The 57,671-nt window shown below is 49.1% G+C and carries 52 protein-coding genes, 1 tRNA gene, 1 other RNA gene and 2 pseudogenes (1 of these 56 cut by a window edge); 4 read left to right on the forward strand and 52 right to left on the reverse strand.

The window, feature by feature from the left end; translation table 11 throughout:
• Positions 1–264 precede the first annotated feature (264 nt).
• The 12 genes and pseudogenes from HMPREF0080_RS03900 to HMPREF0080_RS03960 all read right to left on the reverse strand — a co-directional run bounded on the left by HMPREF0080_RS03900 (position 265) and on the right by HMPREF0080_RS03960 (position 9,911).
• Positions 265–822: a type III toxin-antitoxin system ToxN/AbiQ family toxin gene (locus HMPREF0080_RS03900; protein WP_006789935.1), complete on the reverse strand. Its 558-nt coding sequence runs from the start codon at positions 820–822 to the stop codon at positions 265–267.
• 794 nt (positions 823–1,616) lie between these two features.
• Positions 1,617–2,468, reverse strand: a complete 852-nt coding sequence (locus tag HMPREF0080_RS03910) for a polysaccharide deacetylase family protein (protein ID WP_006789937.1) — start codon at positions 2,466–2,468, stop codon at positions 1,617–1,619.
• A 182-nt stretch (positions 2,469–2,650) separates the two neighbouring features.
• A complete protein-coding gene (locus tag HMPREF0080_RS03915) occupies positions 2,651–3,037 on the reverse strand; it encodes a hypothetical protein (protein ID WP_006789939.1) in 387 nt (128 codons plus the stop codon).
• 69 nt (positions 3,038–3,106) lie between these two features.
• A complete protein-coding gene (locus HMPREF0080_RS03920) occupies positions 3,107–3,736 on the reverse strand; it encodes an ECF transporter S component (protein WP_040347164.1) in 630 nt (209 codons plus the stop codon).
• A gap of 235 nt (positions 3,737–3,971) precedes the next feature.
• Positions 3,972–4,256, reverse strand: a complete 285-nt coding sequence (rpmA, locus tag HMPREF0080_RS03925; RefSeq protein WP_040347167.1) for a 50S ribosomal protein L27 — start codon at positions 4,254–4,256, stop codon at positions 3,972–3,974.
• 19 nt (positions 4,257–4,275) lie between these two features.
• Positions 4,276–4,587, reverse strand: coding sequence for a ribosomal-processing cysteine protease Prp (locus HMPREF0080_RS03930; RefSeq protein ID WP_006789942.1), 312 nt, complete (start codon positions 4,585–4,587; stop codon positions 4,276–4,278).
• Entirely contained in the window at positions 4,587–4,898 is a 312-nt protein-coding gene (rplU, locus tag HMPREF0080_RS03935) for a 50S ribosomal protein L21 (RefSeq protein ID WP_006789943.1), read from the reverse strand. The genes HMPREF0080_RS03930 and rplU overlap by 1 nt, the downstream gene beginning before the upstream one ends.
• A gap of 168 nt (positions 4,899–5,066) precedes the next feature.
• The gene (locus tag HMPREF0080_RS03940) at positions 5,067–6,179 is read right to left on the reverse strand and encodes an N-acetylmuramoyl-L-alanine amidase family protein (protein WP_040347194.1); all 1,113 of its coding nucleotides are present in this window, start codon (positions 6,177–6,179) and stop codon (positions 5,067–5,069) included.
• 112 nt (positions 6,180–6,291) lie between these two features.
• The gene (locus tag HMPREF0080_RS03945; protein ID WP_006789945.1) at positions 6,292–7,947 is read right to left on the reverse strand and encodes a bifunctional ADP-dependent NAD(P)H-hydrate dehydratase/NAD(P)H-hydrate epimerase; all 1,656 of its coding nucleotides are present in this window, start codon (positions 7,945–7,947) and stop codon (positions 6,292–6,294) included.
• Positions 7,948–7,956: 9 nt separating this feature from the next.
• Positions 7,957–8,325: a holo-ACP synthase gene (gene acpS, locus HMPREF0080_RS03950; RefSeq protein ID WP_040347171.1), complete on the reverse strand. Its 369-nt coding sequence runs from the start codon at positions 8,323–8,325 to the stop codon at positions 7,957–7,959.
• Positions 8,326–8,381: 56 nt separating this feature from the next.
• Complete coding sequence (locus HMPREF0080_RS03955) at positions 8,382–8,681, reverse strand: hypothetical protein (protein ID WP_006789947.1); 300 nt, start codon at positions 8,679–8,681, stop codon at positions 8,382–8,384.
• A gap of 8 nt (positions 8,682–8,689) precedes the next feature.
• Positions 8,690–9,911 (reverse strand): annotated as a pseudogene (locus HMPREF0080_RS03960) (aspartate kinase).
• 393 nt (positions 9,912–10,304) lie between these two features.
• On the opposite strand from HMPREF0080_RS03960, the gene HMPREF0080_RS03970 reads away from it, so the two are divergent.
• Positions 10,305–11,822, forward strand: coding sequence for a pyruvate kinase (locus HMPREF0080_RS03970; protein ID WP_006789950.1), 1,518 nt, complete (start codon positions 10,305–10,307; stop codon positions 11,820–11,822).
• Positions 11,823–11,872: 50 nt separating this feature from the next.
• Here the strand turns inward: HMPREF0080_RS03970 and rnpB are convergent.
• The 9 genes from rnpB to HMPREF0080_RS04010 form a co-directional block, all read right to left on the reverse strand.
• Positions 11,873–12,220: RNase P RNA component class A (rnpB, locus tag HMPREF0080_RS09105), an RNA gene on the reverse strand.
• Between the two features lie 44 nt (positions 12,221–12,264).
• Complete coding sequence (gene thiE / locus HMPREF0080_RS03975) at positions 12,265–12,906, reverse strand: thiamine phosphate synthase (protein WP_006789951.1); 642 nt, start codon at positions 12,904–12,906, stop codon at positions 12,265–12,267.
• A 12-nt stretch (positions 12,907–12,918) separates the two neighbouring features.
• Complete coding sequence (locus tag HMPREF0080_RS03980; RefSeq protein ID WP_006789952.1) at positions 12,919–13,719, reverse strand: Nif3-like dinuclear metal center hexameric protein; 801 nt, start codon at positions 13,717–13,719, stop codon at positions 12,919–12,921.
• Positions 13,695–14,396, reverse strand: coding sequence for a tRNA (adenine(22)-N(1))-methyltransferase (locus HMPREF0080_RS03985; RefSeq protein ID WP_006789953.1), 702 nt, complete (start codon positions 14,394–14,396; stop codon positions 13,695–13,697). Before HMPREF0080_RS03985 ends, HMPREF0080_RS03980 begins: the two co-directional genes overlap by 25 nt.
• A gap of 72 nt (positions 14,397–14,468) precedes the next feature.
• A tRNA-Ile gene (locus HMPREF0080_RS03990) sits at positions 14,469–14,543 on the reverse strand.
• A gap of 138 nt (positions 14,544–14,681) precedes the next feature.
• Complete coding sequence (radC, locus tag HMPREF0080_RS03995; RefSeq protein ID WP_006789954.1) at positions 14,682–15,371, reverse strand: RadC family protein; 690 nt, start codon at positions 15,369–15,371, stop codon at positions 14,682–14,684.
• Positions 15,368–15,928 carry a Maf family protein gene (locus HMPREF0080_RS04000; protein ID WP_006789955.1) on the reverse strand — a complete coding sequence of 187 codons (561 nt, stop codon included), beginning with the start codon at positions 15,926–15,928 and terminating at the stop codon, positions 15,368–15,370. The genes radC and HMPREF0080_RS04000 overlap by 4 nt, the downstream gene beginning before the upstream one ends.
• A 9-nt stretch (positions 15,929–15,937) precedes the next feature.
• Positions 15,938–16,207, reverse strand: a complete 270-nt coding sequence (locus HMPREF0080_RS09895; RefSeq protein ID WP_040347175.1) for a DUF4321 domain-containing protein — start codon at positions 16,205–16,207, stop codon at positions 15,938–15,940.
• A gap of 112 nt (positions 16,208–16,319) precedes the next feature.
• The gene (locus HMPREF0080_RS04010) at positions 16,320–17,996 is read right to left on the reverse strand and encodes a glutamine--tRNA ligase/YqeY domain fusion protein (protein WP_006789957.1); all 1,677 of its coding nucleotides are present in this window, start codon (positions 17,994–17,996) and stop codon (positions 16,320–16,322) included.
• Between the two features lie 138 nt (positions 17,997–18,134).
• On the opposite strand from HMPREF0080_RS04010, the gene HMPREF0080_RS04015 reads away from it, so the two are divergent.
• The gene (locus tag HMPREF0080_RS04015) at positions 18,135–19,037 is read left to right on the forward strand and encodes a fumarylacetoacetate hydrolase family protein (protein WP_006789958.1); all 903 of its coding nucleotides are present in this window, start codon (positions 18,135–18,137) and stop codon (positions 19,035–19,037) included.
• A gap of 570 nt (positions 19,038–19,607) precedes the next feature.
• On the opposite strand, the gene HMPREF0080_RS04020 is transcribed toward HMPREF0080_RS04015, so the two are convergent.
• The 16 genes from HMPREF0080_RS04020 to HMPREF0080_RS04090 all read right to left on the reverse strand — a co-directional run bounded on the left by HMPREF0080_RS04020 (position 19,608) and on the right by HMPREF0080_RS04090 (position 37,441).
• Complete coding sequence (locus tag HMPREF0080_RS04020) at positions 19,608–20,249, reverse strand: DUF421 domain-containing protein (protein WP_006789961.1); 642 nt, start codon at positions 20,247–20,249, stop codon at positions 19,608–19,610.
• 9 nt (positions 20,250–20,258) lie between these two features.
• The gene (locus HMPREF0080_RS04025) at positions 20,259–20,708 is read right to left on the reverse strand and encodes a DUF3290 domain-containing protein (protein WP_006789962.1); all 450 of its coding nucleotides are present in this window, start codon (positions 20,706–20,708) and stop codon (positions 20,259–20,261) included.
• 182 nt (positions 20,709–20,890) lie between these two features.
• A complete protein-coding gene (locus HMPREF0080_RS04030; RefSeq protein WP_006789963.1) occupies positions 20,891–21,787 on the reverse strand; it encodes an MATE family efflux transporter in 897 nt (298 codons plus the stop codon).
• An 807-nt stretch (positions 21,788–22,594) separates the two neighbouring features.
• Entirely contained in the window at positions 22,595–23,992 is a 1,398-nt protein-coding gene (locus HMPREF0080_RS04035) for an amino acid permease (protein ID WP_040347178.1), read from the reverse strand.
• 96 nt (positions 23,993–24,088) lie between these two features.
• A complete protein-coding gene (brnQ, locus tag HMPREF0080_RS04040; RefSeq protein WP_006789967.1) occupies positions 24,089–25,426 on the reverse strand; it encodes a branched-chain amino acid transport system II carrier protein in 1,338 nt (445 codons plus the stop codon).
• A 209-nt stretch (positions 25,427–25,635) separates the two neighbouring features.
• Entirely contained in the window at positions 25,636–26,106 is a 471-nt protein-coding gene (locus HMPREF0080_RS11285) for an aminotransferase class I/II-fold pyridoxal phosphate-dependent enzyme (RefSeq protein ID WP_006789968.1), read from the reverse strand.
• 10 nt (positions 26,107–26,116) lie between these two features.
• Positions 26,117–26,722 carry an aminotransferase class I/II-fold pyridoxal phosphate-dependent enzyme gene (locus HMPREF0080_RS11290; RefSeq protein WP_006789969.1) on the reverse strand — a complete coding sequence of 202 codons (606 nt, stop codon included), beginning with the start codon at positions 26,720–26,722 and terminating at the stop codon, positions 26,117–26,119.
• Position 26,723: 1 nt separating this feature from the next.
• A complete protein-coding gene (locus HMPREF0080_RS09085; RefSeq protein WP_050808814.1) occupies positions 26,724–27,581 on the reverse strand; it encodes a GHMP family kinase ATP-binding protein in 858 nt (285 codons plus the stop codon).
• Positions 27,582–27,583: 2 nt separating this feature from the next.
• Entirely contained in the window at positions 27,584–28,528 is a 945-nt protein-coding gene (gene cbiB / locus HMPREF0080_RS04055; protein WP_006789972.1) for an adenosylcobinamide-phosphate synthase CbiB, read from the reverse strand.
• A 3-nt stretch (positions 28,529–28,531) separates the two neighbouring features.
• Entirely contained in the window at positions 28,532–30,049 is a 1,518-nt protein-coding gene (locus HMPREF0080_RS04060) for a cobyric acid synthase (RefSeq protein WP_040347181.1), read from the reverse strand.
• A gap of 28 nt (positions 30,050–30,077) precedes the next feature.
• Positions 30,078–32,207, reverse strand: coding sequence for a DNA topoisomerase III (locus tag HMPREF0080_RS04065; RefSeq protein ID WP_006789974.1), 2,130 nt, complete (start codon positions 32,205–32,207; stop codon positions 30,078–30,080).
• Positions 32,208–32,329: 122 nt separating this feature from the next.
• Positions 32,330–32,566 (reverse strand): DUF4911 domain-containing protein, encoded by a 237-nt coding sequence (locus HMPREF0080_RS04070; RefSeq protein WP_006789975.1) that lies wholly within the window; start codon positions 32,564–32,566, stop codon positions 32,330–32,332.
• 2 nt (positions 32,567–32,568) lie between these two features.
• Entirely contained in the window at positions 32,569–33,792 is a 1,224-nt protein-coding gene (locus tag HMPREF0080_RS04075; RefSeq protein ID WP_006789976.1) for a peptidase U32 family protein, read from the reverse strand.
• Positions 33,793–33,794: 2 nt separating this feature from the next.
• Complete coding sequence (locus HMPREF0080_RS04080) at positions 33,795–34,385, reverse strand: O-methyltransferase (RefSeq protein ID WP_006789977.1); 591 nt, start codon at positions 34,383–34,385, stop codon at positions 33,795–33,797.
• Complete coding sequence (mltG, locus tag HMPREF0080_RS04085; protein ID WP_006789978.1) at positions 34,382–35,491, reverse strand: endolytic transglycosylase MltG; 1,110 nt, start codon at positions 35,489–35,491, stop codon at positions 34,382–34,384. Before mltG ends, HMPREF0080_RS04080 begins: the two co-directional genes overlap by 4 nt.
• A gap of 90 nt (positions 35,492–35,581) precedes the next feature.
• Positions 35,582–37,441, reverse strand: a complete 1,860-nt coding sequence (locus tag HMPREF0080_RS04090) for a DUF4127 family protein (RefSeq protein WP_006789979.1) — start codon at positions 37,439–37,441, stop codon at positions 35,582–35,584.
• A gap of 137 nt (positions 37,442–37,578) precedes the next feature.
• On the opposite strand from HMPREF0080_RS04090, the gene tadA reads away from it, so the two are divergent.
• Positions 37,579–38,058 carry a tRNA adenosine(34) deaminase TadA gene (gene tadA, locus HMPREF0080_RS04095; RefSeq protein ID WP_006789980.1) on the forward strand — a complete coding sequence of 160 codons (480 nt, stop codon included), beginning with the start codon at positions 37,579–37,581 and terminating at the stop codon, positions 38,056–38,058.
• 54 nt (positions 38,059–38,112) lie between these two features.
• Here the strand turns inward: tadA and HMPREF0080_RS04100 are convergent, their stop codons facing one another.
• The 15 genes and pseudogenes from HMPREF0080_RS04100 to HMPREF0080_RS04175 form a co-directional block, all read right to left on the reverse strand.
• A complete protein-coding gene (locus HMPREF0080_RS04100; protein WP_006789981.1) occupies positions 38,113–39,636 on the reverse strand; it encodes an L-lactate permease in 1,524 nt (507 codons plus the stop codon).
• 272 nt (positions 39,637–39,908) lie between these two features.
• On the reverse strand, positions 39,909–41,351 hold the full coding sequence (gatB, locus tag HMPREF0080_RS04105) for an Asp-tRNA(Asn)/Glu-tRNA(Gln) amidotransferase subunit GatB (protein WP_006789983.1): 1,443 nt from the start codon (positions 41,349–41,351) through the stop codon (positions 39,909–39,911).
• On the reverse strand, positions 41,351–42,814 hold the full coding sequence (gatA, locus tag HMPREF0080_RS04110; RefSeq protein ID WP_006789984.1) for an Asp-tRNA(Asn)/Glu-tRNA(Gln) amidotransferase subunit GatA: 1,464 nt from the start codon (positions 42,812–42,814) through the stop codon (positions 41,351–41,353). The genes gatB and gatA overlap by 1 nt, the downstream gene beginning before the upstream one ends.
• A 12-nt stretch (positions 42,815–42,826) precedes the next feature.
• On the reverse strand, positions 42,827–43,117 hold the full coding sequence (gatC, locus tag HMPREF0080_RS04115) for an Asp-tRNA(Asn)/Glu-tRNA(Gln) amidotransferase subunit GatC (RefSeq protein WP_006789985.1): 291 nt from the start codon (positions 43,115–43,117) through the stop codon (positions 42,827–42,829).
• Positions 43,118–43,195: 78 nt separating this feature from the next.
• On the reverse strand, positions 43,196–45,196 hold the full coding sequence (gene ligA, locus HMPREF0080_RS04120) for an NAD-dependent DNA ligase LigA (RefSeq protein WP_006789986.1): 2,001 nt from the start codon (positions 45,194–45,196) through the stop codon (positions 43,196–43,198).
• Positions 45,197–45,211: 15 nt separating this feature from the next.
• Positions 45,212–47,412, reverse strand: a pseudogene (gene pcrA, locus HMPREF0080_RS04125) (DNA helicase PcrA).
• Between the two features lie 72 nt (positions 47,413–47,484).
• Complete coding sequence (locus tag HMPREF0080_RS04130) at positions 47,485–48,756, reverse strand: manganese-dependent inorganic pyrophosphatase (protein ID WP_006789989.1); 1,272 nt, start codon at positions 48,754–48,756, stop codon at positions 47,485–47,487.
• 123 nt (positions 48,757–48,879) lie between these two features.
• Entirely contained in the window at positions 48,880–49,221 is a 342-nt protein-coding gene (gene rplS / locus HMPREF0080_RS04135) for a 50S ribosomal protein L19 (protein ID WP_006789990.1), read from the reverse strand.
• Between the two features lie 167 nt (positions 49,222–49,388).
• Positions 49,389–49,955 carry a hypothetical protein gene (locus tag HMPREF0080_RS04140; RefSeq protein WP_006789991.1) on the reverse strand — a complete coding sequence of 189 codons (567 nt, stop codon included), beginning with the start codon at positions 49,953–49,955 and terminating at the stop codon, positions 49,389–49,391.
• 19 nt (positions 49,956–49,974) lie between these two features.
• Positions 49,975–52,023: a glycine--tRNA ligase subunit beta gene (gene glyS / locus HMPREF0080_RS04145; protein ID WP_006789992.1), complete on the reverse strand. Its 2,049-nt coding sequence runs from the start codon at positions 52,021–52,023 to the stop codon at positions 49,975–49,977.
• A complete protein-coding gene (gene glyQ / locus HMPREF0080_RS04150) occupies positions 52,023–52,898 on the reverse strand; it encodes a glycine--tRNA ligase subunit alpha (protein WP_006789993.1) in 876 nt (291 codons plus the stop codon). The genes glyS and glyQ overlap by 1 nt, the downstream gene beginning before the upstream one ends.
• 276 nt (positions 52,899–53,174) lie before the next feature.
• Positions 53,175–53,918 carry a flavodoxin gene (locus HMPREF0080_RS09090; protein ID WP_006789994.1) on the reverse strand — a complete coding sequence of 248 codons (744 nt, stop codon included), beginning with the start codon at positions 53,916–53,918 and terminating at the stop codon, positions 53,175–53,177.
• A gap of 100 nt (positions 53,919–54,018) precedes the next feature.
• Positions 54,019–55,086 (reverse strand): metallophosphoesterase, encoded by a 1,068-nt coding sequence (locus HMPREF0080_RS04160; protein WP_006789995.1) that lies wholly within the window; start codon positions 55,084–55,086, stop codon positions 54,019–54,021.
• A 162-nt stretch (positions 55,087–55,248) separates the two neighbouring features.
• The gene (locus HMPREF0080_RS04170; RefSeq protein WP_006789996.1) at positions 55,249–56,220 is read right to left on the reverse strand and encodes a dipeptidase; all 972 of its coding nucleotides are present in this window, start codon (positions 56,218–56,220) and stop codon (positions 55,249–55,251) included.
• A 17-nt stretch (positions 56,221–56,237) separates the two neighbouring features.
• Positions 56,238–57,449 (reverse strand): DUF819 family protein, encoded by a 1,212-nt coding sequence (locus HMPREF0080_RS04175; protein ID WP_006789997.1) that lies wholly within the window; start codon positions 57,447–57,449, stop codon positions 56,238–56,240.
• A gap of 181 nt (positions 57,450–57,630) precedes the next feature.
• Between HMPREF0080_RS04175 and HMPREF0080_RS04180 the strand changes: the two genes are divergently transcribed.
• Positions 57,631–57,671, forward strand: the 5' portion of a protein-coding gene (locus tag HMPREF0080_RS04180) for a flavodoxin (RefSeq protein WP_006789998.1). Its footprint extends 433 nt past the window's final position; 41 of the gene's 474 nt are visible here — the first part of the coding sequence; it begins with the start codon at positions 57,631–57,633; the stop codon falls past the right edge of the window.

The following is a 57,671-nucleotide window of genomic DNA, read 5'->3' on the forward strand; positions in this document are numbered from 1 at the left end:
GCGTTTCACTTACACCGCGTGGAAAAACAGTTTATTTCTGATAGCTTTTGTCAAGGGTAGTTAAGAAATTTATTCGTCTTTTTTGTAACCCATATCTTCACACTCTTTCTAAATAAGTCTATTTATCTGATACATCTTTTGGCTTTAATGCTCTAAAAACACCTTTCCACCATCTTGTATCACACTTATAAATCCTTTCACTCGCAAAAAAAAGAAGTAGATTATTACTCCACTTCTCTAATCATTCATAAATAATTTAGTTTTTTAATTCCAATTCAGCATTGCTCTTTCTAACTCTGAAAAATTACAATTTGCTCTTCTAACAATTCCTGTTTCCTTTTGATTTTGGTATAACTTTTCAACCTTGTTCAAAATCTTTATTTTTACCTTAAGGCAAAAAGCATATTCTTTTTCAAATAAATCTTTGTATCTGATGTCCTCAAGCTCATCAAACTCAATTCTTTCATAACAACCGATAGGTACAGGTATCATTTTCTTAATATCTAATATAGATAATATGTGCATTTTTTCTTTATCAGAATAATATTTGTAAATATCTCCATTTATAGTAATGCTATTATCAATTACTTCATAAATCAGAAAATGCTCATCAGAAACATTTTTCCATCTTTTGTGTTTTTCCTTTGCAGAAGATATTGGAATAAAATAATTATAGTTTTCTATCCCAACAATAATTCCAACAAATGGTTTAATACTATTTCTATACGATGGGTTGTAATAAACTTCTGAATCTATTTGATTTAGATATTCAAGGTAATCAGGATTTACAGTATAAAATCCATATTGAATCGCTTCTGCCATTTCCTTTTCCTAAAAAAGCAGAGAGGTTTTATCCTCTCTGCTCGCTTTAATGCTTCACCTTTGGGATATAGGTAGTGAGACACCTTCTTTAATGCTCCACCTTTAACGGTAGTGGGACACCCTCTTTATTTACTGAAAGTATAACAAATATTTTTAGAAATGTCAAATCAGCAAATTTCCTAAACACCACTCTTTTGTCACTTATATTATACCCTATTTCTCCAAAAAATCACTACCTTTCCTCATTTCTGTAATAGTCCTTTGCCTTTTCTCTAGTCGTATTTTTCTTGTTGCTCTTGATATTTCTTAATCTGTGCAATCACGCTCGGCTTTTTTCCTCTCTTGATTGCCTTGTCAATCTCAATGGATAAATCGATACCATAATCATCATTTACAGTTTTCACTGCATATTTAATATGGTTGATGTTTTCATATTCTTCTTTGATAGATTGAGATTGTTTATTTAGCTTTGTAATTTCATCTTCAAGGCTCTGTATTTCCTTTTGCCAGTCCTTTGTCTTGATAGCTGATGAGCCTGTTATCTTTTCAAGAATTGCCTTTACTCTTTTGTATTTATCTATCTCATCTTTTTGAGAATTGTAAAAGCTATCCTTACCTGTTTTTCCTGCGGCGGCATCTGTCAGCCTTCCTCTGCATGATTATTTTCGCCCCGAATTTGAAGGACCGAAGAGACGCGCAAATTCGTGCGTTTCACTTACGAAAGTACAAAATTTTTACAAAACTCACTTTTATCTCCCGATCATACAAAAAATCCCGCACGATTGTGCGGGATTTTAAGGTTCAGGTATACATTCGGCCAAGGGTTTAGTAAGTTCCATATGATCAAAGAATTTATGGCTTTTCCATAAAAAAGCGCTGAAAGCGCTGAAGGTTAACCGAAAGCGAAAATGTTCAAAGCTGATAGGCCCTTCAAAAAGCGGGATACGGTCAAGATCATACGGGTCATCCCAGGAAAAATCACGTCCCGTATCAACAGTGAAACCGTATTTATAGCCTGCATTCTCCGTTTCTTCCAAAACGGTATCGGTAAACTTTCCCTCCGGGAAAGCAATAAATTCACATTTTTTTCCCAGCCGCCACTCAACAGCTTTTTTGGATCCCACTAATTCATGCCGTACGCCTTCACGATCAAAACTGTCAAGAGGCCGATGGCTGAGGGTATGGCTGCCGAATTCCATACCGGCCGCATCCATTTCTTTAACTTGATCCCAAGTGAGATATCCGGGGCGACCGATGAAATCGGTAATTAAGAAAAACGTCGCTATCATATTATATTTCTTCAAAATAGGATAGGCATATTCATAGTTATCCTCATAGCCGTCGTCAAATGTAATGAGGACCGGCTTATCGGGCAGGTCTCCTTCACCGCTCATATATTGCGAAAATTGCTCCAGCGTGATGGAATGATACCCGCTTTCGCTGAGATACTGAATCTGTTCTTCAAAATTTTTGGGTTTCATTGTCAAAACAGTATGAAATTTGTTGTTAACCTGATGATAATTCAGAACCGGAACGCCTGTTAAATGATAGTTGGTGGAAGCAAAATACCAATACGAAAAGGCTCCCGCCAACACTACGAAAAAGGTTAGGCAAATACCCAACAGCCATGTATAGACTTTTTTCACAAATCTAACTCCCTCTCTCTAAAATCACGTATGTAGCATACCACTTTTACATAAACGTCGCAAGAATCCATATAAAAATAACATTACTGTCATCGTATTTATGAAAAAAACAGGACTGCAGCAAAATAAAAAATTTACTTCATTTTGCCTGCAGCCCCCATTATACACGTTTATGATTTTTTCTATATCTCCGTTTTTATGAACCCGTTGTCCCTCAGCCACGCCGCGTCTTTTTCACACAATGCTCTTTCCAATCGTTTTAAACTGATATTTTCCTCTTTAATAGCAGCGGCGGCACTCGTAATATACCGCGTTTCTTCGTAAATATAATTATCCAGCTCCTGATAATCTACCCGGTCCTTCAGAAAAAAACGCATATCTTCGGAATTCTGCAATACGGCTAAATCCCGCTGCCACCGCGTAAAATCTTCTTCTTCCATACAAAAACGCCCCAGCTCGTCCGTATCGATACGCTCTTCCGAACAAACGATGCTTTTCGTATAATCAGCTTCATTAATGCGATCATATACGTGAAGTTCGCGTCTTTCCCCATTCACGAAAACTTCCATCCGGAAAACCTCCCTCTGCCGTCTGCGACAGATACTTAAAAGAAAGGCTGCCCGGGGACAGCCCTTCTTTTATTTCATTATAATACCCGCTTTACGCAGCGCCGTAATGACGGGAGTAACGATGATACCGGAAACGACGGCTTCAGGAATACCGTTGACAACAGTAATACCGATCATGATATTAACGACGTTTGCAAAGGGAATTCCGTTCGCTTCCGCATAAGTTCCGCCGATAAGGGCGGTATAGGAGCCGAGAAACATAAGCGTATGCAAAATAGTTGCGGCTACAGCCGTCACCGCAGTCCGCACATATAAAGAAACACCTTTTTCGGTCAGAAATCTGTATACTTCATATGCTGCAAGTCCCAAAAGGACACGCGGCACGATACAGATAAACGCATCGTAAACAATATTCGTCTGCACGGCAAAAAGCATAAGCGCCGCAGGCGCACGCAAGGTCTGAATAAACGAGAAAACACCGAACATAAAACCTACCGTCATGCCGACCCGTCTGCCGCCGGTTAACGCGGCAATAATCGTCGGTATGTGTAAAATAGTGGCACGCATGAATCCAAGCGGTATGAAACCGTATCCGGTAAGTCCCAGAAAAACGGTTACCGCCGTCAGCAATCCCGCCACCGTTAATTGCCGTACATTCATAAAGTTGCGCCGCACAGGCATTTGTGTTGCTTTTTCCATAATCAGTCCTCCGTTCTCGTTCTCTTTATGAGATACAAGTCGTATTTGCATAACGTAAATTCCCCTATCAGCCGGTACACTTCCCTCGGGATAATGCCCATATAAGCTGACGCGTGAATTTTATGCTTTGTTCAGTATATCACAATGTCTGCCGTTTGCCAATACAGTTTCAAAACTTTATGAAACCCTACACAAAACCCCTGCGGACGCGAGTCTGCAGGGGTTATTCCTATCCTTACGCTTCTACAGGATATACGCTTACTTTACGTTTGTAACGACCGGCACGTTCATACGCAACCTTACCGGCAACCTTGGCAAACAACGTATCATCCTTACCGATACCTACGTTAGTGCCGGGATGGAAGTGCGTGCCGCGCTGGCGAACGAGGATATTGCCCGCCTTGCAGACAACGCCGTCATGCAGCTTAACGCCGAGACGCTTGGCTTCGCTGTCGCGACCGTTACGTGTACTGCCCATCCCCTTCTTATGGGCGAAGAGCTGTAGATCGAATTTTAACATTTCGTTCACCTCCCGATTCTTATAAGTGAAGCTCGACATATTCAGGATATTGCCGCGCTATTTGTTCCAAACCTAAGACCATGGTTCCCAATATGACCCGTATCGCTTCGTTGCCGTTCACTGCAAGAGCGGATAGAAATCCATCTTTCTGCTCATACAGCACTTGATTTTCGTCGCTGTAACGAAGCATACCGAGCAACGCGGTCTGTGCGAGGGCAGACACGGCAGAACAGACAACATCATTTCCCGCTTCATTGTAGCCCGCATGACCGGATACAGTAAAACCGCAAAAATGCTTATGTTTGTCCCGTTTCATATCAATGTGTATCATTACCCTTCAATCTTTTCGATAACAACTTTTGTGAACGGTTGACGATGGCCTTGACGACGACGATAATTGGATTTAGCTTTGTACTTGAAAACAAGGATCTTCTTTTCCTTGCCCTGGGCAATTACTTTCCCCGTAACCTTCGCCCCTTCAACAACGGGGGTACCGATTTTCAGGTTCCCTTCGCTGCCGACCGCCAGAACTTCATCAAATACAACGGCAGCATCAACTTCACTTTCCAGTTTTTCAACGAAAATCGTCGCACCTTCCCGGACCCGATATTGTTTGCCGCCGGTTTTAATAATAGCGTACACGGTGACACCTCCTCATTACTATACTCGCTGAATACGGCGCCTTGCGGACTTGTATACCTCTTCATGCGGCTTATGCACAGCCACTCTGTATGCTATGACTATTGTATTCTACACGATGAGGCGCTCCTTGTCAACGAAAACCGACAAAGCGCGCCCCGTTTATTCACTTCACCTGAAATATTTACGTAACCCCGCAACAATACTTTCAGCAAACTTTTGCTGCTGACTGTCCGTATTTAATATTTTTTCTTCTGCAGGATTGGAGATAAAGCCCAGTTCCAAAAGTGCCGCCGGCATAGTCGTATGATTCAAAACATAGAAATTAGCCGTCCGCACACCGCGGTCATCAAAATTTGTAACCTTCATGTTTTCGGCATGCAGGGATGCGGCTAACCGCTGTCCTTCCGCAGAACCGCCCGCATAATAAGCTGTGACGCCGCCGGCCTGAGCACTGTTGCTGGAGTCGATATGAATGGATACGAACACATCGGCGGCAGCAATATTACCGACATTGCAACGGGCCTGAAGTTCTTCCACGGCGCCGGCATGCGGGCCGTATACGTCAACATCGGACGTGCGCGTCATCACCGCCGTTGCGCCTTGTGCCGACAGGAGAGACTGTACTTTCCCGGCAATCGCAAAGGTAATGTTCTTTTCCTGGGAAAACGCGCCGACAGCACCGGAATCGGTCCCTCCGTGCCCCGGATCAATACAAATGACCTTGCCTTTCAATCCCCTGGTAAGGGGCCGTCTGTAAACGGGATCGGACGTCTGCGGTTTAGATACGGGTTCCGTCTTGCCGATTCCCTTGTCGCCTACATTCAGGTGCTTCCACTTATGCCACTGCCTGACCTGTCCGGATTTATCATTAATATCAACGACCACACGGCCGGCAACAGTTCCATTCGAACCGAGTGTAAAGACATTGACATCGTTTGCCGTAACCGTGCGGGGCACCTTAAAAACAACCTCCGTATCAGTCAGTCTTTTAATCAGACTGACTTCGGAAACGACGTTCGGATCGGCTTCATACTTGGTTTGTAAATTGGCGGCCACTGTCGTATCGGGCAAAGATACAGTAACATATTTACCGTTTTTATCAATCAGTACTTCAGGTGTTACTTTTTTATTTACATCCAGTACAGTTCGTACAAAAGGTGTAGCTGCGTCATTTCGTGTCGCAATACGGACGGCACTTATTTCAGCTTTCGTCGCGGCCCGGCTTTGAAATACAGGAAAAAGACAAAGCAGCAACAACGGAAGGATCCACAGTTTTTTCATGCCTTCACTCTCCTTCTCCAAACAATGTTTTTTCATTATAGCACATTGCTTTGTCATGAGTAAAACATGAAGAATATCGTTTCCTGTATTTTTAAGCACATTTTCTTTTATATCATATAATATACGGTTTTTCCAAAAGGGTAAGCGGCCGTCTTTTGTCCCACAGCGCCAGCACTTCAGGCACGGCATCGGCAACCTCATCGGGCGTAAAACCGTAAGGGCCGATACGGCCTGCACAATAATCGCCTGCGGCGCCATGCAAATAAACGGCCGCACAGGCTGCCGCAGCGATGCTGCCGATACCGTCATGAGCAATCATGGCGGCAATAATACCGCTCAATACATCGCCCATACCGCCTGCCGCCATTCCGGCATTACCCGTTTCGTTGACATAGATATTACCGGTTTTAGCGGAGGCGATGAGAGAAGGCGCTCCTTTTAAAACAACTGTCACGGCGTAATCGCGAACAAACTTCATCACCGTACCGATTAAATCTGTTTTGATCTCGGCCGTGGCAAGACCGCTAAGACGGGAAAATTCAAGCAGATGCGGTGTAATAACAGTCCGTCCGCCATGACGGGCAAAGAAATCCGCCTCTTTCCCCCGAAGGGCGTTAAGCGCGTCCGCATCAAGAACAAGCGGACAGGTCGTTTCTGCGGCAACGGCTTCTATAAAACCCGGCAGCTCTTTATCCTTCCCCATTCCCGGTCCCATGACCAACACTGACCAGTCCTTACTTTCGGCGATAATTTCAGCCGCATCGTCTCGGCAAAAATGCAGTCTGTCCCGCCCGCCTACGGGGCGGACCATAATTTCCGGTTCTTTGCCGATGCAATACGGCGCGGCAGCCCCGGGAACGCGTAAAAACACTTTGCCCGCACCGCTGCGCACAGCTCCGTGTGCGGTCATGAGGGTCGCACCGACCATATCGCCGCAGCCCGTGACAATACCGATCGTCCCATGTGTGCCTTTATGGCTGTCAGCGCGTCTCGGCGTTACTATCTCCGTTATATCCGCCTCACATAAAAGGTATACGTTATCTTCCGCATTTTCCGTCAACAGGGCCGGCGGTAATCCTATAGAGTCCAGCTCAAGCTTGCCTATGCACGCTTTCCCCGGATAAATAAACTGTCCCCGCTTATAGGAACCGAAGGTAACGGTAAGGTCCGCCATGAGCGGCGATGACGTATCATTTTTTATATCATCGCTTACCGCCCCGGTATCAGTATTAACACCGGTCGGCATGTCGACGGCTATAACTGTACACCCGCCCGCAGCGGCCCGTTCGTTAACAGCCGCGACAACGCGGGCCAGCGGCTCACGCAGGGAACCGCTGAAACCGGTGCCCAGCAGAGCGTCAATAAGGACATCGCAGGCAGCAAGGCGCTTATATAAAAGACGGTCATTTTTTTCGCCTTCATACATCGTCAAGGTACAAGTACGATTATCACACATCATACGCAGCGTATGTAAATGAGCCTTGCTTTCTTCACTATACTCGGCCGTCGTACCGAAAGAATATACATAAACGCGGCCGCCGGCCGCCAGGATGTGCCGGGCGATAACAAAACCGTCGCCGCCGTTATTTCCTTTGCCGCAAAGGATGAGTACGTCTTTACCGTCCCAGCCGCCGACATAAGCCCCGCCTCTTTCAGCCACCGCCCGGCCCGCATTTTCCATGAGTACGGCAGGCGCTATACTGTATTTTCCGTACATGGCCGTGTTGTCTGTTTGTCGCATTTGAGCGGCACTTTTCAAGGTATACATGCGTTCCTCCTAACTTTCCCAAATCACTTGAGCCACAGCATAATCTCCGTCATGAGAAATTGACAGCGCCGGCGGCCGGGACGACCGGTCCTTCGCCTCACTTGCATAATACCCGTAAAGCTTAAAAAAAGGCGCTCCCCACTGATCATGGCATACTTCCACATCTCGCCAGGCCCCCTTGCGGAAGCCCTGCCCCAGTGCTTTAAAAAAAGCCTCTTTAGCCGCGTAATGTCCGGCAAAAGACGCCGCCGCGCTCCTTCCCTTGCTGCGGCAGTAGGCAATTTCCCGAGGTGAAAAAAGGCGCTCCAGCCGTTCGTCGGATTTCTCCACGACTTCAACCATACGGCTGATTTGAACAATATCAATACCTGCAAGCATATATTCCTCCATACAAAAACAACCTGCAACATCAGTTACAGGTCATCACCTTGTATTTACCATTTCTGCATGCGAATACACACGGCCAGCCCCTCCAAAAGGACACGGAATGTCCTGAACGATACGGTCATATCGGGATACATATTTTGAGTCACCCTGTAAGACACGGTTACCGTCTTTGCCTGATAATCGTACAGAAATCCGTGCAAATTGGATTCAAAGGTAAACTTTTTCGCCGGTACCTCAAAACGGGGCGGTTTTTCCGTATCCAGGCCGCGGATCATCTTGTCAAGAAGAACCGTCTTCGGCAATTCACTTTGTAATATTTCCTCCGTAAAATTATCGAGTACAGACATGAAAACTCCTATCCTTCATCAAAGAAATGATCATGAATGGAACGGACGGCGTTATCAACATGCTCTTCCGCAATAAGGCAGGTAATGCTGATTTCGGACGTGGAAATGATTTCAATATTAATGCCGTTATGCCATGAGGCCGAACATGCTGGCCGCAATACCGGGATGACCGGCCATACCCGCACCGACAACGGAAACTTTCCCCATATTCTGGTCGATAAGTACGTCTTCAATATTCATATCGCCCTGCATAGCGGTAAGGACATCCCGTACGAGCGCAGCATCGTCACGACTGACGGTAAAGGTAATATCCGTCACGCCTTCATTGGCATAACGGACACTCTGCACGATCATATCAACGTCAATATTACGATCCGCCAGTCCGGAGAAAATACGATACGCATGTCCCGGTTTATTGGGAACGCCCAGAATCGTCACCTTGGCAACATTTTTATCTTCCGCCACACCGCGGATCAAATACTGCTTAACTTCCATGGAATAATCCTCCTGTATCATCGTACCGGCCGCTTCGGAAAAAGTCGAGCGTACGTGAATAGGCACATTAAAACGGCTGCCCATTTCAACGGCACGCGGCTGCATGACGCCGGCGCCGAGCTTCGCCATTTCCAGCATTTCCACGTACGTAATTTCTTCCATCTTGCGGGCATTCGGAACGACGCGGGGATCCGATGTATAAATACCGTCTACATCCGTATATATTTCGCATGCATCCGCATTGACGGCGCCGGCGACGGCAACCGCCGTCGTATCGGAGCCGCCGCGGCCGAGAGTCGTTATGTCCCCGTCATCGGTCATCCCCTGGAAGCCTGCCACAATGACAATATTTCCTTCATCCAGTGCTTCTGTAACGCGATCCGCATTAATTTCCAAAATGCGGCCCTTATTAAAGGCATTACTCGTAACGATACCGGCCTGAGCGCCTGTAAAGGACACGGCTTTGTGGCCGGCTTCCTTAAAGGCCATTGCCATCAGGGCAATGGAAATCTGTTCACCCGTCGAAAGCAGCATGTCCATTTCCCGTCCGTACGGCTTGGACGTGACTTGCCGTGCCAATGATACAAGTTCATCCGTCGTATCGCCCATAGCGGAAACGACAAGAACGACTTTATCATCTTCCTGCATGCCCTGCAGGACACGCCGTACAACAGTACGCATTTTATCGGGCGTAGCGACAGAACTGCCGCCGAACTTCTTAACGATCAATGCCAACTTGATTCCCTCGCTTTACGATATTACTGTGTTTTTCAGTGCTCCGCGCACACTATCCTACAGCAAGATACTGCTAGAAGCATAATAGCATGCCCCTCTTCAAAAGTAAAGAGAAGGCCGCCTTAAAACCGCGGATTTATGCTGTTTTCTCTCCGGACACTTCGCCGAAACACGATATTCCGCCGCTCGGCTTTGTCTTTATGACTGCACTCCATACACATATATACTCCGGAGAAATTATATGCCGTCGGGATAGTATAAATATTTTCCGTGAATTTGTTATTTATTTCACTCACTGTATATTGTATAATAATAGCATACCCGCATGAATATACTCCATATATCCGGAATACCTCTTGGCCGCAACTGCCCGTTTACAAAGGAGGAATTTCAATGAAAGGCATACCTGAGGAAATTAACAATTTATATGATACGCTTTATGCTCTCCGCAAAGAAGTAATGCATGACGGCGAGGCAATATTTTCAAAATGGCTGCCTCGGATTGAGCGGCGTCCCTTCCGCTTCAGCGCGCTTAACCTGGCCTACTATCTTGCCGTTCGCTGTCATGATTTGCGGCCGCTGCAAGAACAGCTCCTGCCTTTCGGCCTGTCTTCGCTGGGCCGCAGTGAGGCGCGGACAATGGCGAATCTGGACGCCGTCATGGCCACGTTAGGGCGTTTGTGCGGCAAAGATGATAAACTGATAGATTATCCGACATCAAAATGGTTCTTTCACGGCAACCGGCTTTTAGCACACAACACAGGACTCATATTCGGCAATCAAGCGGCGCATTACACCCATATTATGGTTACGCTGCCTACCGAAGCGGCAGCGGACTATGCGCTGGTCCGCGATCTGCTGCTTAACGGAACCGATACGGTCCGTATCAATTGCGCCCATGATAATCAAGTCGTTTGGTTCGCCATGCTCGATAACCTGAAACGGGCTAAAAAGGAAACTAACCGAAATTGCCGTGTTTATATGGATTTGGCGGGGCCCAAAATTCGTATCTCACAAGTTCTTTTCACAGGCGATACGGACAGGTTGATGAACGGGGACACGTTTTTTCTCGCCAAAAACAACATCAGCGACTATCCTGCAGACATAAAAGGGAATCCGGTCCTTACCTGCAGTATTCCCGTCGTCTTCTCCTCTTTGAAAAAAGGAGATCCCGTCCTCATCGATGACGGCAAGGTTTCGGCTATCGTCTCGAAGCTTACGGAACAAGGCGCCTATCTGACGGTTACGGCGACAAAAGAAAAAGGGTTCCGCATAAAGAATAATAAGAGCCTTAACTTCCCCAATACGTACTTGGATATAACGCCGCTTACGGACAAAGACCTGTCCGATCTGGATTTTATAATCAAATATGCCGATTCTGTCGGCTATTCTTTCGTTCGCAACGCGGATGACATCAAGCTGCTGCAATACGAGCTGCAAAAGCGGCTCGGCAAAAAAGCCTCTTCTCTTGCCATTATCGGTAAAGTTGAAACGAAAGACAGTGCGAAAAACCTGCCGGAAATTATAATGCAGGCTGCGTCCAAACAACCTTTCGGAGTTATGATTGCCCGCGGCGATTTAGCTGTTGAAGCGGGGTATCACAGACTTTCAGAACTGCAGGAGGAAATCCTCTGGATCTGTGAAGCCGCCCATATCCCGGTAATTTGGGCTACACAGGTATTGGAAACGATGGTAAAAACGGGCATGCCGACACGGGCCGAAATTACGGATGCCGCCATGAGCGCCCGGGCCGAATGTGTCATGCTCAACAAAGGGCCGCATATCGTTAAAGCCGTAGCGGCCTTGACGGATATCCTCTTCCGCATGAAACAGCACCAGTACAAAAAGACGTCACAGTTAAGAGCGCTCGGCATTGCCGTCGATACGGTCAGGAAAGAACTGCGGAAATAACTATACTAAAAAACGGTAGGAGGCAGACCTCTTACCGTTTCTTTTTACAAAGGATGAGTAATCATTAAGCCGAGTTTTGTTCTGCCTGCGCAGCGGTAATCATCTATCTAGACAGACCGTTACCGGCCTGTTCGAGCGACACAACCCGGAAGATCAGCGGGCCGCTTCATCCCTTCCCTATTCGGTCTTGCTCCGGATGGGGTTTACCTAGCCGATAAGTTACCTTATCGCTGGTGCGCTCTTACCGCACCGTTCCACCCTTACCACTTGCGTGGCGGTACACATTTCTGTGGCACTGTCCCTGAAGTCGCCTTCGCCGGACGTTATCCGGCATCCTGCCCTGCGGAGCTCGGACTTTCCTCCAATACTGCCGTACTGGCGATTACCTTTCATACTCATCGTGTACAATCATACGCCATAGGCCGGTCCCCGTCAAGGCGCTTCAGCGGCAGGCGCAGCGAAGCTCCGCAACTGCCGCGGCTATATCGGGCTGCGAAACGACAGCGCTGATCATGGCAAAAGAGCGAAATCCTTCTTTATAGAGCTCGCCTATATTATCTCTGCCAATGCCGCCGATCGTAACAACGGGCAAGGCAAAATGAAGGGCAAACGCTTTTTCCTCCGGGCTTACGACCTTACCGGCATCCGCTTTAGATGCGGACGGATACATAGGACCGAAGCCGACATAATCGGCACCGTCGGCCAGAGCGCCTTTCATTTCGGCAATCGTATTCGTTGACAGTCCGATAAAAATGTCCTCGCCGGCAAGAGCGCGCACAAGCGGTACAGGCGCATCGTCCTGCCCGACATGAATCCCGTCGGCACCGCAGGCCACGGCAATATCGGCGGAATCATTCATAATAAACGTAGCGCCGTATTCTTCGCACATAGCCGCAATCTCTTTGGCTTCCCCATATTTTTCACGCCATGTTTTATGTTTTTCCCTGTATTGAATAATCTTCACGCCTGCATCCAGCAGTTCCTTTGCGACTTCCCTGTTCTTACGTCCGAGAGAAAACTCTTCTCCCATAATAACATAAACAGGATCTTCCGCTAAACGACGTACATGTTCTTCTTTTGTCATATGCCGCTCTCCTTATATATAAGATATAAAGTCCTTACTCGTCGAATCTACAATAAAGTCAACATGCCAATTTTTTTCTCCGCCTGCTGCGGAGAGAATGCGCTGCAATTCGAATACCACGGGAAATTCCGTGCCGTAATGGCCGCCGTCAACTAAAAGTATGCCTTCTTTTTCGGCTTCCTGCGCATCGTGATATTTCATATCACCGGTAACGAACATATCCGCGCCGGCCGCTGCAGCCTCCGCCATGAATGAAGTGCCGGCGCCGCCGCATAAGGCCACTTTTCTGATCGCCGCTTCAGTAACGGCGCCGCCATATGCCAGGACGGGACGATTCAGTTTATTTTTCACAAACACCAAGGCCTCCGCCGCTTTCATCGCTTCGCGGAATACGCCTACACGCCCCATGGCGGCCGATGTGCCCTCCGCGCCGAGAGGGCGGACATCTTCAAGTTCCAAAATATGAGCCAGGACATCATTGACGCCGCCAACGGCACTATCCAGATTGGTATGGGCGCAGTAAACGCTCAGTCCATGGGAAAGCAGCGAGGCGAACATGCGGCCGTCATATGTATCCGTCCGCAACGCCTTAAGCCCCGAAAAAATGACGGGATGATGGCTGATAATGGCATCAAACCCGTTATCAACAGCATAGGCGACATTTTCCGCCGTCACATCAAGAGTCAGTAAGACGGAAGCAATGTCTTTGTCCGGTTCCCCTACGAGAAGCCCAGGATTATCCCACGCTTCTTTCAAGCCGAGAGGCGCTACCCGTTCCATTTCCGCAATTATCTCTTTAAAGTGCACTGCCATTTTCGTTCCTCCCATTCTTTAAGCTCTTTTGCCAGCCGGTCCGTAAGCTCCGCTTCTCCCGTCCGGCTATGCATGAGACCTTTATAGATTTCGGTCTTTTTCCGTATAACGTCCTCGATCAGCTCTATTAAAAGAGGGTCCTTTTTTTCCCAGTTCCGCGGCCCCGTTTCAAGCTGCCACTTTTCCATGACTTCCCGTTTCCCCTTACAAATTTTCATAATCTGATAGAGCCGTCCGTCTTCCTTGACAAGCCGTTCCTCTTCTATATAAAAGCCCTGCCGGACAACATATTCCCGCAGCGCGGCACTGTCACTCTGCGGCTGTAAAATGATAAACTGCAAACTGTCCCGCACGGCGGGAGACGATTCGAGGATATGGATTATACGCTTACCGCCCATACCGCATATCAGCGCACCCGTCGTTTCCCCGCCGTCAAGACCTTGCAGGCCGTCGGCAAGGCGGCAATCGATCCGTCCGTTCAGGCCGGCCCGGGCAACGTGGGTCCGCGCGGACGCAAGCGGTCCCGCCATCACATCGCTGGCAACGGCAAACGGGCAAATGCCCTTTTCACAAAGCCAGACGGGAAGATAAGCGTGATCCGTACCGATATCGGCCACCGTCGCCCCTTTCGGCACGAGAGAAGCGATTGTCCGAAGCCGTTCAGATAGTTTCATCATTTCTCCTCACTTCATTGCATTTTTACAAAAAAAGCTATTTCGCAAGATCGCGAAATAGCTTTGCGCACTTTCTGGTGGGCCTACTTGGGTTCGAACCAAGGACCAACCGGTTATGAGCCGGTGGCTCTACCGCTGAGCTATAGGCCCGGTAGGCAAGGCCTGTAAACCCTGCCTAATCATTATACGATAAGTCACTTTCCCCAGTCAAGGAAAGCCTTTATAACGGCAGTCCGCCAAAAGGCCGTCGCCGTTAATCCCGCAGGCCGGAAAATCCCTGACAACTGTCTAAATATACCCTCGCTTACAAAGACTGACATATATACCGTCACCGATGATAATGTGATCCAGGACGGGTATTTCCATTATCCGCCCCGCTTCGGCAATGTAGCGTGTAACCCTGATATCATCCTTTGAAGGCTCGGGATCGCCCGAAGGGTGATTGTGCATAAGCACAATGGCCGCCGCATTGTATTCCAGCGCATAGCGGAACACTTCCCTTGATTTGGCAAAGCTTGCGTTAATTGTACCTACAGTTAAATCACGGATGGCAATGAGTTTATTCTTTGACGATAAGTACATAGCGGAAAATTTTTCCTGTCTGAGGCAGCGCATATCTTCCATCACATAAGAGGCAATCGTTTCGGGGCTGCTGAAATCGGGAGCATTCTTTTTAACCCGCTGCCGCGCTATCCGTCTTCCCAATTCAACGGCGGCACATACGGTCACGGCTTTATCCGTGCCGATACCGCGCAGGCCGCACAAGGCATGCACATCCGTTTCGCCGAGATAATACACATTTTCTTCCGGCAATGTCTGCAGAAATATGCGTGCCACATCCAAAACAGATTCCCCTTTTGTTCCCGTCCGCAGGAGAATGGCCAGTAAATCCTGATCCGTCACTCCCTGAGGCCCTGCGGCCAAAAACTTTTCGCGCGGCTTTTCGCATGAAGCCATATGGCGTACGGCTGTCGTCATACGGCAATACCCGCGTTACGCATCAGACGATACACGGCGCATAAGGGCAGGCCGACGACATTGGCATAATCGCCGTCAATTCTTTCCACAAATACTGCGCCTTTACCCTGAATACCGTAAGCGCCGGCCTTATCCATGGGCTCTCCCGACGCTACATAGGCACTTATTTCCTCTTCTCCGAGAGTCCGAAAGGTGACGATCGTCTTCTCTACATGCCTGTAAACGACGTCCCCCTTCTGCAGCGCAACTCCCGTATAGACAGCATGGCTCCTGCCGGAAAGCCCGGCAAGCATGCGCACCGCTTCCGCCTCATGACGGGGCTTTCCTAAAATCTTTCCGTCCGCCGCAACTACCGTATCGGCACCGAGAACCCAGTGATCCGGGTAACGGAGGGCAACGGAGGCCGCCTTGCCGGCAGCCTGTATATCAACAAACTTCTCGGGATTATCACGCCCTGGTACGTCTTCGGCATACGTACCGGGAATGACTTCACACGCTACGCCTATTTGCGCCAGCAATTCTTTGCGCCGCGGCGAATTTGATGCCAAAATCAGCATAGGATCCTCCTACACGCGTCTGTAAATAAAGACGGCTCCTAAAATACCGATAATGCTGAGAAGATTCGGGGCAAAATGAATTCCGAATGACAATTCCAGAATATACAAATTAAGCCGGACATTTTGAATATTAAAAATTTCGTAATGTTTCGTTAAAGCCGGCATAATACTGACTATATTAAGGCTCGACAAGACATCACCGATAATGCCGCCCAAAATGCCGCCCGCAACGAGAAATAAAATTAAGAATAGTGCACCCTTACTGCCTGCCGCTTTCATCAAATTTCCTCCTGTCATTAACACTTTTTTCATTATACAGGTAATAAAGCGGTACATCAATATAAAAAGAATGCCCTCCATCGTAGAGAAAGGCATTCCTTTCAAACCGGTCTCACCCTTTTTTCTGCACTTTGGCCCACGTATCACGCAAGCCGACGATACGGTTGACAACGAGTTTCTTTGCCGTCGTGTCTTTATCAATGACAAAATAGCCCTGCCGCAAAAACTGGAACCTGTCTCCCGCTTTAAAGCCGGCCAGCCCCGCCTCACCTTTTCCCTGCGTAACAACGAGGCTGTCGGGATTCAGCCGGCTGAGAAAATCGGCATTATCGTCGTCCCCTTCCGGCCTCAATAAGGAATCATAGAGGCGGCACTCCAGATCTACCGCATCTTTCGCGTTGACCCAATGCAGCGTCCCCTTGACTTTACGGGTCGCATTAGCGCCGCTGCCGCTTTTACTTTCAAGATCGCAGGAACAACGAAGTTCTGTAATCCTGCCGGCGGCGTCTTTGACAACTTCATCACATGTAATGATATAGGCATATTTCAGCCGCACTTCTCTGCCGGGCGCAAGGCGGAAGAATTTCTTTACCGGTTCTTCCATAAAATCGCCCCGTTCAATATAAATCTCGTTGCTGAAAGTCATGTCGCGCATGCCCATTGCTTCATTTTCCCGGTTATTGTCCGCACGGATGACTTCCGTCCGATCTGCGGGATAATTCGTCAAGACAACTTTGATCGGATCAAGTACAGCCATGTAGCGCGGCGCTTTCAACTTTAAATCTTCACGAATGCAGTATTCGAGAAATGCCGGATCGACCGTACTGTCCGCCTTAGCCACACCGATGCGGTCACAGAAGTCGCGAACGGCTTCAGGCGTATAGCCGCGACGGCGAATACCGGCAATGGTCGGCATGCGGGGATCATCCCAGCCGCTGACAACCCCTTTTTCGACAAGAAGCCGCAGTTTCCGCTTGCTCATGACCATATTCGCCACATTCAACCGTGCGAATTCGATCTGCTGAGGCGTCTGACCTTCCGGATCATCCCATTCATCAACAACCCAATTGTAAAGAGGCCTGTGATCTTCAAATTCAAGTGTGCAAATAGAGTGTGTGATTCGTTCAATTGCATCTTCCAAGGGATGGGCGAAATCATAGACGGGGTAAATGCACCACCTATCGCCCGTACGATGGTGAGACGCATGAATAATCCGATACAGGACGGGATCCCGCATATTTATATTGGGACTGGCCATATCTATTTTTGCACGCAGGACCTTTTCCCCGTCGCCGTACTTGCCGGCCTTCATCTCTTCAAAAAGCCGTAAGTTTTCTTCCACGGAGCGACTGCGATACGGACTGTCTTTGCCGGGTTCATTAAAATTACCCCGGTAAGAGCGAATTTCATCACCTGTTAAGTCATCTACATAGGCTTTCCCTTTTTTAATGAGCTTTACAGCCTGATTATAAAAAAGATCGAAATAATCCGATGCAAAATAGAGACGATCTTCCCAGGAAAAGCCCAGCCACGCAACGTCACGCTTGATGGACTCAACATATTCGACGTCTTCCTTCGACGGATTCGTATCGTCGAAACGCAGGTTTGTAAGACCGTTATACTTTTTACCGATGCCGAAATTGAGGCAAATCGACTTGGCATGTCCCAGATGAAGATACCCGTTCGGTTCCGGCGGAAAACGGGTGTGTACACGTTTTCCGTACTTGCCGGTTTCATTATCCTTATCAATAACGGCTTCAATAAAATTTTTTGTATTTTCCCGGTCCATAAGGAGTCTCCTTCTCACAATTAGTGATTTGATTGTATCATAAATAACGCGCTCCTACCAGTAGGCACGAAAACCGCCGCTTTTTTCGGAATATCCTGTGCTATAATTAAAATATTATGAGAGTCAGGAGTTGATATCATGGAAATAAAAAAATTAGTCACCTTTGAAGATGCCGGTTTTGAACAGTGGGGTGTTATTTCTGAGGACGGCGCCGGCGTATACAGCGCCGTCTCCCTGGAAGAAGCGTTCTTCACACCCTTGCCGGAAACGTTGGAAGAATTCATCAATCAGGGAACGGAAGGGCTTCTTGCCTTGGCAGACAGTCTTGAAGCAAATGAAAAAACCGGCGCCGTTCCGGCAAACCCGCTGCATACCGTACATATACTGACACCGCTCCGCAACAGGACGCGCAACATTCTTTGTGTCGGCAAGAACTACGGTGAACACATCATCGAATTCGATAAAACGACTGAGGCGGAAGCTCCCGACTATCCTATTTTCTTTACGAAAGCGGCAACGTCGGTAATAAGGCCGGAGGACACCATAAACCTGCATGAACGGGTCACCTCCGAAGTAGATTATGAAGGCGAACTGGCCGTTATTCTCGGCAAGTCGGGTGCCGATATCTCCGAAAGCGAAGCTATGGACTATGTTTACGGCTTCACCATTTTAAATGACGTAACCGCGCGGGACCTGCAACGCAATCACAAACAATGGTTCCACGGCAAGAGCCTTGATACATTCTGCCCGATCGGGCCGTGCATACTGCTTCGCGACGCCGCGCCGGCTACATTTGATATCGTGACCAAAGTAAACGGTGAAATCCGCCAGGACGGTAACACCGGTGAATTCATTTTTTCCGTTCCCCGCCTTATTACCGAACTTTCCAAGGGCTCAACCTTACTTGCGGGAGACATCATCGCAACCGGTACGCCTGCCGGTGTCGGTATCGGCTTCAATCCGCCAAAATACTTAAAGAGCGGCGATATCGTGGAAATTTCGATCCCCCCTATCGGCACACTCTCGAATACGGTTAAATAATCCATAAAAAGACTGTAACATAACAGCCCTTTTAAACTAAAATAACGGACATTGGATTATATTTGAGCTCTTTTGCAAATGTCGGGGTGTGGCTACCCGGCAAGTCTTTCCCGGCATCAATCACGGTAGCGATCGATGCCTTTTTTTACTTAACAACAGGATACGGGCGCAAAAGGGAAAATAAGAAAACATTGGTTATCTGTTCTTTCCATGAAGTAAAACGATATAAAGAAGTTTTTAAGAAAGAAAGGATCTACATAATTAGCAGTAGGCATATGAGATCGGCTCCTTTCTCCAGGAATTAGCCACTCTTATGGTAAAATATGCGAGCCTCATATGCTTTTGCTTTGCAAAAAAAAGACTGCAGTAGTCAGCATGATATGTCCTCCCAACATTTATTATAGAACCTTAAAAATTCACACAGTCACAGGGGCTTGTTGTTAAGTACATCAAAAAAAAGAAACAGACCAAGATAGCATGAATTCCTGTGAGCTCAATGTCTTGGTCTATTCTATATTGAACAGGAGCCGTAACAGAACACGGTAACATCTCATTCTGCTACAGCCCTGTTTATTTACCGCTCTGCGAATAAGGATAAAGAATTACATTTTCCTTATCATATTCAGCCAAATAAATATTTTCTATTTTATATCCTTGTGCCGCCGTTTTTTCCCGGAGCCATGCTTTATCCTTATGAATAAGCTCAAGAGCGTCATCATTGACGAGCCCGTCAGCAATGACGGGATAACGGTTATCCAGATCGTCATACTTCATGATCGTCAGCTGCCCGTTCTGCTCTAATACGGCTTTATAAACCTCTTCAATATGCCATATATCGGCCATGCGCAGTTTCAGATGAAGGTCATGTGCATTCAGTCCCGAACGCATACATTCATCAGTAAGGATTTTCCCGTGGTTAATGACGACCTGCGGGTCACCGTCAATCAAACGCTTTATAAAATTACTGTTTCCCTTAGCGTATTTCAGCAACATCACCAAAATAGTCCAGGCGATGAGAATCAGGAGGAATTGCAGGATACCGACAGCATCGTTATATATAACACCGCCGATAATGCCGCCGAGAACATAATTTTGCACTTGATCCAAAGCCGATGCGGGAGCAAGATTTCCTTTGCCCATAATATTTATCTGAAAAATAATGACCAAAAGGCCTAAGCCCAACTTGGCGAATATTATATAATGTACAAGCATTGAAGCCTCCTATTTATCATTAACTTTGATATTGACGTCAATCATATAAATACGCGTAACCTTATAAGCTGTCTGATTATCCGTAAAATCTACTGAAAAATAATCTCTATCCCCCGTTTTTACGATCATACTGTTTTTTAAACGTAACGAATTAACAAGCAAGCTTTCTTTAGGCACATCCATATTATAGGCGAAGTTACCGAGAAAAGCGGTCATCCGCGACATATCTTCCGTTGACTGCCTGGTTTGCGAATATTCCTGCCAATTGGCGCCTAAAAGAAATACACCTGTAAGGAAAAGGATAACACTTAAATCTCTGTACTTCGTCTGAAAACGATTACACATATATTTGCCGCCGACAATCAGCCAAGCAATTAACACCAAGGCAATGAGAACGTACTGCAACATATGATCAATATGCGATTGCCCCTCTACAAAAGAATAAGTATAAAACTGCATGATAACTCCTTATTATATACAGGATAAAATTATAAATGAGCCTGTTACGGTAACTTAATCTGTTCCAACAAGACTTAACCGCAGTATAAATTGCTGCAACCGGCCCTTTACAGAGTACAAGGGCCTTCTATAAACATAATTTTCTCATAAATACTCTCTTCATGAGATTCTATTTTACCTGATTATCCGTACTGATAAACCTTGCGTTTCTGCCAAAAAAACACGAACGCCATGCAGGCACCGCAGAAATCTGCGGCGGGCGTCGCCATAAAAACGCCGTCAACACCGAAAATGCGCGGCAGGATATAAAGAAAGCCGAGCAGAAAGAGCATAGTGTGGCAGAACGAGAGCAGCGCGGATGTGCGTCCGTCGCCGAGAGCCGTAAAGAAGGACGATCCGTAAGTCTTAAACCCGACAAAGAGAAAACCTGCGGCATAAATGCGGAAGCCGTATACAGCCAGTTCATACACCCGTGAACCTGCAGGGACAAAAACACTCGTAACGGGTACGGCAATAAGGATGCTGAGTGCCGTCGTAAACAGGGCAAAAGCGCCGATCAGCTTGAGGCTGCGGCGAAAAATTCCGCGCAGCTCCGCCATATCCTTACGCCCATAGCAGAAGCTCGTCAATGCCGCAACCCCCTCCGCATAACCGAGATATACGGCGGCAAACAACTCCGCCATATATTGCGTGATGGAAATAGCGGCAACACCCTCCGCTCCGGCAAGACGCATCATCGTATTATTTATTACGATGATAACAACGCTCATGGAAAGCTGAGTCACCATTTCACTGGCACCGTTTCCCATTGCCATGAGAACGGCACGCGGACGCCAGGCAGGCCGGGTGAGGCGAAGTATCCTGTGCTGTTGCGTAGTGAAATACCAAATACCGACAAAAGCGGAAACAGAGTAGCCGATCCCCGTAGCAACTGCCGCTCCCGAAAGCCCCCATTCAAATACGAAAAGAGTAACATAGTCCAGAACGATGTTCACGATCCCGCCGATGAGCGAAGAAAGCAGCGCAAGCCGCGGCTGCCCCGCCGTAACAAGGAAGATATCAAGAATAAGGCCTGCCATGGTGAACGGAGTCGCCAGAAAAAGCGGGACTGCATATGCCGCACAAAACGGGTAAAGCACGTCATCCGCACCAAGGCCGTATAGAAGAGGATGAAAAAAAGCAGTCCCAAAACGGCAAGTAATGTACTGAGTACAACACAGACAGCGACAAGAAGCGAGAAATTCTGCAGGGCACACCGATGCTTCTCCGCACCCAACTGTGCAGCAACAAGCGCACTCCCTCCCGTGCCAAGCATCGTGCCAGTGAAATCGTCAGCAAAATTAAAGGAAATACAATATTAACTGCCGAAATACCGTTTGTTCCGATAGCATGTGCAACAAAGATACCGTCGATAATAAAGTTCATATTCATAAAAAGTTGCGAAATAATCATCGGGACGGCAAATGCAAGCAGTGTACGATAAGAAATCGGCTGTTTGAGATAACGCAAGGTACATCTCCTTATATATTTTTGTATCTCATAGTATCACAGAAAAACGATAAAAAAGCAATCTTCTGCCGTGTTATATCAATATACGTTTTTCATATAGCCGCAATATCCTGCAGGGAGCTTCCTTTTTTCCGACAATTCCGTTTTTTTCGAATTGCCGCCGCCCACCCCTGCAATCGGGTGATTTCAAAATATTCCCCCGAGCATATGGAAATACCCGTTCTTTTATTACATATCATCAGTTTATGAGGATCATGTTTCAATTCATCTTATCTTAATCTGTGTAAGGACGCAAACACAGTATACTTTTTTTCAAAAAAACCGGGGCCACAAACGATTGGCACCGGTTTTCCCATTTGATAACGTTTCAAACGATGTTATTCATGACTTTCCGGTTCGCCATGCCGCAAAGTACTGTGTTTATATCCATAAATGGCATAAATAACGGTACCGACAACGGACCAGCCTACGAAAAGTTCCAGCGTATGGATCGAAAGGTGTGCAAAGATAAACGCGCAGAAGATAAAGCCTAAAGGCGCAATGACATATACTGCCGGGCAGCAGAACCCACGCGGAATGCGGGGATAGATTTTACGCAACACGATAATCCCCACACAGGAGCAGAGAAAGGCGAAAATCGTACCGGCACTGCATGCCTCCGCCACAATATGAATGGGTGTAAAGCCTGCCACGAGGGAAACAATGATACCGATGATAATTTGGATTCTGTAAGGCGTACGGTATTTCTCGTGTACCTTATAAAGGCTGTTGGGAATAAGACCGTCACGGCTCATCGAATACAGAGCCCTGCTCTGGGCAAAAAGCATATTCAGCACAACGGTGGACAAACCGCAGAGCGCCCCCGTGCCGATAAGAGCCGAGCCCGCACGCATCCCGATGTATTCAAGAACATACGATGCGGGAGCCGCCGTATCGAGCTGTTCGTACGGAACGACGCCGGTCATAGCCGCGCAGACGGCAATATACAAAACCGTACAAATCGCCAGCGCGGAAATAATGCCGACAGGCATGTCGTGCGTCGGATTTTTTGTTTCTTCAGCCGCCGTAGAGAGGGCGTCAAAACCCAGGTACGCAAAGAAAAGGACTGCCGTACCGGCAACAACGCCGTCCCAGCCGTAAGGCAAAAAGGGTTGCCAGTTCAGGGGATCAATATGCGGCCCCGCAAAAAAGAGAAACGCAAAAATAGTAACAATCTTTACTACAACAAGCGCTCTGTTTACCCTTGCGCCTTCACGAACACCGAGGATAAGACAAAGCGTCGCCAGAAGGACGATAGCGAAAGCAGGTAAATTGATGATGCCGCCGTCGGCGGGCACGGCCGTCAAGGCTTTGGGCAATTCAATGCCGCAGGAATGGAGGATACCTACAAAGTAAGCGGACCACCCGCCCGCCACGGCACTGGCACCTACAGAATATTCAAGAATAAGGCTCCAGCCTACCCACCAGCCGAAATATTCACCGAGTGACGCATATGCATATGTATACGAGCTGCCCGATACAGGCAAAAAAGTGGCCAGTTCGGAATACGTCAAGCAGACAAAAGCACAGGTAACGGCTGCCAGAATAAAGGATACCATCAACCCGGGGCCAGCATATTTGGCTGCACCGATACCGGTGAGAACAAAAATACCAGTACCTATTATAATTCCTAAACCCATGATAGTAATGTCAAATGCCCCGAGTACTCTGTTCAACTTCTTATCCTGTGTATGTCGGATCAAATCCTGATATGGCTTACGTTGCAGAATATCCACCTTAACCAACTCCTTTTAAATCGTTTTACTATATAAAACAACGAAACCTCCATCCTGACGGGAAGGAGGTTTCGTTATTCAACTGATAATGGCGGACTAAGCTTCAGTTTTAGAACTTACTGCCGTCTTCCAAATAAGACCGATAATGAAACCTGCCACGGCAAAGCAAAGCCAGCTCATGCCGAGATCGTGCAAAGGCACTGTATTATTGAAAAATACGTCAATGCTTCCCAATGAAAATTTAGCGGTCTGCAACCCTGTAACGACGGCCGGGATAATAGTCAGCCCGATTGTCCATGCATATACGCACTGACGTCCGCCGAAAAATTTGTGGAGGAAAGTAAGTATAACCAAGGCGACAACAATCGGGTAGATAAACATCAGTACGGGAATAGCCGCACTGATAATCGTCTTTAACCCGAACATAGCGACACAGAAGGAAATAATCGAAAAAACGGCCGCATACGCCTTATACCCCATCCCGCCGATAAGTTGCTGAAAATATGTCGCACAAGACGTAATTAATCCGATACTGGTGGAAAGGCAGGCAAGTAACACAATAACCGCCAGGAGCATTGCCCCTACTTCACCGAAAAGGATTTTTGCGCTGAGAGAAAGCACGGGTGCGCCTGTATCCTGCATACCAATGGCGGTAACGCTGTCAGCACCGATTTTAGCGATAAAGATATAGACAAATGCCAAACAGCCGACCGCTACAACGCCTGCTTTAAATACGTCACGCGTAACTTCGCTCGGCGTAGTTGCGCCCGCTTCTCTTACGAACTCAACAACCAGAATGGCGAATACAAGGGATGCTATAGCATCCATGGTGTTGTAACCGTCAAGGATACCCTGGACCATAGCCAAAGTAGTGGTACCGTACTGAGGGTCGGCGGCAAGAGGAACACCTAGCGGCGTAATGAAAGATTTTGCAATAAGTGCCAATATAGTAACTAGGAGACAGGGAGTCAGGATTTTGCCGATACGGTCGACAAGCTTCGACGGGGTTGCGGAAAGCCAATAAGAAATAACAAAAAAGATAACAAGGAAGATCGTCATATGAAGGTCGGATCCACCGTCATGTAGGAAGGGACGAACGGCAATTTCATAAGAAACGCTGCCCGTACGCGGCGTAGCGAAAAACGGTCCGATTGTCAAATACGATAATACCGTAAAAAAGAGACCGAATTTCGGGGTAACGCGGCCAGCCAGTTCCTGCAAATTCTCACAGCCCGAATAGCCGATGGCCAGGACACCGGCAAGAGGCAGTCCGACACCGGTAACGATGAAGCCCAAAACGGACCACCATACATTTGCGCCTGCATGCTGTCCCATTGCCGCCGGGAAAATAAGATTCCCCGCTCCGAAAAAGAGGGCAAACAACATGAGGCCGACTGCAATAAATCGTTTACTGTCTTTTTGATTCTCATTCATTGTAAATCACGCTCCGTTCCAAAGAATGGTCGTCTTTACCGGGCAGTAAAGGTACGACTTTACCTAGAAAAGCACAAGTCTGCAAAGTTCTCCGTTGCGCAGAAAAATACTTTAATATTGGTGACATTATATCATAATACTATTTTTTATTCATCATCTTAACCCTTTTTTTTTAATCATATCTATTTTTAATCTAAAAAACGTTTAACCTATCTAATTTTGTCATTATTAAAATATTTTTTTATCATTTTTATAACGATTTCATTAGTTTTTCTGTCTTTCACCGCAATACGTAAGAATCGGTCGTTAAGACCTTCATAATTACTGCAGTTACGAAGTAAAATGCCTTCCTGTTCAAGAAAACTTACGCAAGCTGTCGCAGAACCGTACATGCGCTCCAGTTTTATCAGGATGAAATTGACCGTACCGCCGAAGATCCTCACCCCGTTTATCGCACTCAAATGCCGCTTTAAAAAAGCGGCTTCCCTCTTGATAAGTGCAATGGATGCCCGCGCATATTCGTTGTCTCTCAAAGCCGCCGCACCGGCAAGCTGTGCCAAAATATTGACGTTCCAACAATCCTTATGCGCTTCCATCCGCGCAACCACAGTTTCGGCCGCCGCCGCAAAAGCCAGGCGCAGGCCCGGTAAAGCATAAAACTTGGTAAGTGAACGTAACACGAGCAGGTTATCAATATTTTCTTACCAGATCGAGAACCGTATAGTCCGCACCGTCATCTCTGAAATCAAGAAACGACTCATCTATAATGACAAAAACATTATGAGCCGCACAAATACGTACGCACGAGACCGCCGTATCACGGTTGATCAGGGTACCGGTAGGGTTATTGGGATTGCCGAGAATTAAACAGGAGCCGGACGGACAAGAAAGATCGATCTTTTCCCAATCGCCGGCAAACTCGTTATTTTCGCTTAAATAAATATATTGTATTGCGGCACCGCCGGCTAAAGCGGCCCGTTCATACTCATTAAACGAGGGAACCGGCAACACGAGCGTTGCAGGCCTGTATGCATGAAACCAGACATACAGCAATTCCGCCGCGCCGTTGCCGGCAACAGTATATTCCTTCTCTATGCGGTAATGCCGATATACGGCCCGCTTAAACGCTTCCGCCGCGGGATCGGGATAATAAACGATATCCTCCAAATGATCCTGCAATACCTGCCGTACCGACGGCGGGATACCGAGAGGATTGATATTGGCACTCATATCAATCCATGATTTTTTCTTACCCGTCCCGTCATATACGTTACCGCCATGAGCAAATTTCTCCATTTTATCTCCCCCGCTTTGAAACGCCGCCCGCTATAAGCGTATACACACCTTTATATTGTAACCCGGGCAGCGTCCGTTTTATTGCACGCACCAGCTCCGCACCGGCTGAAAAAATCTTTTCCGAAGGCATAAACACCGTATAGAGCGTACCCGTATGAGCCGTTCCGACACCGCAGACATCATATTGTTCCGCGAGATGAATGAGCGTTTCCAACTCGGGCTTATAAAAAATCTTCTGATTCGCCCTGGCACTTGCCGTTGCCACAGCGCCCCAAACCCGGCAGTCGTCGCCCGCTTTTTTTAAGGCGGAATACAGTTCTTTCAGATCCTGAGAACCGTCAGGATCTTTATCTTTGTCTTTATAAAAAGAAACCGTGTCCACGACGCCGCCTCTGTCAAACGTTAAGACGGACATAGGCGGGACGGACGTAAAGGTATGTATAATCTCTCCGCTTTTTCTGTCCATCGCCGCAATGCCTTCGCAAAACACGGGATCCGTAGGCTCAATCGCAAGCGCGAGCGAACAAATTTCTTTTTCCGTCATTTCATAGCCGAAAGCGGCGCTGACGGCAGTAATAACGGCGCCTATGTCGGCGCTGCTCGACGACATGCCTTTTCCCTGCGGCACGGCAGACGAAAGACCGAGCGCATAAGGAAAAGACTTCTCGCCCAGATAACGCAAGGTTGCCGCCACGGCACGGCGTGATTTTTCGGGTACAGCCAACTCGTCAAATACACCGTCAACAACTCTCGCCGTCACATACAGATTAACGGGGCAGGCAACAATAAGCGAACGTTTATCCATATTACCCTGCAGGATCTCACCGCACCCGGCCGGCACGGTAACGACAATGTTCATACTCACTCCCAAAAACGGCAGCATGCGGCGAGGACAATCGCCAGCAGCGAGGCCGTATACATAAGACGGACGGCGCAAGAAACGGTTTCCGGCATTATCCGCAGCTCTTCATCGCCCATATACTCGCGAAACGTCATTTCTCCGAAATAAGAATTACAACCGCCTAAGCGGATATGCAATGCGCCTGCAACGGGCGCTTCCGCATAGCCGCCGTTAGGACTCGGATGCTTGCGGGCGTCACGGCGCATGATACGCCAGGCGTTCTTATAATCAAAGCCGCACAAAAACGCGGCGGCCGTTACCAATACCGCCGTAATCCGGGCCGGAATGAAATTGCACACATCGTCAAGACGCGCGGCGAACCGGCCGTAATAGATATACTTGGCGTTTTTGTACCCCATCATGGAGTCAAGCGTATTAACGGCTTTATAAGCGGCCGCCAGCGGCACGCCGCCGAGGACGTAGAAGAAAAGAGGCGCCACGATCCCGTCCGACGTGTTTTCCGCCACTGTTTCAACGGCGGCACGACAGATTTCACTTTCCGATAAATTTTCCGTGTCCCTGCCTACAATGAAACTCAGTTTTTTACGCGCGTCATCCAAATGCCGGCGTATAAGGGAGCGACGAATAGTGTCGGCCGCTCCGGCCAGGCTGCGCGGGCAAATAAGGAAAGACAAAATTATCCCTTTCAATACATCTGCAGCCGTTTCCGGAAAGAGAGTCTCTAAAATTACGGCCGCCAAACGAACCGAACCGTACGCAAAAAACACAGTCAGTCCGGCCACAACCGTACCGGTAAAGAAATAGTACTGTTTAGATTTCCCTTCACTATAGAAAAGGGTATCAAGTTTTTTTATTGCCTGCCCTAAAAGAGCAACGGGATGATACCGGCTCTCCGGATCCCCCACAAAGCAATCGACAATAAATGCAACTGTAACGGTCAGCATGTCCTATTCTCCGATAATTTGTCGGACTTTCCGCATGTTTAAACTGGCTAACGCAAGATCCGCCAAACGATCATAACTTTTTTCTTTTTCTCCTCTGTAATGTCGGCCCGCTGTAATCGGCTGCAGCCCTTTATGGATACGCACGGCATTGAGAAAGGCGCGGCGAAACCCGTCATTATCGAAGATGCCGTGCACATACGTACCGAAAACCGTGCCGTCAAGAGAAGCTCCCACCGGGTCATCACAACGCCGCCCCCGGCGCAAGACGGCCGCAAAAGGCCGGGACACAGGCGCGGAAAAGACAGACCGGCCCATATGAATCTCATACCCTTTCATATCATTGCAATCTATAACGGAGTCATAAACGGAAAACCTGCGGCAACGGCAATGTACCTGGGCGGTAATTTTCTCCCCTTTAAAAACAGTTTCCATCGGTAAAAAATTCAGGCCGTCAACACTCTCATGAGCGGCTTCAACGCCGTCGGGATCGGAGATTTTCCTGCCGAGCATCTGATAGCCGCCGCAAATACCGCCTATGAGCACGCCCTGCCGCCGCGCCGTCAGGACAGCCTGTTCCATACCGTTCTCACGAAGCCAGAGCATGTCGTCTATCGTATTTTTTGTGCCCGGCAGCAGAATAATATCCGCCGCCGCCAACGCCTCCGGCTCCTGTGCGTAATAAAGACTGACATCTTCTTCCGAAGCAAGGCTGTCAAAATCGGTAAAATTAGAAATGCGGGGAGTCCTGACAACGGCTATTTTGAGATCCTTTTCTTCGGGTTCACGCAACATTTCCGCCAGGGATACCGAATCTTCTTCGTCTATCCCCAAATCGCTTATATACGGCATTACTCCGATAACGGGCTTACCTGTTTTCTCTTCCAGAAAGCGGACAGCCGGATCGAAAAGGTGTAGGTCGCCGCGGAATTTATTGATAATAAGGCCCTTTACAAGATCACGCTCGGCCTCATCAAGAAGTTCCAAGGTGCCGACCAGGGCCGCAAGAGAGCCGCCTCTGTCAATATCGGCGACGAGGAAAACGGGGGCATGGACATATTCGGCTACACGCATGTTCACGATATCCGTATTTTTCAGGTTTATTTCCGCCGGGCTGCCGGCCCCTTCAAGAACAATCATATCGTATTCTTTATCAAGGCGCGTCAAAGCGGTTTTTACGGCCTCAAACGCTTTCAGGGAATAAGAAAGATGATATTCTTCCGCCGACATATTGCCGACGGGAACCCCGTTAATGATAACCTGGGAACGGCAATTCCCGACCGGCTTTAAAAGTACCGGATTCATATCCGTTTCCGCGATAAGGCCGGCCGCTTCAGCCTGCACAGCCTGCGCTCTTCCCATTTCCCCGCCGTCAGGTGTCACGAAAGAATTTAAAGCCATATTCTGGGCTTTAAACGGTACGGTTTTCAACCCTTCCCGCGCAAAAATACGACAAAAAGCAGTCGCTAAAATACTCTTGCCGACATGCGAACTCGTACCTTGGAACATTATATATTTTGCCATGGTCCACGCCTTTCCTGAAAATAAAGTTTTACCGCTGCCGCACATAAATGCTCGGCACACCGTCCACATCGGCACAACGCGTATTGCAGGCCGGGCTGCTGCAGACCCAGTAAGCGCCGTAAGGGCCGTCCCGTTTTATAAAGCGCCCGGTCTTACAGCGCGGGCAGGCATAATCCGAAACCTCGGCGGCGGCCGTTTCCATGATCCGCTCCGTATGCCTGCATTGCGGATAGCCTGTACACCCGTAAAAATCGCCGAATTTACCGCTTCGTTCAATCATTATTTTACCGCAGTCGGGACAACGTTTTCCCGTACTGCCGGCGGCCGCGGTTTCTGTCACCGCGGCTTTGGCAATAAGACGTGTGAGGAACTCTGTCTGATCTTTCAAAAACGACTGCAGATCGTCCTTACCCAAGCTCATTTGATGCAACCGCTCTTCCCAAAGGGCAGTCTCATCGGGGTAAGAAAGTTCGTCAGGCAGAGAATCAATAAGAACATATGCGGAGTCACCGGGGAAAAGATATTTTTTCCTGCCCTCTTCAAGCAGGAACTTACGCGCGATGAGCTCGTTAATGATCGTGGCCCGCGTCGCCTCCGTACCGATCCCCTGCACTTCTTTCAGTTTCTTTTTCAGCGTATCGTCTTTGACATATTTATAAATTTCTTTCATTGCCGCCAACAAGGTGGAGGCCGTAAAACGCTGCGGCGGTTTTGTTTCCTTTTCTTCCGTCATACCGCCGGTATAAGTAACAGCGGCTCCTTTTCGAAGAACCGGCAATTCTCCCTTTTCCTCATCACCGTCATCATGCTTGTCGCGGCTGTACAGTTGTTTCCAGCCCGCGACGGTTATCGTCCTGCCGCGGGCGACAAAATTTTCTTCCGCCGCTCTGATGACGATACGCTGACTGTCATATTCATGAGGTGCGTAAAACTGGGCAATATACGCCCGGGCTATAAGAAAATATATATTCCGCTGCATTTCCGTGAGCCGAGTATACGGACAGACAACAGTTGTCGGAATAATTGCATGATGAGCCGTAATTTTTGTATCGTTCCAGGCGCGACTTTTGACCGTACTGTCACCTGCGCCTGCCCAGACGCTTAATTCACGATCCCCCAATCCGGCAAGATTGGACAAAATCCCGAGTGCATCGCGCCGCTGATTAAGCGGCAGATATTCACAATCCGAACGGGGATATGTCGTAAACTTTCGTTCATATAACTGCTGAGCCGTATCAAGAACCTGCTGCGGACTGTAACCGTACTTCCTGCCGGCCTCTATCTGCAGGGACGACAGAGAATGGGGCAAACGCTGATTTTCCTTTTTATGCGTGACCTTCCGCTCGGTCACCATTCCCTCCGGTTCCGCCGCCAATTTCTCAAGAATACGGGCGGCAATGTCTTTGCGGATACAACGCCCTTCCGGATCGAGCCCCGCCTGTGTCTCCGCAGGCTGCCACCGGGCGGAAAGAACGCCGTCGCCGTAATTAAAATCGGCTTTTACAATATAGTATGTTACCGGTTTAAAATTATCCAGCTCCCGCTGTCTTCTGACTACAAGCGCCAATGTCGGCGTTTTTACGCGGCCGACGGGATAGACGCCCCGATAGCCTTGACGGCGGGCAGCCAGCGTATAGGCACGCGACAAGTTCATTCCCATCAGCCAATCGGCGCGGCTGCGCGCCAAAGCCGAATCTTTTAAAGGCTTAAAGGCCTTATTATCCCGTAAATTACCAAGCGACTCGCGAATGCTTTTCTCATCCAGCGCATTGAGCAGAATCCGTTCGACAGGCTTCGTATTTCCGACATAATCAAGTATTTCATCGATGAGAAGCTGCCCCTCTCTGTCGGGGTCACCGGCATTTACAATACTGTCCGCTTCATTAATGAGCGAACGGATAATCTCAAATTGTTCTTTAGACGCAGGTGAAACAAAAAGCTTCCACTCCTTCGGTATAATCGGCAAATCTTCGGCCCGCCATTTTTTATAAGCCGCATTATACGCTTCCGGCTCGGCTTGCTGCAACACATGGCCGTACGCCCACGTAACGATACCGCCGCCCGTACGTATGCAGCCGTTATCACGCCGCCGCGGCGGCGGCAGGCATTTCGCCAATTCTCTGGCCATACTCGGTTTTTCCGCAATAAATACCTTCATTTGCAACACTCTTTCCCGTCTTCCCCGGCATTACTGTCTTTTATCACACCGTACGTATATGCAAAAGACAACTGCCCGTTTAAATACCAGAAAAAGCCCGAACGGCAATGCCGCTCAGGCTCCTATTCACTTTCACGCAACGCCTCCGCATAAGTAAGAAAACGCACGTCTATCGGCAAATCACGCAATAATTGCCGCGCTTCCGCCGCCGTATCGGCAGTAGTCCGTAAACAGGCCGTCCCTTTCCTACCGTTCAGAGCCGTAAGGACGCCCATGTGATCAAAGCCTTCCGTGATGCGGTTGACTAATGTCATTTGCGAAGGCTCTACCTGAAAATAAACGTATTCCTCAAAAAGCATGACTATTTCACCTGCCGGCGCATCATACCGTTTACCTGCAGCGGCACGTCCGTCGTCATACAGACAATTTCCTGAGGATGCCGCGCCGCGTCAATGACCGCTCCGTCGCTGTTCCGTAAATTTCTGATGATATGCTTGACGATCGGGCCGTGCGGCAAAAGAAATTCCACTTCTTCGCCGACTTTAAAATAGTTCCGCTGTTCAATCTGGGCGGTGTGCGTCGCTTCGTCATACGCTTTGACGAAGCCGATAAAGTCATGGGTCTGCGTATTGCTGGACTGCCCGTATACCTGATCCGCCGCCGCGGGCCGGCCGTAATAAAATCCTGTCGTATACGGCCGGTGAGAGATTTTTTCCAACTCTTCGACCCATTCCTCTTTGACCGTAAAGTGTTCCGGGTCCGCTTCATACGCATCCATGGCTTCACGGTATACCTTGACAACGGTCGCCACATAATGAAGGCTCTTCATCCGGCCTTCCACTTTTAAGCTCGCGAAGCCCGCATCATACAGATCCGGCAGATGCCGCAGCATGCACAAGTCCTTCGAGTTAAAAATATACGTGCCCCGTTCATCTTCCATAACCGGAAAATATTCACCCGGCCGTTTTTCTTCGACAAGACTGTACTTAAACCGGCAGCACTGCACGCACTCACCATGGTTGGAATCGCGATCCTTCGTAAAATAATTGCTGAGTAAGCAGCGGCCCGAATAAGATATACACATAGCGCCGTGTACAAAGCCTTCCAGTTCTATATCTACGTTGGCGCTGATTTCCTTCGCATCGGCCAGCGACACCTCCCGGGCCAGGACAACCCGTTCGGCACCGCATTCTTTCCAAAACTGCACGGCCGACCAATTCGTAGTATTCGCCTGTGTCGACACATGAATTGGCAGAGCCGGAGCGACTTCCCGGCAAAGGCGGAAAATCCCCGGATCCGCAATAAGCACGGCATCGGCTTTTATCTTTTCAAGGTACCGTAAATAACCTGGTAACTCTTTATAATCTTTACCCGACGGGAAAATATTAACGGTAACGTAAATTTTTTTACCGAGAGAATGGGCATAATCTACTGCTTCTTTCATTTCTTCCGGCGTAAAGTTATCGCTGAATGCGCGCAAACTGAAAGACGTGCCGCCCAGATAAGCCGCATCGGCACCATACAGGAAGGCAATTTTCAGTTTCTCCATATTACCGGCGGGCGCCAGCAATTCCATCCGTTTCATTCCTAACTCTTCCTCCGGGAGACCGTAAGGCCGTCCCCGTTCTCAAATACAACCGTTTCAAACAGGTCGGTATCGTTAATCTTATCCATAAATTCACGCAGCCTCGTCACGGCCGTGCGGTGTTTATGGGGCAAATGTCCCTGTACATAGACCATATCGTGATAGCGGACATTATCGGCTACAATGACGGCGCGGGGAGCCAATTTCGGCATAAGCAGTTCCAGCTGCCGGCTATACTGTCCTTTCGGCCCGTCAAGGAAGACGAAGTCCCAAGGGCCGTCCAAATGCGGCAATACTGACGTCGCATCACCGTGGAGCGCCTTTATCCGCCCTCTGAACGGGGAGGCGGCAATATGTTTTTCAGCTATTTTATGCCTGTCCGCATCGAGTTCAATCGTCGTAATATATGCATTTGAAGGCAAACACTCCATAATAAGCAGTGTCGAATACGCGATACACGTCCCTATTTCCAAAACACGGCGGGGCGAAGCGTTTTTTACAATTTTCTGAAGCAGCTCCTTTTCCGCATCGCGTAAAACGGGCAGCCCGTGAGCCGTTCCGTACAGCTTCACTTCCTTTAACAACTCCGTCATGGCATATACTTATGGACATTGTCCATATGCTCTTCATACGTCACGGAAAAATAATTATGTCCTTCTTTGTCCGCCACAAAATAAAGATAACTCGTTTCAGGCGCATCAAGTACGGCATATATACTCTTCATACCCGGATTGCCGATGGGACCGGGCGGCAGTCCTTCATGCAGATACGTATTATACGGCGAATCGTAAGCAATTTCATCAAGATTGTACTCATATTTGTGCGACCCCATCGCATAAGAAACGCTTGCGTCGGATTGAAGCTTCATGTGCCGTTTCAGCCGATTAAGGAAAACAGATGCGATAAGCGGTCTGTCACGATCATATTTCGCTTCTTTTTCAACTACCGAAGCAAGCGTCACAGCCTGATAAACGGAAAAATTCCCGGCTCCGATCCGGTTTCTCATTGCCGTGTCTAAACGGTCATCAAAGTTTTTCAGCATCATCACCACCAGATCATCGGCCGTTCCGTCAAAATGGGGATAATACGTATCGGGGAATAAAAATCCTTCGGTCACGAAAGTAACCTGACGATTACCCTTCATATACGGGTAAAGAAGTTCCGCTTTATTGGCTGCAATGAGAAATTCTTCTTCACTTATATTTGTATTTTCGGCAACGGCTTTAGCAATTTGCCGCACCGTATACCCTTCGGGTACGACCAGCCGATAGGCTTCCGAATCTCCGCTTGTCAGCTTGGCGACGATCTGATGCAGGCTCATCGTTGAATGTATCGTATACTCGCCGCGTTTCAGCTCCCCCGCCTGCCCTGTCAGTGCCAAAACCGCCCGAAAAAGGAGCGGGTTGGAAACAAGTTCTTCCGCATACAATTCATCCGCTATTTCCGCACCGGTCATGTCCGCCTTGACTTCTATATAGGAAGACTTGTAGGCCTTCCAAAAAGGCGGCAGGAAATAAAAACAGCCGCAGGCAAGAAGTGCTACAGCCAAAATACCGACTATAAATTTTACGGTACGCGCCTCCCTGGACGGCACGTTTTTATCCTGCGTCAATACATTATTATTTTTCCGCGCCGCTCCTGTATGTTCCGTACCGGCCGTATTTATTGTTACCTCGTCAGATTTAGTGTATTTTTCCATGAAACCTATTATACATGAAAAACCTGTAGAATAAAAGAAACGCCTTATTCTACAGGTTTTTCGCGTTTTCCCCTATACACTTATGCACTCTTACGTATGCGGCGCCCAGGTCCTGCTGCGCGCGGCGATCGACTCGTTCCGCCGGTTGGCTTCTTGCGTCCGAAGCTCCGTATCATACTTGGCCTGCGCTTCGTCTTTTGCGGCCTTCAGCTTTGCTTCCGTTGCGGCATCAATCTTCGGCGCGCCTTTTTCTTTTGCCGTATCATAGGCTTTAACGGCGGCATCGCGCTGTTCGGCAAGCCGCGCTAGGATCTCTCTGTCCTTTTGCAGCCGCACATCCGCCTCAAGCTGCACATTCGGCAGAGAATGTACGTCTACATAAGTTTCGAAAAGACGGTTCCACGGCAATGTCACTTCCACCGTTTTCGGGTTTACATTTAAATATGCTTTCGCATACCGCTGCAATTCCAGCTTGGCAAGCCCCTGCAATTCACCCGTTTCCGTCGGATAATAGCGGCGCAGCTGCCCGTTTGCTATTTTCTGCTGCATACGGTAGAGATAGTTGCGGATATTAGCCTGATACGCCCAATTATCAAGATAATTAGTCGTCAGCATATTTTTATGGGCATCCGCACTCATATACCTGGCCAGAATCCCCTGCGAAAGACCGTAGCCGACGGAGTTGCTGGCCGTATTCCAGCCGTTATAAGCAGCCAGGCGATACATCATGTTATCTTTATAAAGGCCGTAAACGAGCGTATTGTCCGAACCGTTGGAAAAAGCCATGTCGACAATACTTACAGGAATCCCGGCAGCGACAGCCGTTTCAATGTGGCCTAAAAACTCTCGTGTCGAATCAAGCATAATCGGGAAGTTTTCAAAGCTGGCCGATTCTGTCGTCTTTGTCGTAAGCGGCGTATTCACCGCCAGAAGCAAATCCGGCTTGGACGTATTCGTCACTTCACCGCCGACGGCTTCAATATGTTCGGCAATGGTTTTGCCGATTGCCTGCCCGTCATAACTGGGTACAGTTTTTTCACCGCCGCCGAGAGGATAGATGACCGTAACTTTCGGATGATAGTTATTAAAATCATTGTTTGCACGCGTAATCAGGAGCAAGCCGAGCTGATCCGCACCGGGAAAAGAGCCGAACACCGTTTTCGGCACATCTTTGCCGCGCATTTCCAAATATTTCGCTTCCAGCGCCGACTGCGTGTGGGCGGAATTGTCATCATGACCTAAGCTGAAATAGGTAAAGATCCCCTTCTTCGCGTCATCAATCAGCCGGTAGTTAACGGCCATATTCTTTTGGCGGCGTTTATACCAGTCCTGCAAATATTCAAGCGGTACCCGGCGCATGACGGCAAACCAGCGGGACCGCTCTTCAGGCGTAAGGACCTCTGTATCGGCTTTATTTTGCAGAGCGGCCAATTCATAAATGTCATTACCGAATTTCAAATAGTAATCCGGTTCTACGCCTTTACCTCCCGTCCAAGGGCTGCGCATGACCGTACTGAACGCATAAATGGGAACGTGCCCGTATTTTGCGTGTAACGCTTCCACGTTGCGGAGGCGGTTCATAAGCGTATCTGTATCAAAATTATGTTTGCGCGAGTCGACCAGGCCGCCGTAGACGAGAGAATCAACAGAAAGGACCATCGCGTCGGCTTCAGGCGCATGCGTCTCGACCCAATCCATTAATTGCTCCGGCGAGCCGTGGAAATTGGAACCCGACAAATATTGGCGCGGCGGAGTCAGTACGGTATATCCCGCCTCTTTTGCCGTTTTTACAGTGTATGCGTAATCAACAGGGCGATCATCCTGAGGAACATATAAGATGGTCTTCCCGTAAGCAAATACAGACGTGCCGGTAAACAAGAGCGAACAAACGACTGCACCGACCAATTTATAAAAGGGTTTCACAGAATCACTCCTAACATTTTCTGACATATAAATCTTTTTTATTATACCAAATGCCGTCGTAAAAATAAAATTTAAAGAAATTTATTTTCTTTCCGCAGGGATGATTGCACTGCCGTTATCTGTCCTGTACAATATGGACGTAATCATGTGCGGGAGGCGGGACGATGACAAAAGACGAATTCTACATGGGGAAAGCCCTGGAAGAAGCAAAAAAAGCGGCGGCCGTCGGTGAAATCCCGATCGGCGCCGTTATCGTACACAAGAAAAAAGCCGTCGCCCGCGCCCACAATTTGCGGGAAACGCTGCCGTGCGCCACGGCTCATGCCGAGCTTCTGGCCATTGCGGAGGCGTGCCGCGTTCTCGGCCGCTGGCGTCTTACAGGCTGCACCTTATATGTGACCGTCGAACCTTGCCCCATGTGCGCGGGCGCTATCGTGAACAGCCGCCTGGATCGCGTTGTTTACGGCTGTGCCGATACGAAAGGCGGCGGTACACGCTCTTTGTATAAAATTGTTGACGACGAACGGCTGAATCACCGCGCAATCGTCACGGCAGGCATACGAGAAACAGAATGCGCGGCTCTGTTAAAAGATTTTTTCCGGAAGCGGCGGGCCGAAGAAAAAAGGAAAACAGTTTCGGATTAGTATTTCCGAACTGTTTTCCTTTTTTATAAAAGCGGATGTAATGAATACAACCCGTTAAATCATCATTTGGCCGAAATACGTAATGGCCCCGGCAATAATCATAAACCCGACGAGGTACGGAAGCGCCGCCTTCATGATCTCACTTTCCTTACCTTCCACAACTGCGCCGACAGCACCGATGGCAATAGCAATGCTCTGAGGCGAAAGCATTTTGCCGAGACCGGCGCCGGCGGAATTGCACGCGGCGAGCCAGGCGGGGTCGGCACCGGGAATATCCATGGCCGCAGCTGTCTGCAAGGGTCCGAAAAGGACATTGCTGTTCGTGCCGGAACCGGTGATGAAGGCGCCGAGCGCCCCGGCCAGAGGGGCAAACGCAGGATACATGGTCCCCGTCACATCAACGAGGGTATGCGCGATACTTGCCGTCATTCCGCTGTATGTCATGATTTTAGCGGTAGCCACGACGGTGATAATCGTCAGAAAGGTAAAGCGCAGATTATAAATCGTTTCACCCAGCCTGCCGAAAATCTCACCGAACGATGCGCCCTGGTATCTGCCGCCGAGGATAGCGGCCAGGAGGATCATGATGCCCGGCGTGGCGATCCAGACAAAGGTATACGGCTTCGCTCCCGCACCGGTGTAAATAGGAACGGCCGTTTTAACGGCGCTGAGCGGGCCGTTAACGGCGGGAACAAGCTTGGACGTAATGATCAGGAATATAAAAATAAGAATAAAGATCATCGCGGCCCTTATACCCGCGCCGGCGGAAACGGACTGCGGCTGAATATCCAACGCATAGTCCGGATCGTCCGTCTTGAAAAGTTTCGCATACACAACGATTACGCCCATGATGATGATGGACGGCACCATAACGGCTAATTCAGGTCCGAGAACGGAAGAAATGATATATTCAGGGATGAAAAGCGCCAACCCGGAAAGCAGGGTCACGAAAAAAACGCCTTTTAACGCCCGGACAGAGCCGCCGATGACGATAACCATCAAGAACGGACACAAAATATCCAATAACCCCAATTGGGTCGTAATATACGTAGCCAATCGGACCGGATCAAGTTCCGTCAAACTTGCCAGCGTTGTCGTCGGAATACCGATAGAACCGAAAGTGGTCGGTACCGTATTGGCAATAAGACAAGCGAGAATAGCACGGATGGGATTAAATCCCAGGCCGACGAGAATACTGGCCGGAATGGCAACCGCCGTACCGAAGCCGGCCATGCCTTCCATGAAAGCACCGAAGCCCCAGCCGATGAGAAGGGCTAAAATACGGCTGTCTTTGCTTACTGTCGTCAGCATTTGTTTAAGGACATCCATGCTTTTCGTATACACAGTAAGATTATACGCGAAAATGGCCGCCACAATGACCAGCAAAATGGGCCAAATCGCAAGGGCAACGCCTTCCAAAGCCGCCGTACCCGTATCAAGAGTCGGCATGTCAAAGGCGAAAACAGCCACAATCGCGGCAATAACAACTGCAATCGGGCAGGCTTTGTAACCGGGCATCTTCAAGAAGCCCAGTCCGATAACCAGCCAAATTATCGGCAGCAGCGCTAAGAATACCATGTTTTTCCTTCCTTTCACACAAAAAATATGTTCTTATCCCGTTTCTTCAGCCTGTGGGCAAAGTAAATATAAGAGCCGCCGTAAAACCGCAAACTTCAGAAGCAGATCAGGCTTAATACTTAAAAGGCCTTTAACAACAATCCTTATACATTATAGTATAAGGACTCACGGGAATAAAGCGGTATTCCCATGTCGGGACAGTTACAGATACATCATGACAATTTGTAATATTATGCAAAAACGGCACAGATCTTCCGACCTGTGCCGTCACCTTACCCTTCCAGTTTTTTGATCAATAATTCATTGACCGACGCCGGATTGGCGCGGCCTTTCGTTTCTTTCATAATCTGACCGACGAGGAATCCTATAGCTTTCTTCTTGCCCGCCTTATAATCGGCAACGGATTGCGGATTGGCATCGATAATTTTCCTGACGATACCCGACAATTCTCCTTCGTCGCTGATTTGGACAAGGCCCTGTTTCTCTACAACGGCGGCGGCGCTCTCACCGGACCGCCACATCTCAGGTAAAACCTGTTTAGCTATTTTCCCGGAAATCGTCCCTTTATCGATAAGAGAGATGAGTTCCGCCAAATTTTCCGGTGTAACGGGAGATTCTCTTGCCGTCAGGCCTTCTTCATTAAGTTTTTTCGCAAAATCACCGAGCATCCAATTGGCCGCCGCTTTTGCCTCGGCCCCGGCGGCAACTACGGCTTCAAAGTAGTCCGCCGTTCCCTTTTCAAGGGTAAGGATAGCCGCATCGTATTCGGGCAGGCCCAATGCTTCCGTAAACCGTTTGCGGCGGGCATCGGGCATTTCGGGAAGTTCCCGGCGTACTTCTTCAATCCATTGTTCGGAAAGTTCCAGCGGGATGAGATCCGGTTCGGGGAAGTAACGGTAATCGTTGGATTCTTCTTTGACACGCTGGCTGAAAGTAACCCCTTTATTTTCATCCCAGCCGCGCGTTTCCTGAATGATCCTGCCGCCTTCTTCTAAGACCCGGGCCTGGCGAACGGCTTCATATTCAATCCCCTTCTGAACGCCCGTAAGTGAATTGATATTCTTAATTTCCGCCTTCGTGCCGAGTTTATCCGTGCCGGCAGGCCGGACGGAAATATTGGCATCACAACGCATACTTCCTTCTTCGAGCCGGCAGTCGGATACGCCCAGATACTGAATAACGGAACGAAGCTTTTCAAGATATGCTCTTGCTTCCTCACCGCTGCGAAGATCCGGTTCCGAAACGATTTCCAGAAGGGGTACGCCCGTACGGTTATAGTCCACATCGGAATAATCGGATGTATTGATAGTCGTACCGCCGTGCACGAGCTTTCCCGCATCTTCTTCCATGTGAATGCGGGTAAGCCGGATGCGGCGTTCTTCACCGTTTACGTCAATATCCACATAGCCGTTCAGGCAGATAGGCAGATCGAACTGAGATGTCTGGAAATTTTTCGGTAAATCGGGGTAATAGTAATTTTTTCTGTCGAATTTATTGTGTAACAAAATATCGCAATGAAACGCCAACCCGACTTTAACGGCAAAATGCACTACTTCTTTATTCAATACAGGCAGGCAGCCCGGCAGGCCCATGCAGACCGGGCAGACATGCGTGTTCGGCGCGGCGCCGAATTCAGTGCTGCAGCCGCAGAAAATTTTTGTTTTCGTTTTTAATTCGGTGTGGACTTCCAAACCGATAACCGCTTCATATTTCATCAGACTTCAACCTCCCCCATGGGTAACGGCAAACGCAGGTCGGGCCGTTCCCGTTCGAATGTATAGGCCGCGCGCAGCAAGGTTTCTTCGTCAAGCGCTCTGCCGATAAGCTGCATACCGACAGGCAGGCCCCGCTTGAAGCCGCAGGGAATGCTGACAGCCGGCAGGCCGGCAAGATTCACCGTGACCGTGCAGACATCGCCCAAATACATGGACAGGGGATTTTCTTTATTTTTACCGATTTCAAAAGCCGTATCGGGCGCCGTCGGCGTAAGGAGCACATCACACTGTGCCAACGCGTTGTCATAATCCTGTTTAACGAGGGTACGGACTTTCATGGCCCTGAGATAGTAGGCATCATAGTAACCGGCACTGAGTACGTACGTTCCCAGAAGAATACGGCGTTTAACTTCCGGCCCGAACCCTTCGGACCGGGTTTTAATGTACATGTCGACAATATCCTTGCCGGGAACGCGTAACCCGTACCCCACTCCGTCATAACGTCCGAGGTTGGAACTTGCTTCGGCAGGCGCAATAATATAGTACGCCGCCAAACCGTATTTCATATTCGGCATGGTAACGGAAATAATTTCAGCGCCTGATTTTTTATACGTTTCAACGGCTTCATCCAAGGCTTTACGACATTCTTCATCCAATCCTTCGCCGAAGAATTCCGCAGGAATACCGATCTTCATGCCTCTTACGTCGTTGACGAGAGCCTTTTTATAATCTTTGCTCCGTCGGGGTACGGACGTGGAGTCTCTCTTGTCGTATCCCGCCACGGCATTTAAAACGATAGCGCAGTCTTCGACATCGTTCGTAAACGTGCCGATCTGATCCAGCGAAGACGCAAAGGCGATGAGGCCGTAACGTGAAATCAGACCGTATGTCGGTTTCAGGCCGACCACGCCGCAATAAGCCGCAGGCTGACGTACAGAACCGCCCGTATCGGAACCGAGTGCCCAAACGGCCTCTCCCGCCGCTACGGCCGCCGCCGAACCACCGGAAGAGCCGCCGGGGACATAACCCGTATTCCACGGGTTCGTCGTAACTTGAAAAGCTGAATTTTCAGTCGAGCTGCCCATGGCGAATTCATCCATATTGGTCTTGCCGAGGCTCACGTAGTCCAGGGCATTGAGCTTTTCAATAACCGTCGCGTCATACGGTGACGTATAGTCGGCAAGCATCTTTGATGCACATGTTGCCTGCTGGCCTTTAATACAAATATTATCCTTAACGGCGCCGGGGATGCCCGCCAAATCGGCAATTGCCTCACCGGCCGCAAGCTTCTTATCCGTAAGAGCCGCGGCCGCCAAAGCAAATTCACGATTATCCGACAAGAAGGCCCGGACAGTCGGTTCTACTTTATCTTTACGGTCCAGAAATTTCCGCGTCAATTCGACAGCTGAAATTTCTCCTTTTACAAGTTTGTCATGCAGCGCATGGATAGTAACGGGTTCCATAACGGACCTCCTTTATTCCTGGATAACTTTGGGTACTCTGAAGTACCCGTTTTCCGATTCCGGGGCATTTTGTAACGCCTTCGCATTGGGTAACGATTCATGAGGCACGTCGTCACGCATAACGTTGGACAGGGAAACCGCGTGTGCCGTCGGTTCTGCGGCTGTAATATCCGCCTGTTCGATGAGCTCCATATAAGACAGAATATCGCTGAGCTGTCGTCCGACCTCTTCTGTCTGTTCTTCTGAAATTTCCAAACGGGACAGCAGGGCGATTTTCTTTACTTCTTCCGCACTGATTTTCATGGAAACACTCCTTATCACTGAAATCACTTCTATCAACAACGGTTAATTATAGCATAAGAAAGGACGCCGTGAGAACTGCTATTCTCTTTGCAGCCACGCTATAAATTCTTCTTCCGAAATAATACGTGTCCCCAAATTTCTCGCTTTATCATACTTGCTCCCCGGTTCGGCGCCGACCACGACAAGGGTGGTCTTTTTCGTAACGGAACTCGTACATTCACCGCCTCGTTCAATCACGGCCGCTTCCGCTTCTTTGCGGCTCATAATTTCAAGCCGGCCTGTCAGGACCACGATTTCACCGGCAAAGGAATCGCCCTTTGTTTCTTTCTTCTCCGCCGTCATATCAACTCCGGCCGCCTGCAACCGGGCCACGAGTTCCGCATTGTCCGGCAAAGCGAACCACTGGCGGAGCGACTCGGCAATACGCGGACCGATTTCATCGACAGCCGTTAATTCTTCGAGCGAAGCTTCAGCAAGCACTTCAACGGAACCGAAATGCTCCGCCAGAATACGACCGGCCTTGGCGCCGACGAAACGAATGCCCAAGGCAAAGATAACGCGCGCCAGGCCGACTTTCTTGCTGTTCTCAACGGCTCTGAGAAGGTTATCCGCCGATTTGTCGCCGAAACCGTCCAAAGCGCTCAGTTCTTCTTTTTTAAGGCTGTAGATATCGGCTACATTGCGTATCAGCTTCCGCTCCAGGAGCTGATTGACAATGGCCTCACCGAGACCGTCTATATTCATGGCATTGCGGGAAACGAAGTGAGCGACTTTTTCACCGATGATCGCCGGACATTCGGGATTGACACAACGCGTTGCCGCTTCCCCTTTAAGACGCACAACCGGTTCGCCGCAGCCGGGACAGCGGGACGGCATGACAAACACCGTTTCCGTCCCGTCGCGTTTCGTCGTAACGGGACCTACCACTTCCGGGATAATTTCACCCGCTTTTTGAATGATAACTTCATCGCCGATACGAATATCTTTTTCTCTGATGTAGTCTTCATTATGAAGAGTCGCCCGTTTTACAGTCGTTCCGGCAAGCCGAATCGGCTCAAGATCCGCCGCCGGTGTAAGAACGCCGGTTCTGCCGACGCTGACGGAAATATCAAGCACCTTGGTCACGACCCGTTCAGGCGGAAATTTATAGGCAACGGCCCATCTGGGAATTTTCACCGTATTGCCGAGACGGGCCTGCTGCGCAAAGGAATTGACCTTGACTACCATTCCGTCAGTGGCATAAGGGAGTTCGTCACGCCGCTCATCCCACGTATGAATAAATTTAATCACATCTTCCATATTGACGAATTTTCTATATTCTTTATTAACGTGAAAACGGAATTTTTTCAAGTCGGCCAGCAATTCTTCCTGACTGTTGATTTCAATGCCCACCGTACCGCCGATGGCATACGCGAAAAAGGAGAGGTTCCGTTCAGCCGTTATTTGCGGATCCAGCTGCCGCAATGAACCGGCGGCGGCATTGCGGGGATTGGCAAAGGGTTCCAGCTCATCTTCCTCACGCTGCCGGTTAAGAGCATCAAATGCACCGACGGACATATAGACTTCGCCGCGAATCTCAATATGAGGCGACATATTGTTGATCTTCAAAGGAATCGTTTTGATGGTACGCACATTGTTTGTCACGTCTTCCCCGACTATGCCGTCACCGCGGGTAACGCCGCGAACGAATGTGCCGTTTTCATAAATCAGATTAATTGCCAGACCGTCGATTTTCAGTTCTACGACGTATTCGAGCGCTTCACCGCCCAGATCGTCACGAACGCGCCGATCGAATTCACGCAATTCGTTATCGGTGAAGACATCGCCCAGACTGAGCATAGGCCTGTCATGGGTATATTTAGTAAAGCCGCCCTGGATTTTATGCCCTACCCGTTGTGTAGGCGAATCGGGCGTAACCCATTCGGGATGCGCCCCTTCAATCTTCTCCAGCTCACGGTAGAGCAGGTCATACTCATAATCCGTAATAGACGGCCTGTCGAGCGTATAGTAGAGATAACTGTAATAATCGAGCTTTTCTTTCAGCTCCTGAAGGCGTTCATACTCCTTATCCTTTACCATGCCCAAACTCCTTTTCTATTCTTTTTCAAGGGGCGCGTATTTAGCAACAACCTGGCGTATCCCCTTGGTCGGGAAGGATATTTTCATTTGCATACCGTCCCCTTCACCGATGACTTCAAGGACGGTGCCGCTACCCCAGACCTTATGACGCACTTTATCGCCCGCCTTCCACGCTTCCGTAACGGCATGAGCCTTCGGTAAACTCGAGGCTACGCCCCCGGCAAGAACCGATACGCGCTGTTTACCCGGCACCGTGACCGGCTGCCGCGGCATCGCCGCTTTACGCCTGTATACTTCTATCAATTCTTCCGGTATTTCGTTTAAAAAGCGGCTCGGCAAATACGCCGACACGCGACCGTACACAGTGCGTGTCGAGGCGTTGGTCACATAAAGCTGCCGTTCCGCACGGGTAATGCCGACATAGGCGAGCCGCCGTTCTTCTTCAATCTGAGAAGCATCCATGAGCGTACGGCTGTGCGGGAACAGCCCTTCATCAAGACCTGCCAGGAAAACGACCGGAAATTCCAGCCCTTTGGCGGCATGTAAGGTCATGAGCGTAACCTTGGACTCGGTGCTTTCAAACTCATCCGCGTCACTGACAAGAGCTACATTCTCTAAAAAGTCCTGTAAAGTTCCTTCAGGATTATCGTGCATATATTCCTGGGCCGCGTTGATGAGCTGCCCGACATTCTCCTTACGGCTCTCCCCCTGCGGATCCCGGGCCGCCTCTTTGTCCAGCATATCCCCGTACCCCGTTTCCTTAATGACATGCTCAATGAGCGTCGGCACATCCCATTCTCCGAGATGTTCCAGAAGGCCGAAGATAAGCGCGGAGAAATCTTCAAGCGACGTTTTCACCCGCTTCGTAACGGGCAGCTCACCGGTCGTGGACAAGGCATCAAACAAAGAAATACCGTTACGTTCCGCATATTCCGTCAAATGTTCGAGAGACGTCGCGCCGATGCTCCGCTTCGGCACATTGAGAATACGCACCAGGCTGAGACTGTCTTCAGGATTATACAACAGGCGCAGATAGGCCAGGACATCTTTAATCTCTTTGCGGTCATAGAACTTCGTTCCTCCGACCATCGTATAAGGGATGCCGTAACGCATGAGTTTTTCTTCCAGCACGCGGGACTGGGAATTCGTGCGGAAAAGAACGGCCATACTGCCGTACGGTTCATTTTCAATACCGTGCCGGTTATAAATGACGCCGGCAATATAGTCCGCTTCATCATGCTCGGTTTGGGCATGATAATGAATAATCTTGTGCCCCTCCGGGTTTTCCGTCCACAAGTTCTTTTTCAGCCGTGTTTCATTATTGTCGATAACTGCATTGGCCGCGTTCAATACCGTCTTGGTCGAGCGGTAATTCTGTTCCAGCCTGACATTCGTGCCGTCCGGATAATCACGCATGAAATCCATGATATTTTGGATATCCGCACCGCGCCAGGCGTAAATACTCTGATCCGCATCCCCGACAACGCAAATATTATGCCATTTGGCAGCGAGTATTTTGGTCAATATATACTGCGCTCTGTTCGTATCCTGATATTCGTCGACAAGAATATATCGGAAGCGTTCCTGATATTTTTCCCGTATATCCTGACGTTCCCGCAACAGCCGTACGGACAGCAGGAGAAGGTCATCAAAATCAAGAGCGTTGTTATCTTTCAGTTTCTTTTCATAAAGGCCGTACACCTCGGCCACCTGCCGGGCATAAAAATCATCTGCCTGCAGGGCAAATTCCCGCGCCGTAAGCAACGCATTTTTAGCGGCTGATACCGTCCCCAACACGGAGCGCGGCGGAAATTGCGCCTGTCATCAAGGTTCAGATCTTTAAGGCAGCCTTTGACAAGACTTATCTGATCGGCCGAGTCATATATTGTAAAATTGTGCGTATAGCCGGCAAAGCCGTCGATCTCAAAACGCAGCAGCCTGGCACAAAAGGAATGAAATGTACTGAGCCAAATACGTTCGGCTTTGGCACCTACAAGAGTTTGAACGCGTTCCCGCATTTCTTTCGCAGCTTTATTTGTAAAGGTAATGGCCAGAATTCGGTACGGCTCAACGCCGATCTCTAAAAGACGGGCAATGCGGCAGGTGAGTACCTTTGTTTTACCCGAACCGGCGCCTGCCGTAACGGACAGCGGTCCTTCCGTGTGCATAACCGCTTCCAGCTGTCTTTCGTTTAACGTGTCATAAATGGGATTCATAACCGTCCTTTCCCTACAAACAGATGAAAAGGCCCACACCGTCGTGATGAGGGCCTTTCCAGCTCCGTGGGCTTACAGAGAAGATAAAATTTGCGGAATGACCTGTTTCTTACGGCTCATGACGCCGGGCAAGTACACCTCGTTGCCTAAGACATCTTTGGCAAAGGCCTTTCCTACTACGCCGTCCATATTTCCGGCAAAGATCAGGTTTGTCGCTTCATCAATAATGCTCGTAATCATCAGGAAGGAAGCGAGATAATCATTGTCTGCGCGCAATTTTTCCAAAGCATTGAGAAGGGTTTGTTTCTGGTCGAGTAAATCCGTCGTGTCCATTACCTGAACCTGTGCCACCGTAAAAGTCTGCCCGTTGCCGTTAAATTCTTTCATATCGTTACGGACGATTTCATCAGGTGAAAGATCCGATACATTGGCGCCGGCTTTGAGCATTTCCATCCCGTATGCTTTAATATCGACGCCGGCAACGGCCGCCAGTTTTTCGGCAGCGGCCTTATCTTCCGCCGTGCAGGTAGGCGAACGGAAAAGCACCGTATCGGAAATGATCGCCGATAAGAGGAGCCCCGCCATATTCTGCGGTATGGAGATACCCGCTTCTTCATAAAGAGCCGTTACCATAGTCGCGGAACAACCGACGGGACGGAAATAGATGAAAATGGGCGCATCCGTCTCAAGCGTGCCGCCGATACGATGGTGGTCTACAACACCGACGATTTCCGCTTCATCAATGCCGTCGATAATCTGTTTCTTTTCATTATGGTCAACGAGAAATACCTTCTTTTTCGGCGCGGCGGCTACGCAAGCCGCACAGATGACGCCGATATATTCCGTACCGTCGACGACAACATACCGGCCTTCCGCAGGTACATCGTGACCGTTATCGGACGTGGAAAACACAGTTTCCGCATCGTGAACAAGGTCTTTAACCAGATCAAGCTCATTGCCCGTTACCGTCCTGATAAATTCTTCCGCCAAAGCGCCGCGCTCCAAAATACCGGCAAACTTGCCGTCATTGACAACAGGCGCGAAATCGTGCCCCTCATGATCCGAGAACCAGCGTGCCGCATCTTTCAAAGAAGCGGAAAGAGCAAGCGGTTCCACGTCGCGGTGCACCGCCTCGCCCACTTTGATATAAAAATCCGTTACGAGAGGCTGAGGCGTTACCTTAAAATACTCCAACGCAAACGTCGTTTCTTTGTTAAGTTCGCCTGCGCGAACAGGTACGGCATCTATACCCTGCAATTCTTTTAATTTTGCCAGTGCATAAGAGGAACAGATCGAGTCTGTGTCAGGGCTCTTATGGCCGGTTACATAAATACGTTCTGCCATCCGGATCACCTCATCATAAAATAGTTCTGATATGGTTTTTATTATAGCACAGAGGCCTCGTGTTTTAAACTCCGGAGGCCACAAAAAAAGGCCCTCACAGAGAGCCTTTTTACGGGAATATACTTACCGGCGTTCGCGGATACGAGCGGCTTTGCCTGTCAGACCGCGGAGATAATGGAGTTTCGCGCGACGGACAATACCGCGGCGTGAAACTTCGATTTTCGCAAGCCGCGGGGAATGAACCGGGAAGGTACGTTCTACGCCGACGCCGTAAGATATACGGCGAACCGTAAAGGTTTCACGGACACCGCCGTTTTGACGGCCGATTACTATGCCTTCAAATACCTGGACACGTTCACGATTGCCTTCAACAACCTTTACGTGAACTTTTACCGTATCTCCGGGACGGAATGCGGGAATGTCCTTACGAAGCTGCTCTTGTTCAAGTACGCTGATAATATTCATTTTCTTTTCCTCCTACAAAGACATTCATGCCCATCGTTACCGCCGCTTTTCACGGTAATCGTCCTGCTGACAGAGGAGTGCCCGAATTAACGTATTGATTTTACCACAGAGTTTTGACCCTTTGCAAGTAAAATCCGGTAATTCCCTCACGTTCTTTCTACGCTTCCCTATTTCGGCTTACGCACGGCCCCCGCGGGGATGAAGGAAGCCTTCATATGAGCGCAGTAGGCTTCATACGTCGTCTTCATCTTAACCGGATAGACAACGGAAAAAGAGGTATACGTGCCGTTATCGTTGACCGCCATAACCTCATAAAAAACCTTATTCTTTTTCTGCCAGGAAATGACATACCCTTTCTCCGTTTTCTCATTAACCAGCAAAGCAGGCGAGCCGTTGACATTCAAATCCATACGATACAGCTGGTCTGCAGTAAGCTGCATCATATTCCTTGTAGCATATACGGAAATAACGGCATGTGTATCGGGATCTTCAAAATAACATCCCTCTCCTTTCGACGTCGCTTCCGCTTCACTGGCGGCGGCGGGGATGTCAAGAGCGTACCCGTACGCACTGTTATAGTATGTATTGAATCCGGACGTTTCGGATTCCGTCATAATAATCGCATCATCTTCCGTCGAACCCATGCCGTAACCGGGCATAGTCATGGCGGATACGCCTGTCGTCAGCAGCATCATCGCGGTAACGACAGTAATTGCAAATTTTCCGGCATTCATCTTTTCCCCTCCTCGAAGGCTAGGATAATCTTTTAATGTCCCCCAGCGGACTTATAAGGCCGAACGTTTTCGTCAAAAGGCGGATACGGTTATTCCTGACCGCTTCATTATCATGCATGACAAGAACATTATCCAGGAAAGCGTTGACGGCTTCGACGCCCTTGTCCAGGACAGTGACGGCCGTACCGTAATCATACGTCGCATAGGCCGCCTGCAGGGGGCTTTCCAATTCGGTGACAACGGTATAAAGGCGTTTTTCCTCTTCCGTTTCAAACAGTGACGGATCAACTTCCGTTTCAACGGCATCCTTTACCATATTACCGACACGGGTATAAGCCTGAAGGAGGTCCCCCCGAGATAAGAAATCGGCATCACGCAGCGCCGCAGCACGTTTCAGCGCCTCTGCGGCATTAAGGAACGCACCGTGGAGGACGCAATCGATAATACGATAATCAAAGCCCTTATCCTGAAAAATATTTTTCAGGCGAAGCGTAAAATAATCGTGAAGATTTGTCATAACTTCTTCTCGTTTTTCCGCCGGTGTACCGAGAAGTTCCAGAATAAAAGCGAATACTTCATCACAATTGATATTCCAGTCCGCATTCATAAGGATATGCAGGATGCCGATCGTCTGCCGGCGAAGCGCGAACGGATCCTGCGATCCCGTCGGTACCATGTCCAGACTGAACATTCCCGTAATCGTATCAAATTTGTCGGCAACACTGAGAAGCATGCCCATCGTCGTATGCGGCAGATCATCACCGGCAAAGCGGGGTAAATACTGTTCATAAAGGGCTTCGGCAATTGCCGGGCCTTCTCCGTCAAGAGCTGCATATTCACGGCCCATAATGCCTTGAAGTTCTGTAAATTCCTGAACCATCTGCGTGAGAAGATCCGTTTTGGCAAGCAGAGAAAGTCTTTCCAATTCTTCATCTGCAACCGGTACATCCACTTTATTTTTTAAAAATACGGTAATTGCCGCCAACCGTTGCGCCTTGTCAAAAAGTGTGCCCAACCCGTCCTGAAAAACGATTTTCTTAAGTCCTTCTATGCGGTCGGACAAGGTTCTTTTGCGGTCTTCGGCAAAAAAGAATGCCGCATCATCCAGACGGGCGCGCAAAACACGTTCATTGCCATGCCGCACGGTTGTCAGATTTTCAGCGTCGCCGTTACGGACAGTCAGGAAACGATTCATCAAATTGCCGGCCCCGTCACGCATGGGAAAATACCGTTGATGATCTTTCATCGGCGTAATGACAGCCGCTTCCGGCAAGTCTAAATAGCGTTTATCGAAGCTGCCGCAAAGAGGGGTCGGATATTCGACAAGATACACCACCTCTTCCAAAAGATCTTCATCCATAATGACGGTACCGCCTTCTTCAGCAGCAATAGCGGCAAGCCCCTGCAAGATCATGTCCTTGCGTTCTTCCGGATCAACGATAAGGAAATGCTCCTTTGCCGCCTGTTCATATACATGGGGAGCGGAAATTTCAAAATCACCCGCACCGAGGAAACGGTGGCCCCGGCTGATACGGCCTGAGCGAACATGCGCTATCTCGAAAGGGATCACCTCCGTGCCGTACAGAGCGACAAGCCATCGCAGCGGACGGACAAAGCGGACGTCTTCGTCACCCCAAATCATGCTTTTCGGAAAGGAAAGAGAGAGGATCAGCTTTTTCAGAAGTTCCGGCAAAAGACCGGCCGTCGCTTCACCGATTGTCGTCACATCGGCGTAAATATAGCCGTCTTCAACAACCAAATCGGCAACGTCGATTTTCTGACTGCGGGCAAACCCGACAGCCGCCTGCGTCGGCCTGCCGTCGGCATCATAGGCGATTTTTACGGAAGGCCCTTTATTTTTAGCCGACACATCAGCCTGTTTTTCGGCCAGGCCTTTAACGATGAGCGTTACACGTCGCGGCGTGCCGAGCGTGCGAATATCTTCACAGGCAAGCCGGTTTTCTTCAAAGGCCGCAGCCGCCGATTCTTTAACCTGCTTTAAAATGCCGGGCATATAGTGGGCGGGAATTTCTTCCGTCCCGATTTCAAGTAATAAATCCTTGCTCATTATTTTCCCTCCTTCAACATGGGAAATCCCAATTTTTCACGTTCTGCCAAATACGCTTTGGCGCAGGCACGCGACAGGTTGCGGACACGGCCGATAAAAGCGGCACGCTCACTGACGCTGATAGCGCCGCGCGCATCAAGGAGGTTAAACGTGTGGGAGCATTTCAACACGTAATCATACGCAGGCAATACATACCCGGCTTTGATAACGCGAACCGCTTCTTTTTCATATGTATCGAACAGGCGGAAAAGCATCTCCGCATCGCTCAGTGCAAATGCATAGACAGACTGTTCCACTTCATTTTGATGGAAAATATCGCCGTACGTAACGCCGGCCGTCCATTCAAGGTCATACACGTTTTCCACGCCTTGAATATACATGGCAAGACGTTCCATGCCGTATGTAATTTCCGACGATACCGGCTTGACATCAATACCGCCGACCTGCTGGAAGTACGTAAACTGCGTGATTTCCATGCCGTCGAGCCAGACTTCCCAGCCGAGACCCCAGGCGCCGAGCGTCGGCGATTCCCAGTTATCTTCAACAAAGCGGATATCATGTTCCGCCGGGTTGATGCCGAGCGCCTCCAGGCTCTGTAAATAAAGCTCCTGAATATTATCGGGAGAAGGCTTGCAAATAACCTGGAACTGATGGTGCTGATAAAGGCGGTTCGGGTTATCGCCGTAACGTCCGTCTGCAGGACGGCGGGACGGCTCAACATACGCGACGTGCCACGGCTCGGGGCCGAGCGTGCGCAAAAATGTCGCCGGGTTCATCGTGCCCGCCCCTTTTTCCACATCATACGGTTCCTGAATGATGCAGCCCCGGGAGGACCAAAACTGTTTCAACGCAAAAATCATATCCTGAAAATTCATGCTTTTCCCTCCTAAAATACAAAAAGTCCCTGTAACACTGTCGTGCTACAGGGACGAGTATATCTACCCGCGGTTCCACCCCGGTTGGTCTGAACGACCCTCTCTTGCAACCCCTTCGGCCATACGCATCAAAAGACTTCCTGCCGCAGCCTTCGGAGCGCCTTCGACCGGACGGTAAGCTCACACTGTCCTCACCTCGCTGAGCGGGTCTACTTATTCTCCTGCATCGCTGTCTCTTTATCATAGCAAAGGCCGGCGTTGAAGTCAATAACCGCCCTATTGTAAAGTCAGCCCTTCTTTTGCCGCCGTTGCTTTGACAATATCGTTAAGCCTGCTCATATCCGGTTCCGTAATATCCGGCCCCGCCGTAACCGTCGCCAGAGGCGCCAGTCTTTGAACGGTTTCCACCGTGTTTCCCGCACCGCTGTTATATGAATCGGCTACGGCAATAACCTTCTTGCCTGCCAGGTCCGTTTCCGCAAGGAAAGTCTTCACGGCCTGCGGCAATTCGCCCCACCAGATCGGATAGATGAGGATGACCGTATCATAATCACCCGGGTTGTCAACCTTCGTGCCGACCCTCACCAGCGTGTTGTTATCCAGTTCATCCTTGCCGATATCCGTCGTTTCCTCATAATCGGAGGAATACGCTTTATCGGCCCTGACGGAGAAAACGTCGCCGCCCGTTTCTTTGGCGAATGCCCCGGCAATAAGCGCATTGTTGCCGACCATTTCATTTTTCTCCAGCTTAACGCTGGCTGCCGTCAGAATATCGTAATGTTCTGAATGAACCGGCTGGCCTCCCGTATTTTCAACATACGAGAAGTAAGCGATTAAAATTTTTTTCGGATTATTTTCGCTCTTTTCCAGTCCCGGCTTCACGTAAGCAATTTTCGCTTCACCGGCGCCGGCCGCCTGTTCCGGATTTTCTCCGGAACTCTTCGTCTGCTCCGTCAAGCCGCAGCCGGCAACAGAACCGGCAATCACTACCGCCGCCAATAAAGCACTCAGTTTTTTCATCGTTCTTCCTCCCTGCACGGAAACAGCTGAAACACCCGTTCAAACAACATTCTGACAAAACGTCAACCTGTATGATACCAGATATTTCTCACTGTTACAATTATAATTTCCCGGTGGTTTGACGGTGCCGCACCGTTTCGCTTTCTGCCGGCTTGCGCTTTACCGTAATGAGGACGATTTCCGGAGCCGGGCCGAGGCGGAAAAGCGGCCCCCAGGAACCGTATCCCGAGGAAACGACAGCCGTCATTTGCCGATATTGTTTTATGCCGAAATCCAGTTCAAAGATCCGCTTAGTCGCCAGACGGTTCGGCCAAAACTGGCCGGCATGAGTATGTCCCGCCAGATAGAGGTCATACCCGGCAGCCGCGGCAAGTTTGATTTGTACCGGTTCATGCTCCATGAAAATTGTAAACCCGTCATTACGGGCCGGTCTTACTTTTTGAAATGTCGCATACATATAGTCGGCCATGCCCGTTACATAAGCGCCTGTTTCCGTACGATACGTGTCATCGCTCAGACACCGGATACCCACCTCTTCCAGAACGCGGCGCTCTTCCCCGATATCCGCGCCGTAGTGATCATGATTGCCGAAAACGGCTATCACTTCGGCGCCGGTATCTGTAAGGCGCTCCAACTCTTCCAATGACTTATCGCGCAGGACGAATTCCAAATTGCCGTCTATAATATCGCCTCCTATGAGTATCATATCCGGAGCGATTTGTTCCATTTTTTCCGCCAATTTCCTTATAAAGGGCTTCCCTTGGACGGCACCTAAATGAATATCGCTGACAAAAGCTATTTTCAAGTCTTTATCCAAAGCTTTCGCCGTTTCCGTCTCCACGCGCGTTATAACGGGATGAAGCGCCCTGTAACGGCCGCAGCAAAGAGAAAGCATGATGAGAAGGGCCGCCGCCGTCCCGTAAAGAGAAAGCAGTGAATACCAGAAAGCATGTCCCGTCACCGTGGCCGCCGCCAACAGAAAAAAGAAAGGGATCATGCCGATTACCCCGTAATAGGCCGTCACGAACCAATAGCCGCCGATTTGCGTCAGTATTTTAACGAGATTGGACGGCAGATTCAGCGCCAGTGTATACGGCAGGACAAAAAAGAAGCGGTGAGGCCAGAAAGAAGGCCAAAGCGCAGTTGCTGCGCAGCACGGGGAAGGCATAGGAATACATCATCTTCCATTCTCCCACAGCGGCAAAACAGCCGATAAGGCCCAAAATAATATAAAAAATATATCTGCGTTTATTCATATAATCCTCATTATAAAAGGAATCGACCCGGCACTATGCCGGGTCTACGGGAACCGTATGCATACCATATCTCCTTATGGAATATCCCCTAAAAGACGACGTATATTTTTATAAGCGATCTTATCCACATCGTCTTGCGAATACCCTCTCTCCCGAAGTATACGCAGGAAGCCCTGTACCTCTCCGGCATGGGAAATTCCCGGTGTCTGCACTTGCGTATTTTCTGAAAAAGATAACTCATTATCGCCCAAATAGTCACAAAAGTCAAAACCGCAGCCGATATGGTCGATACCGATGAGTTCGGCAATATAGTCAACATGATCCGCCAGCTTTTCAGCGGACGGGGCTGCCGTACTGACAAAATCGGGCCACGCGTTCATGCAGACGACCCCGTTGGCGGCGGCGATCGCCTTTAATTGTTCATCTTTTAAATTGCGCTTGGCCGGGCAAAGAGAATACGCATTGGAATGAGAGGCCAAGAACGGCTTTGTGGCAAGCTTCTCAATATCCCAGAAGGTCTTTTCCGAAGCATGAGAAACATCGACGATCATACCGAGTTCTTCCATCAGTTTAACGGCCCGGATTCCCGCAGGCTTCAGTCCGCAGAAAGACTGGGCAGCCCCGACGCCGGCAGCAAACTCATTTTCTTCGTTCCAGGTAAGCATGGCGTGGCGTACGCCCATGGCATACAGGGCTTCAAGAAATACTGTTTTCCCCTTCAGCCCGCTCAATCCTTCCATTCCGAAAAGAATCGCCGTCTTTCCTTGCCGCTGCAGCCGATCCATATCATCAAAGCGGCGGATAAGCCCTAAAGCATCCGCATTTTCCCGCAGCTCACAGAAAGCGCAACCGAGGATATCAAGCATCCGTGCCGTCGGATCTCCCGTATAATCCGGCTCGATCCAGACAGCCGCGATAAGAGCGCCTACACCTCCCTCTTTCAGGCGGCGGCGATGATACTGCTCAAATACGTGCGACTGACCGGCCAGTCGCCGTGTCGTCACATTGCTCCACATATCCGAATGGGCATCAAAAACAAATGTCATATCACTCCTCCGACAACCTATAAGCCCAGCATACTGCCGACGATAATACCCAGATACGTGCCGATAACGTAGCCGAAGGTACCGACGAGCATACAAGGACCGACAAGCTTATACCAGCCCTGGGAAATAGCCATGCCCGCCGCCGTCGTCGGTCCGCCGATATTGGCATTCGAAGCGAGGATAATATCTTCCATGTCGAACTTGAAAAGTTTGCCGAAAACAAAGCAGAACGTCATATTGACAAGGACGACGATGAGACAAAAAATGAGAAGAAGCGGGGCGTTCTGAATAATTTCCATGACCGATGCCGGAACGCCGATTACGAAGAAAAACAGATAAATCAAATACGTTCCCAGTTCCTGCGCCCCGTGCATAGCGGCAGCCTGTTTGTGAAAAAATGTAGCAAAACACATGGCCAATACCGTAATCCATACATACTGGCTGCCGAAAAAAGTATTGCACATTTGCAAAAACCAGTCGCTCTTAGGAATAAACCCGCCTAAGGCGGCGGCTATAAACTTGGATAAAGCGACGACAATAACGGCATACATAAAGTTTAACGCAATATCTTTCAGGGAAATTTCTTTCCTGCCCCAATATTTGGCAGCCAACGTTTCTCCCTCTTCCGATTTACCGTTGACAATGACATCGTCAATATGCGGATGCTTATAATATTTGCGGAAGAAAGCGCTGCCTGCCGCCGCAATAAGAATAAGGAAATAAATGGCCATATTCAGATTATCCGCGACTACAGTGGCCGAAATAACCGTACCGTCGACTTTAAACGCGTCGGCCAGAGCCGTGAAGTTGACACCGCCGCCGATATAGGATCCCGTAATCATGGCGGCTACCTGATTCAGACCGTGCACAGACCTGCCGAGAACGGCATACCCCAACAGGGATCCGGCTACCGTACCGGCTGCGCCGATGAGAAAGATAAAGAGCATACGCCCCGTTTCCCTCCAGATTTTACGCATATTCGCCTGTAAAAGCAATAAAGGGATGGCGACGGGAACGGCAAACCCCCAAACGACATCGTCAAACAACGGCGCCGACGTGGGGATAATATTCAAATTAACGAGAATCAATGCAAAGACCAGGGCTATAATGGCACCGGAAATTTTCGATGCCCATGCGTATTTCTGCTCCAGGTAGATGGCCACACCCGCGGCGGAACACATAATTGCCAAGAGCACCCACGTATTATCGGGACCTACTAAGGTATTCATGATACTCCTCCTCAATATCTGTTTTTTATAATCATACGGTACGCCGCTCAAACCTGTCAATCAACGGACGCTGTGTATACATTATTCCTGCATTCGAACAGGCGGCAACGTATACTCTATAGACAAGGCAGGGATAAATGCGTACAATAAAATTGACCTTTGCCGTAAAGGAGATGATTGGATGAAGGCTATAATTTTATACTGTTCCCGCACAGGCAATAC

Origin of the sequence: Megasphaera geminata F0357, from assembly GCF_000239275.1 — a bacterium.
GTDB classification, from domain to species: Bacteria; Bacillota; Negativicutes; order Veillonellales; family Megasphaeraceae; genus Megasphaera; species Megasphaera geminata.

Coding starts and splice junctions, on each gene's coding strand:
- HMPREF0080_RS03930 (WP_006789942.1), bottom strand. CDS start 4,587: ATGATACACATTGATATGAAACGGGACAAACATAAGCATTTTTGCGGT.
- HMPREF0080_RS04015 (WP_006789958.1), top strand. CDS start 18,135: ATGGAAATAAAAAAATTAGTCACCTTTGAAGATGCCGGTTTTGAACAG.
- HMPREF0080_RS04100 (WP_006789981.1), bottom strand. CDS start 39,636: ATGGTATTCTTAGCGCTGCTGCCGATAATTTGGCTGGTTATCGGACTG.
- HMPREF0080_RS04010 (WP_006789957.1), bottom strand. CDS start 17,996: ATGGACCGGGAAAATACAAAAAATTTTATTGAAGCCGTTATTGATAAG.
- thiE (WP_006789951.1), bottom strand. CDS start 12,906: ATGACAAAAGAAGAACATGTACGTCGTTTAGCGGAAGATCCTGTTTAT.
- brnQ (WP_006789967.1), bottom strand. CDS start 25,426: ATGAATGAGAATCAAAAAGACAGTAAACGATTTATTGCAGTCGGCCTC.
- rpmA (WP_040347167.1), bottom strand. CDS start 4,256: ATGTTAAAATTCGATCTACAGCTCTTCGCCCATAAGAAGGGGATGGGC.
- HMPREF0080_RS04025 (WP_006789962.1), bottom strand. CDS start 20,708: ATGCAGTTTTATACTTATTCTTTTGTAGAGGGGCAATCGCATATTGAT.
- ligA (WP_006789986.1), bottom strand. CDS start 45,196: ATGGTAAAGGATAAGGAGTATGAACGCCTTCAGGAGCTGAAAGAAAAG.
- glyS (WP_006789992.1), bottom strand. CDS start 52,023: ATGAGCAAGGATTTATTACTTGAAATCGGGACGGAAGAAATTCCCGCC.
- gatC (WP_006789985.1), bottom strand. CDS start 43,117: ATGAAAATCAGTGCGGAAGAAGTAAAGAAAATCGCCCTGCTGTCCCGT.
- HMPREF0080_RS04160 (WP_006789995.1), bottom strand. CDS start 55,086: ATGCCTTCCCCGTGCTGCGCAGCAACTGCGCTTTGGCCTTCTTTCTGG.
- mltG (WP_006789978.1), bottom strand. CDS start 35,491: ATGGAAAAATACACTAAATCTGACGAGGTAACAATAAATACGGCCGGT.
- HMPREF0080_RS03940 (WP_040347194.1), bottom strand. CDS start 6,179: ATGAAAAAACTGTGGATCCTTCCGTTGTTGCTGCTTTGTCTTTTTCCT.
- gatA (WP_006789984.1), bottom strand. CDS start 42,814: ATGGAACCCGTTACTATCCATGCGCTGCATGACAAACTTGTAAAAGGA.
- HMPREF0080_RS03970 (WP_006789950.1), top strand. CDS start 10,305: ATGAAAGGCATACCTGAGGAAATTAACAATTTATATGATACGCTTTAT.
- HMPREF0080_RS04140 (WP_006789991.1), bottom strand. CDS start 49,955: ATGAATGCCGGAAAATTTGCAATTACTGTCGTTACCGCGATGATGCTG.
- HMPREF0080_RS04130 (WP_006789989.1), bottom strand. CDS start 48,756: ATGGCAGAACGTATTTATGTAACCGGCCATAAGAGCCCTGACACAGAC.
- HMPREF0080_RS09090 (WP_006789994.1), bottom strand. CDS start 53,918: ATGAAAAAACTGAGTGCTTTATTGGCGGCGGTAGTGATTGCCGGTTCT.
- HMPREF0080_RS03920 (WP_040347164.1), bottom strand. CDS start 3,736: ATGGAAAAAGCAACACAAATGCCTGTGCGGCGCAACTTTATGAATGTA.
- tadA (WP_006789980.1), top strand. CDS start 37,579: ATGACAAAAGACGAATTCTACATGGGGAAAGCCCTGGAAGAAGCAAAA.
- cbiB (WP_006789972.1), bottom strand. CDS start 28,528: ATGCTGACCGTTACAGTTGCATTTATTGTCGATTGCTTTGTGGGGGAT.
- HMPREF0080_RS03915 (WP_006789939.1), bottom strand. CDS start 3,037: ATGGAAGTTTTCGTGAATGGGGAAAGACGCGAACTTCACGTATATGAT.
- rplS (WP_006789990.1), bottom strand. CDS start 49,221: ATGAATATTATCAGCGTACTTGAACAAGAGCAGCTTCGTAAGGACATT.
- glyQ (WP_006789993.1), bottom strand. CDS start 52,898: ATGAATTTTCAGGATATGATTTTTGCGTTGAAACAGTTTTGGTCCTCC.
- HMPREF0080_RS03955 (WP_006789947.1), bottom strand. CDS start 8,681: ATGTCTGTACTCGATAATTTTACGGAGGAAATATTACAAAGTGAATTG.
- HMPREF0080_RS04065 (WP_006789974.1), bottom strand. CDS start 32,207: ATGAAGGTATTTATTGCGGAAAAACCGAGTATGGCCAGAGAATTGGCG.
- HMPREF0080_RS04175 (WP_006789997.1), bottom strand. CDS start 57,449: ATGAATACCTTAGTAGGTCCCGATAATACGTGGGTGCTCTTGGCAATT.
- HMPREF0080_RS03985 (WP_006789953.1), bottom strand. CDS start 14,396: ATGATGAAACTATCTGAACGGCTTCGGACAATCGCTTCTCTCGTGCCG.
- HMPREF0080_RS03900 (WP_006789935.1), bottom strand. CDS start 822: ATGGCAGAAGCGATTCAATATGGATTTTATACTGTAAATCCTGATTAC.
- HMPREF0080_RS03945 (WP_006789945.1), bottom strand. CDS start 7,947: ATGTATACCTTGAAAAGTGCCGCTCAAATGCGACAAACAGACAACACG.
- HMPREF0080_RS04000 (WP_006789955.1), bottom strand. CDS start 15,928: ATGCTGATTTTGGCATCAAATTCGCCGCGGCGCAAAGAATTGCTGGCG.
- HMPREF0080_RS04075 (WP_006789976.1), bottom strand. CDS start 33,792: ATGAAACGGATGGAATTGCTGGCGCCCGCCGGTAATATGGAGAAACTG.
- HMPREF0080_RS11290 (WP_006789969.1), bottom strand. CDS start 26,722: ATGGAGAAATTTGCTCATGGCGGTAACGTATATGACGGGACGGGTAAG.
- HMPREF0080_RS04060 (WP_040347181.1), bottom strand. CDS start 30,049: ATGGCAAAATATATAATGTTCCAAGGTACGAGTTCGCATGTCGGCAAG.
- gatB (WP_006789983.1), bottom strand. CDS start 41,351: ATGAAATATGAAGCGGTTATCGGTTTGGAAGTCCACACCGAATTAAAA.
- HMPREF0080_RS04070 (WP_006789975.1), bottom strand. CDS start 32,566: ATGCTTTTTGAGGAATACGTTTATTTTCAGGTAGAGCCTTCGCAAATG.
- HMPREF0080_RS09895 (WP_040347175.1), bottom strand. CDS start 16,207: ATGAAAGCGGCAGGCAGTAAGGGTGCACTATTCTTAATTTTATTTCTC.
- HMPREF0080_RS04030 (WP_006789963.1), bottom strand. CDS start 21,787: ATGGCAGGCCTTATTCTTGATATCTTCCTTGTTACGGCGGGGCAGCCG.
- HMPREF0080_RS03980 (WP_006789952.1), bottom strand. CDS start 13,719: ATGGCAGTGCACTTTAAAGAGATAATTGCGGAAATGGAACGGGTAGCG.
- radC (WP_006789954.1), bottom strand. CDS start 15,371: ATGACGACAGCCGTACGCCATATGGCTTCATGCGAAAAGCCGCGCGAA.
- HMPREF0080_RS04170 (WP_006789996.1), bottom strand. CDS start 56,220: ATGACATTTGTTTTTGATGCCCATTCGGATATGTGGAGCAATGTGACG.
- HMPREF0080_RS04080 (WP_006789977.1), bottom strand. CDS start 34,385: ATGACGGAGTTGTTAAAGGAAGTGAAGCTGTACGGAACGGCTCACGGG.
- HMPREF0080_RS09085 (WP_050808814.1), bottom strand. CDS start 27,581: ATGAACATTGTCGTTACCGTGCCGGCCGGGTGCGGTGAGATCCTGCAG.
- HMPREF0080_RS04090 (WP_006789979.1), bottom strand. CDS start 37,441: ATGTCAGAAAATGTTAGGAGTGATTCTGTGAAACCCTTTTATAAATTG.
- acpS (WP_040347171.1), bottom strand. CDS start 8,325: ATGCTTGCAGGTATTGATATTGTTCAAATCAGCCGTATGGTTGAAGTC.
- HMPREF0080_RS04020 (WP_006789961.1), bottom strand. CDS start 20,249: ATGCTTGTACATTATATAATATTCGCCAAGTTGGGCTTAGGCCTTTTG.